Origin of the sequence: Sediminibacterium sp. C3 (assembly GCF_000508085.1) — a bacterium.
Classification (GTDB): domain Bacteria; phylum Bacteroidota; class Bacteroidia; order Chitinophagales; family Chitinophagaceae; genus Sediminibacterium.
On record NZ_KI669560.1, the window covers coordinates 1,023,617 to 1,074,443 of the forward strand.

53 protein-coding genes and 1 pseudogene (1 of these 54 only partly in view) are annotated in these 50,827 nt (G+C 40.7%); 38 read left to right on the top strand and 16 right to left on the bottom strand.

The annotated features are described in order from the left end of the window. The 5 genes from F777_RS0104820 to F777_RS0104840 form a co-directional block, all read right to left on the bottom strand. Window positions 1–393: the 5' end (the start) of a DUF5916 domain-containing protein gene (locus F777_RS0104820; RefSeq protein WP_026751053.1), read on the bottom strand. It extends 1,824 nt beyond the left edge of the window; 393 of the gene's 2,217 nt are visible here — the first part of the coding sequence; the start codon lies at window positions 391–393; the stop codon falls past the left edge of the window. A gap of 104 nt (window positions 394–497) precedes the next feature. Continuing rightward, window positions 498–1,181, bottom strand: a complete 684-nt coding sequence (trmD, locus tag F777_RS0104825; RefSeq protein ID WP_037351706.1) for a tRNA (guanosine(37)-N1)-methyltransferase TrmD — start codon at window positions 1,179–1,181, stop codon at window positions 498–500. A 19-nt stretch (window positions 1,182–1,200) separates the two neighbouring features. After that, entirely contained in the window at window positions 1,201–1,587 is a 387-nt protein-coding gene (locus tag F777_RS0104830; protein ID WP_026751055.1) for an RNA-binding S4 domain-containing protein, read from the bottom strand. A 1-nt stretch (window position 1,588) separates the two neighbouring features. After that, the gene (locus F777_RS0104835) at window positions 1,589–2,959 is read right to left on the bottom strand and encodes a dipeptidase (RefSeq protein WP_026751056.1); all 1,371 of its coding nucleotides are present in this window, start codon (window positions 2,957–2,959) and stop codon (window positions 1,589–1,591) included. Window positions 2,960–2,989: 30 nt separating this feature from the next. Then, window positions 2,990–3,985 carry a cation diffusion facilitator family transporter gene (locus F777_RS0104840; protein WP_026751057.1) on the bottom strand — a complete coding sequence of 332 codons (996 nt, stop codon included), beginning with the start codon at window positions 3,983–3,985 and terminating at the stop codon, window positions 2,990–2,992. 86 nt (window positions 3,986–4,071) lie between these two features. On the opposite strand from F777_RS0104840, the gene F777_RS0104845 reads away from it, so the two are divergent. Next, on the top strand, window positions 4,072–5,100 hold the full coding sequence (locus F777_RS0104845) for a glycosyltransferase (protein WP_037369134.1): 1,029 nt from the start codon (window positions 4,072–4,074) through the stop codon (window positions 5,098–5,100). A gap of 16 nt (window positions 5,101–5,116) precedes the next feature. Here the strand turns inward: F777_RS0104845 and F777_RS0104850 are convergent, their stop codons facing one another. The 3 genes from F777_RS0104850 to F777_RS0104860 form a co-directional block, all read right to left on the bottom strand. Then, a complete protein-coding gene (locus F777_RS0104850) occupies window positions 5,117–5,530 on the bottom strand; it encodes an OsmC family protein (protein WP_037369136.1) in 414 nt (137 codons plus the stop codon). A 66-nt stretch (window positions 5,531–5,596) separates the two neighbouring features. Beyond that, on the bottom strand, window positions 5,597–6,235 hold the full coding sequence (locus tag F777_RS0104855) for a superoxide dismutase (RefSeq protein ID WP_235785972.1): 639 nt from the start codon (window positions 6,233–6,235) through the stop codon (window positions 5,597–5,599). A 61-nt stretch (window positions 6,236–6,296) separates the two neighbouring features. After that, window positions 6,297–7,742: an LptF/LptG family permease gene (locus F777_RS0104860; RefSeq protein WP_026751061.1), complete on the bottom strand. Its 1,446-nt coding sequence runs from the start codon at window positions 7,740–7,742 to the stop codon at window positions 6,297–6,299. Window positions 7,743–7,765: 23 nt separating this feature from the next. Here F777_RS0104860 and F777_RS0104865 point away from each other — a divergent pair, with 23 nt between their 5' ends. Then, entirely contained in the window at window positions 7,766–8,383 is a 618-nt protein-coding gene (locus F777_RS0104865; protein WP_026751062.1) for a hypothetical protein, read from the top strand. On the opposite strand, the gene F777_RS0104870 is transcribed toward F777_RS0104865, so the two are convergent. Next, window positions 8,380–8,763, bottom strand: a complete 384-nt coding sequence (locus tag F777_RS0104870; protein ID WP_026751063.1) for an START-like domain-containing protein — start codon at window positions 8,761–8,763, stop codon at window positions 8,380–8,382. The genes F777_RS0104865 and F777_RS0104870 overlap by 4 nt on opposite strands. Before the next feature lie 223 nt (window positions 8,764–8,986). Here F777_RS0104870 and F777_RS0104875 point away from each other — a divergent pair, with 223 nt between their 5' ends. After that, window positions 8,987–9,859 carry a sigma-70 family RNA polymerase sigma factor gene (locus tag F777_RS0104875; protein ID WP_235785888.1) on the top strand — a complete coding sequence of 291 codons (873 nt, stop codon included), beginning with the start codon at window positions 8,987–8,989 and terminating at the stop codon, window positions 9,857–9,859. 2 nt (window positions 9,860–9,861) lie between these two features. Here the strand turns inward: F777_RS0104875 and F777_RS0104880 are convergent, their stop codons facing one another. Beyond that, window positions 9,862–10,593 (bottom strand): TlpA family protein disulfide reductase, encoded by a 732-nt coding sequence (locus tag F777_RS0104880; RefSeq protein WP_026751065.1) that lies wholly within the window; start codon window positions 10,591–10,593, stop codon window positions 9,862–9,864. Window positions 10,594–10,682: 89 nt separating this feature from the next. Between F777_RS0104880 and ffh the strand changes: the two genes are divergently transcribed. The 6 genes from ffh to F777_RS0104910 all read left to right on the top strand — a co-directional run bounded on the left by ffh (window position 10,683) and on the right by F777_RS0104910 (window position 16,358). Then, complete coding sequence (ffh, locus tag F777_RS0104885) at window positions 10,683–12,005, top strand: signal recognition particle protein (protein WP_026751066.1); 1,323 nt, start codon at window positions 10,683–10,685, stop codon at window positions 12,003–12,005. A 91-nt stretch (window positions 12,006–12,096) separates the two neighbouring features. Next, window positions 12,097–12,570 carry a 30S ribosomal protein S16 gene (rpsP, locus tag F777_RS18525; protein WP_026764223.1) on the top strand — a complete coding sequence of 158 codons (474 nt, stop codon included), beginning with the start codon at window positions 12,097–12,099 and terminating at the stop codon, window positions 12,568–12,570. Between the two features lie 79 nt (window positions 12,571–12,649). Next, window positions 12,650–13,174, top strand: a complete 525-nt coding sequence (rimM, locus tag F777_RS0104895) for a ribosome maturation factor RimM (protein ID WP_026751067.1) — start codon at window positions 12,650–12,652, stop codon at window positions 13,172–13,174. A 39-nt stretch (window positions 13,175–13,213) separates the two neighbouring features. Beyond that, a complete protein-coding gene (gene dinB / locus F777_RS0104900; RefSeq protein WP_026751068.1) occupies window positions 13,214–14,374 on the top strand; it encodes a DNA polymerase IV in 1,161 nt (386 codons plus the stop codon). Window positions 14,375–14,422: 48 nt separating this feature from the next. Further along, entirely contained in the window at window positions 14,423–15,058 is a 636-nt protein-coding gene (locus F777_RS0104905) for a peroxiredoxin (RefSeq protein ID WP_026751069.1), read from the top strand. Window positions 15,059–15,086: 28 nt separating this feature from the next. Continuing rightward, window positions 15,087–16,358, top strand: a complete 1,272-nt coding sequence (locus F777_RS0104910) for a metal-dependent hydrolase family protein (RefSeq protein ID WP_026751070.1) — start codon at window positions 15,087–15,089, stop codon at window positions 16,356–16,358. Window positions 16,359–16,361: 3 nt separating this feature from the next. On the opposite strand, the gene F777_RS0104915 is transcribed toward F777_RS0104910, so the two are convergent. The 3 genes from F777_RS0104915 to rlmN all read right to left on the bottom strand — a co-directional run bounded on the left by F777_RS0104915 (window position 16,362) and on the right by rlmN (window position 19,242). Beyond that, a complete protein-coding gene (locus F777_RS0104915) occupies window positions 16,362–17,072 on the bottom strand; it encodes an RluA family pseudouridine synthase (protein WP_026751071.1) in 711 nt (236 codons plus the stop codon). Then, complete coding sequence (locus F777_RS0104920) at window positions 17,069–18,136, bottom strand: pseudouridine synthase (RefSeq protein ID WP_026751072.1); 1,068 nt, start codon at window positions 18,134–18,136, stop codon at window positions 17,069–17,071. The genes F777_RS0104915 and F777_RS0104920 overlap by 4 nt, the downstream gene beginning before the upstream one ends. A 62-nt stretch (window positions 18,137–18,198) precedes the next feature. After that, a complete protein-coding gene (gene rlmN / locus F777_RS0104925; RefSeq protein ID WP_026751073.1) occupies window positions 18,199–19,242 on the bottom strand; it encodes a dual-specificity RNA methyltransferase RlmN in 1,044 nt (347 codons plus the stop codon). Between the two features lie 42 nt (window positions 19,243–19,284). Between rlmN and F777_RS18530 the strand changes: the two are divergent. The 3 genes and pseudogenes from F777_RS18530 to F777_RS0104935 form a co-directional block, all read left to right on the top strand. Beyond that, window positions 19,285–19,410: pseudogene (locus F777_RS18530) on the top strand (3-oxoadipyl-CoA thiolase); the annotation flags it as partial. An 83-nt stretch (window positions 19,411–19,493) separates the two neighbouring features. After that, complete coding sequence (locus F777_RS15760) at window positions 19,494–20,483, top strand: thiolase family protein (RefSeq protein WP_304412554.1); 990 nt, start codon at window positions 19,494–19,496, stop codon at window positions 20,481–20,483. A 71-nt stretch (window positions 20,484–20,554) separates the two neighbouring features. Further along, complete coding sequence (locus F777_RS0104935) at window positions 20,555–20,950, top strand: hypothetical protein (RefSeq protein ID WP_026751074.1); 396 nt, start codon at window positions 20,555–20,557, stop codon at window positions 20,948–20,950. Here F777_RS0104935 and hisS read toward each other — a convergent pair. After that, window positions 20,913–22,280 (bottom strand): histidine--tRNA ligase, encoded by a 1,368-nt coding sequence (gene hisS, locus F777_RS0104940; protein WP_026751075.1) that lies wholly within the window; start codon window positions 22,278–22,280, stop codon window positions 20,913–20,915. The two genes, F777_RS0104935 and hisS, sit on opposite strands and share 38 nt — an antisense overlap. Before the next feature lie 183 nt (window positions 22,281–22,463). Here hisS and F777_RS0104945 point away from each other — a divergent pair, with 183 nt between their 5' ends. From F777_RS0104945 to F777_RS0105030, 18 genes are all read left to right on the top strand, one after another. Beyond that, window positions 22,464–22,697: a hypothetical protein gene (locus F777_RS0104945; RefSeq protein ID WP_026751076.1), complete on the top strand. Its 234-nt coding sequence runs from the start codon at window positions 22,464–22,466 to the stop codon at window positions 22,695–22,697. Between the two features lie 7 nt (window positions 22,698–22,704). Further along, on the top strand, window positions 22,705–23,622 hold the full coding sequence (locus tag F777_RS15765; RefSeq protein WP_051408437.1) for a PstS family phosphate ABC transporter substrate-binding protein: 918 nt from the start codon (window positions 22,705–22,707) through the stop codon (window positions 23,620–23,622). Between the two features lie 25 nt (window positions 23,623–23,647). Further along, the gene (locus F777_RS0104955; protein WP_152530858.1) at window positions 23,648–25,447 is read left to right on the top strand and encodes a tetratricopeptide repeat protein; all 1,800 of its coding nucleotides are present in this window, start codon (window positions 23,648–23,650) and stop codon (window positions 25,445–25,447) included. Between the two features lie 100 nt (window positions 25,448–25,547). Then, window positions 25,548–25,949, top strand: a complete 402-nt coding sequence (locus tag F777_RS0104960) for an NADH-quinone oxidoreductase subunit A (RefSeq protein ID WP_051408438.1) — start codon at window positions 25,548–25,550, stop codon at window positions 25,947–25,949. 82 nt (window positions 25,950–26,031) lie between these two features. Further along, entirely contained in the window at window positions 26,032–26,622 is a 591-nt protein-coding gene (locus F777_RS0104965; protein WP_026751079.1) for an NADH-quinone oxidoreductase subunit B, read from the top strand. A 4-nt stretch (window positions 26,623–26,626) separates the two neighbouring features. After that, window positions 26,627–27,133, top strand: a complete 507-nt coding sequence (locus F777_RS0104970; protein WP_026751080.1) for an NADH-quinone oxidoreductase subunit C — start codon at window positions 26,627–26,629, stop codon at window positions 27,131–27,133. 10 nt (window positions 27,134–27,143) lie between these two features. Then, on the top strand, window positions 27,144–28,367 hold the full coding sequence (locus F777_RS0104975) for an NADH-quinone oxidoreductase subunit D (RefSeq protein WP_026751081.1): 1,224 nt from the start codon (window positions 27,144–27,146) through the stop codon (window positions 28,365–28,367). An 11-nt stretch (window positions 28,368–28,378) separates the two neighbouring features. After that, window positions 28,379–28,879: an NADH-quinone oxidoreductase subunit NuoE family protein gene (gene nuoE, locus F777_RS0104980; protein ID WP_037369139.1), complete on the top strand. Its 501-nt coding sequence runs from the start codon at window positions 28,379–28,381 to the stop codon at window positions 28,877–28,879. Between the two features lie 3 nt (window positions 28,880–28,882). Beyond that, a complete protein-coding gene (nuoF, locus tag F777_RS0104985; protein ID WP_026751083.1) occupies window positions 28,883–30,235 on the top strand; it encodes an NADH-quinone oxidoreductase subunit NuoF in 1,353 nt (450 codons plus the stop codon). 7 nt (window positions 30,236–30,242) lie between these two features. Then, the gene (locus F777_RS0104990; protein ID WP_026751084.1) at window positions 30,243–31,340 is read left to right on the top strand and encodes an NADH-quinone oxidoreductase subunit G; all 1,098 of its coding nucleotides are present in this window, start codon (window positions 30,243–30,245) and stop codon (window positions 31,338–31,340) included. Between the two features lie 12 nt (window positions 31,341–31,352). Beyond that, entirely contained in the window at window positions 31,353–32,402 is a 1,050-nt protein-coding gene (nuoH, locus tag F777_RS0104995) for an NADH-quinone oxidoreductase subunit NuoH (RefSeq protein WP_026751085.1), read from the top strand. A 43-nt stretch (window positions 32,403–32,445) separates the two neighbouring features. Then, window positions 32,446–32,985, top strand: coding sequence for an NADH-quinone oxidoreductase subunit NuoI (gene nuoI, locus F777_RS0105000; RefSeq protein WP_026751086.1), 540 nt, complete (start codon window positions 32,446–32,448; stop codon window positions 32,983–32,985). 31 nt (window positions 32,986–33,016) lie between these two features. Beyond that, window positions 33,017–33,520 (top strand): NADH-quinone oxidoreductase subunit J family protein, encoded by a 504-nt coding sequence (locus F777_RS0105005; protein WP_026751087.1) that lies wholly within the window; start codon window positions 33,017–33,019, stop codon window positions 33,518–33,520. A 17-nt stretch (window positions 33,521–33,537) separates the two neighbouring features. Continuing rightward, a complete protein-coding gene (nuoK, locus tag F777_RS0105010; RefSeq protein ID WP_026751088.1) occupies window positions 33,538–33,873 on the top strand; it encodes an NADH-quinone oxidoreductase subunit NuoK in 336 nt (111 codons plus the stop codon). A gap of 18 nt (window positions 33,874–33,891) precedes the next feature. Then, window positions 33,892–35,838, top strand: coding sequence for an NADH-quinone oxidoreductase subunit L (nuoL, locus tag F777_RS15770; protein ID WP_037369141.1), 1,947 nt, complete (start codon window positions 33,892–33,894; stop codon window positions 35,836–35,838). Window positions 35,839–35,864: 26 nt separating this feature from the next. Then, on the top strand, window positions 35,865–37,292 hold the full coding sequence (locus tag F777_RS0105020) for a complex I subunit 4 family protein (RefSeq protein ID WP_026751089.1): 1,428 nt from the start codon (window positions 35,865–35,867) through the stop codon (window positions 37,290–37,292). A gap of 18 nt (window positions 37,293–37,310) precedes the next feature. Then, window positions 37,311–38,705 carry an NADH-quinone oxidoreductase subunit N gene (locus F777_RS0105025; RefSeq protein ID WP_026751090.1) on the top strand — a complete coding sequence of 465 codons (1,395 nt, stop codon included), beginning with the start codon at window positions 37,311–37,313 and terminating at the stop codon, window positions 38,703–38,705. A gap of 63 nt (window positions 38,706–38,768) precedes the next feature. Continuing rightward, on the top strand, window positions 38,769–40,043 hold the full coding sequence (locus tag F777_RS0105030; protein WP_026751091.1) for an ABC transporter permease: 1,275 nt from the start codon (window positions 38,769–38,771) through the stop codon (window positions 40,041–40,043). 38 nt (window positions 40,044–40,081) lie between these two features. On the opposite strand, the gene F777_RS0105035 is transcribed toward F777_RS0105030, so the two are convergent. Together F777_RS0105035 and F777_RS0105040 are read right to left on the bottom strand one after the other, a co-directional pair. After that, window positions 40,082–40,786 (bottom strand): carboxypeptidase-like regulatory domain-containing protein, encoded by a 705-nt coding sequence (locus F777_RS0105035; protein WP_026751092.1) that lies wholly within the window; start codon window positions 40,784–40,786, stop codon window positions 40,082–40,084. A 115-nt stretch (window positions 40,787–40,901) separates the two neighbouring features. Further along, on the bottom strand, window positions 40,902–43,475 hold the full coding sequence (locus F777_RS0105040) for a zinc-dependent metalloprotease (RefSeq protein ID WP_026751093.1): 2,574 nt from the start codon (window positions 43,473–43,475) through the stop codon (window positions 40,902–40,904). A gap of 314 nt (window positions 43,476–43,789) precedes the next feature. On the opposite strand from F777_RS0105040, the gene F777_RS0105050 reads away from it, so the two are divergent. The 8 genes from F777_RS0105050 to F777_RS15775 all read left to right on the top strand — a co-directional run. Then, a complete protein-coding gene (locus F777_RS0105050; protein ID WP_026751094.1) occupies window positions 43,790–44,647 on the top strand; it encodes a MotA/TolQ/ExbB proton channel family protein in 858 nt (285 codons plus the stop codon). A 68-nt stretch (window positions 44,648–44,715) separates the two neighbouring features. Continuing rightward, window positions 44,716–45,366: an ExbD/TolR family protein gene (locus F777_RS0105055; protein WP_026751095.1), complete on the top strand. Its 651-nt coding sequence runs from the start codon at window positions 44,716–44,718 to the stop codon at window positions 45,364–45,366. 33 nt (window positions 45,367–45,399) lie between these two features. Then, window positions 45,400–45,957, top strand: coding sequence for an ExbD/TolR family protein (locus tag F777_RS0105060; protein ID WP_026751096.1), 558 nt, complete (start codon window positions 45,400–45,402; stop codon window positions 45,955–45,957). 34 nt (window positions 45,958–45,991) lie between these two features. Then, window positions 45,992–46,822, top strand: coding sequence for an energy transducer TonB (locus F777_RS0105065; RefSeq protein ID WP_026751097.1), 831 nt, complete (start codon window positions 45,992–45,994; stop codon window positions 46,820–46,822). Window positions 46,823–46,887: 65 nt separating this feature from the next. Continuing rightward, window positions 46,888–48,270, top strand: coding sequence for a tRNA uridine-5-carboxymethylaminomethyl(34) synthesis GTPase MnmE (mnmE, locus tag F777_RS0105070; protein WP_026751098.1), 1,383 nt, complete (start codon window positions 46,888–46,890; stop codon window positions 48,268–48,270). Between the two features lie 208 nt (window positions 48,271–48,478). Further along, window positions 48,479–48,838 carry a helix-turn-helix domain-containing protein gene (locus tag F777_RS0105075; RefSeq protein ID WP_026751099.1) on the top strand — a complete coding sequence of 120 codons (360 nt, stop codon included), beginning with the start codon at window positions 48,479–48,481 and terminating at the stop codon, window positions 48,836–48,838. Continuing rightward, window positions 48,835–49,941 carry a site-specific integrase gene (locus F777_RS0105080; protein ID WP_026751100.1) on the top strand — a complete coding sequence of 369 codons (1,107 nt, stop codon included), beginning with the start codon at window positions 48,835–48,837 and terminating at the stop codon, window positions 49,939–49,941. The genes F777_RS0105075 and F777_RS0105080 overlap by 4 nt, the downstream gene beginning before the upstream one ends. 2 nt (window positions 49,942–49,943) lie before the next feature. Continuing rightward, the coding region (locus F777_RS15775; RefSeq protein ID WP_161631482.1) for a DUF6617 family protein at window positions 49,944–50,827 on the top strand (884 nt) is incomplete at its 3' end.

A 50,827-nucleotide genomic window follows, 5' to 3' on the forward strand; every position in this document is an offset into this window, starting at 1 on the left:
AAAGAAACCATTGTTTCGGGTATTTACCGGATCCAGCACCAGTGCCACACAATCGTTTCCGTCGTGGCCAATATCTCTTTTTAAACTTTGAATAAAAACTTTCCCGGAATCATATGCCGTGTAGGCGACGTACAAAAACTTATCATCATAAGCTGTCTGGGCTTCAGTTGCATGTTTTGCTTTCTTTTTGTCATCCGGATATTTTTCCCAGAAAGAGCTTACTTTCTGGGCCTTTTTCCAGATTTCATCGTCCAGAATGCCATCAATTTTTACAGGTGTTTGTGTTTTGGAAATGACAATCTGATAGTCTTTCTGAAAAGTCTCTCCATTTCTAACCTGAGCAAATCCATTCACCCAGCAACATGCAAAAAGTAAAATAATCGGTAGTCTCATAAATAATTTCAGCAAATCCAATACCTGAGAAGCAAAATTGATATAAAAACCATCAAGCCGCAGTTTAATTTGCTTAATGGTAGAATGAGCGGATAAGCGCAGTTTTAATCCTCTTTTAATAAATCAGGTCTGCGTTCTTTGGTTCTTTCAAGGGACTGTTCATATCGCCAGTCTTCCACTTTCCTGGGGTCTCCCTGCAATAGTATTTCCGGTACTGTCATGCCTCTAAAGTCAGCTGGCCGGGTATAAACAGGAGGGGCAAGTAAATTGTCCTGAAAAGAATCGGTTAAAGCAGAGGTTTCATCACTCAGGACGCCAGGAATCAATCTTCCGATTGCATCTACCACAACGGCAGCTGCCAGTTCGCCACCACTCAGCACATAATCGCCAATGGATATTTCCATATTTACATACCGGTCTCTTATTCGCTGATCAATTCCTTTGTAGTGTCCGCAAATGATTAAAAGATTTTGCAGAAGCGATAATTGATTTGCTCTTTGCTGATTGAATCTTTCCCCATCCGGCGTCATATAGATGATGGCATCGTAATTTGTTTCCTTCTGCAGCTCTTCTATTGCATTGGCCAAAGGTTCACACATGAGCACCATTCCTGCTCCACCACCAAATGGATAATCATCAACCTGTGCATGTTTATTGATGGCCCATTTGCGCAGATTATGCGTACGAACCCTAAGTAGACCCTTGTCCTGTGCACGTTTCATGATGCTGTGGCTGAAAGGCCCTTCCAATAAGGCGGGAACAACGGTGATGATATCAATAGTGAACATACGCAGTTTGCATTGTATTTTATTCCATAAATTCTTCTAGGTCTCTTCTGTCTCTCTTGGTAGGTCTACCCACTTTGCTCAAACGCTTGCCTGTATGAAAACTGGAAGCAACAAATTTGATCCGATCCAGTTCTTCTGCCGGCGTAATATCAATATAATATTTGATGGCTTCAGCATAGGCCTGGCGGGTATGCAGTAGTCCCGTTACCTTAATGACCCATTTTTTAGCTTCTGTTTTTACTTCGTATTCGTCCCCGATGGCAACAATTCTTGAAGATTTAACAGCATCTCCGTTATATTTTACTTTACCCTTGCTGCAGGCATCTCCTGCCTGACTTCTTGTTTTAAAAAGCCGGATGCTCCAGAGATATTTATCTATCCGCAATTTTTCTTTTTCAACAGCCATATTATCCTTTCATTTCTGCGAAATACTTATGGAAATAAGGGATGGTTTCTATGCCTTTGTAATAATTTTCCAGATTGAATTTTTCGTTGGGGCTATGCAGGTTGTCGCTATCCAGACCAAATCCAAGGAAAATAATTTTTAAGCCCAGTTCCTTTTCAAATAAAGCACAGATGGGAATGCTTCCCCCGCCTCTTACCGGTATTGGCTCTTTGCCGAAAGCAGTTTCAATGGCTTTGGCAGCTGCCTTATATTCTATGGAATCGATAGGTGTCATATAGGGCTCACCTCCATGATGTTCCATGGCATTGATGGTAACGCCAGCAGGTGCAATACTTCTGAAATAATCCAATACTTTTCTGGTGATTACTTCCGATGATTGATTGGGAACCAATCGGCAGGAAATTTTAGCAGATGCTTTGGAAGGTAATACTGTTTTAGCTCCCTCTCCTGTATAACCTCCCCAGATACCATTCACTTCCAGTGTAGGTCTGATTCCTGTTCTTTCGTTGGTTGTATATCCTTTCTCGCCCCATAATTCAGTAACACCCAAATCGGATTTGTACTCCGCTTCATTAAATGGTGCTTTCGCCATTTTGGCTCTTTCTTCTGGTGTAGCTTCTACCACATCATCATAAAAACCAGGGATGGTGATATGATTGTTTTCATCGTGGCAGGATGCAATCATTTGGGCTAAAATGGTAATGGGATTGGCAACTGCTCCACCATAAACACCGCTGTGCAAATCTCTGTTGGCTGCAGTCAGCTCCAGTTCAATATAGCTAAGTCCTCTTACGCCAATATCAATGGATGGATTCTCCATGCTCAACATGGAAGTATCTGAAATCAATATTACATCGGCTTTTAAAAGCTCCTTATTCTCCTTTACAAATTCAGCCAGATTCGGACTACCGATTTCTTCTTCTCCTTCAATAAGGAATTTAATATTGGTACAGAAACTGTTTGTTTTGGTAAAAGTTTCCAGTGCCTTTACGTGCATATAAAATTGTCCTTTGTCATCGGCAGAACCCCTTGCATAAATTTTTCCATCTTTAATTACGGGTTCAAAAGGTCCGCTATGCCATAACTCCAGTGGATCTGCAGGCTGAACATCATAATGTCCATAAACCAATACTGTAGGTTTGGTAGGATCTACTATTTTTTCACCATAAACAATGGGGTGTCCCTTGGTTGGATAAATAGTAGCCTTATCCGCACCGGCTTCCAGTAATCTTTGTTTTACTATTTCTGCACAGTGCAGCATATCGTCTTTATGCTCAGATCTTGCACTGATGCTGGGTATTTTTAATAACTCAATTAACTCCTGTAAAAATTGTTCCTTGTGTTCTTCCTGATAGGTTTTCCAGCTCTCCATATGTAATATTTAAAGCTGCAAGTTACCTAATTAAGCCTGCTCGGCAATGCGATGTTTCTGATTGGAAACCACATTTTCGAGGGTCCAGTCCAGCGATTGTTGAAATGTCTGCGTCCTTTCCTTGCAATCCGATAGGGAGCAGATGGCACAGCTATAGGGTAAACATCCATCCGTATGCACAAAAAGCTCAATGGAATCTCCGAAATTTTCTCTGATTAAACTGGATAAGTTGTCTATTTCACGATGCGCTTCATGCACATTATAATACCAGGGTAATGTTAAATGACAATCAATATGCAGCAGATCTCCGTATTTAATAACCCTGAGATTGTGCAGGTCAATCCATTTGCTGCTTTTTGATGTATTCAGCACCCCAATGAATTTTTTCAGTATTTGTTCGTCTGCTTCATCCATAATCCCTGCCAGCGATTTTCTCAGGATGGTATAGCCATTGTACATGATCCAGATACTTAAAGCCAGTGCTACTACTTTGTCGAGCCAGTAGATTTGAGTGAAATAGATTAGCGTAATAGCAGCCAATACACCAAGGGTAGAGTATGTGTCTATTTGAAGGTGTTTCCCGCTGCTCTCAAGGGCAAGTGAATTGTTTTTTCTTCCAATCCGAATGCAAACCGCACCTGCAATATAATTTAGTAAGGCGGTTGATCCCACCAGCCACATACCATTGTCCAATGCTTGTACCGTATGGTTTTCAAGGGTATTTACAATGGTCTCGTAGATGATTAATATACCTGCAGCAATGATTAAACTTCCTTCAGCAGCTGCAGAAATGAATTCCGCTTTGCCATGTCCGTAAGGATGATTTTCATCCCTGGGTTGTGCTGCAATGTATAAACTATACAGGCCAATAAAACCTGCAACAATGTTTACAATGCTTTCCATTGCATCCGATAAAATGGCCAGGGAATCCGTAAGATAGTAGGCAGTTATTTTCAGGATGAACAATACCACACTCAGAACGGTAACCCATTTCTGGACTAAAAAATTTTCTTTCCCTGAATACATAATCGCCTTATTTGGTGGGAATTAATCAATTTTTGCTTTATTTTTAGCATCCAAATTAGGGTATTATTTGGACTATAACCCCCGAAATGCGTAAACCAGAACTAAGAGAGAGAATCCCTTCAAGGCCTCCACTCATATCACCGTTGCATGATGAAACGGATCAGCCTGTCTGGTCGGTCATGATTGCCGTGGATAATACCTTTACTTATCTGAATACTACACTGCTGTCCATTCTGGAATTGGATCAGGGTATTGGAGTTATGCAGATAATGGTAGTGGACGATGCCAGTGATGACGGAGATGTAGAGCAGCTGGTAAAAGACACGGGCAAAGGAAGAATTGGTTATTTCAGACAGCCCAATAAAATTGGCAGGCTGAGAAATCTGGAGACTTGTATTAAATTATCCAGGGGTAAGTATGTACATATTTTATACGGAGATAACTATGTAATGCCTGGATTTTATGATGAAATCTTGTCTTTGTTCAATGAGTTTCCTAGAGTAGGAGCCGCGTTTACAGAATTTCAATACATCAACGAAAGAGGCAACCCTATATGGAAACACCAGCCCCTTGCTAAAGAAAGAGGCTTGCTGAAAAACTGGGTAAAAGCCGTAGCGCTCCGTCAAAATACAGAACCTTCTGCCATGGTAATCAAAAGAACCACCTATGAAAAATTAGGGAGCTTTTTTGGTGCCGAACATGGTGAGTTCTGGGAAATGACAGTAAGAATTGCTGCTCATGCCGAATTAGCTTATGTGCCCAAAGTGCTGGCTAATTTCAGGATTCATGGAAAAGCATTGCATTCCGAAGCACTGAAAACAGGCCGGAATATTGACGATATCACTAAAATCATTGGCATCATCCGTGCTTATTTGCCATTGGATGTAAGAGACGAAGTGAATGCCATGTCTAAAAAATACTTCTCACAGCATTTCGCCCAGTTATCACACAAAGTATATCATGAACTGGATGATACTGAAGCAGCCCTTAAACAAGCATGGGGTGCGCTGGTATTAGACATCAACTGGATTTCACTCAAGTATTCTTTGCTATTGTTCTTCAAATACCTGATTGGCTACAAAGTCATTCGCAAATGGGTGGAAAAAATTTCTTAAATCTTTTTCGCTACCCTTAGATCAACTTTGTACTGTAGTTGATTGGACAATGTTTTGCCAACATAGCCGAAATACCACAATACTTATCCATTGACAAAGAAACTGCACGCTTCAGTTTGTCTTCATCTTCGGGCTTTACGTCTGAATGATACACCAGTTTAATATAGGTGAAGGTTTTAGGGTGGTCTTCGGTTTGATCAGCCTCAGCAGTTACTTCCAGTTTGCTGAAACTTACTTTCATTTTGTTGAGTATTTCAATCACATCAATAGCACTGCAACCGCATAAGGATGCAAGTAAAAGTCTCTTTGGATTCATACCGCTGTTTAATCCGCCATTCTCTACGGTTGTGTCAATACGAACGGTATGCCCGTCATTACCAATGGCATCAAAAGCCAATGCTTCTTTCCAGTTAACTTTTACGTCTATCATGGTCTCTAAATTTCAAGGTTAGTTTTTTACAATAATTTTTTTGACAGCCTGTTTTTCGGATGCCATTTATTTTAATTGGCTTCCTACAAAGTCCCAGTTTACAATATTGAACCAGTTGTTGATATAGTCTGGTCTTTTGTTCTGGTATTTTAAATAGTAAGCATGTTCCCAAACATCCAGGCCCAATAAGGGTGTTCCTTTCAGATCACTGATATCCATTAGTGGATTATCCTGATTAGGTGTAGATCCTATTTTCAAATTACCATCCGCTGTTTGAACCAGCCATGCCCAGCCACTTCCGAATCTGTTTTTGCCTGCATCTGCGAATGCTGTTTTAAAAGCTTCAAAAGAACCGAAAGACTGATTGATGGCAGCAGCTAATTTACCGGAAGGCTGTGTGCTGGTACCAGGTTTCATGCATTTCCAGAAAAATTCGTGATTGAAATGCCCGCCCCCATTATTACGCATCTTGGCAGAATACTTACTGATATTTTTCATCAGGGTTTCTAAAGAAGTTGTCTGAGGATTTACTTTTTCTGCCACACAGGCATCTGCCAGATTTTTTGCATAGGCTGCTGCATGTTTACTGTAGTGTATTTCCATGGTCATTGCATCAATATAGGGCTCAAGCGCATTATATGCGTAGGGCAATGGCTGTTGTTCAAATTCATTGCCTGCTGCTGCAGCTACAACTGAAGGAATCATGCTGATTCCAATTCCTGCTGCCAAAGCAGCTTTGCTGCTGTCTTTCAGAAACACTCTTCGGTTATAGGCTTTTTTCATGGCTCTTTTTTTTCTTAAAGGTAGCTAATAATTTTCTTAGGCCTTTGAAGTTGCGGTAATAGAACTCCTGGTTAAACAACTGCGAATCATGCATGGCTTTATAAATCAGGAATGCACTAACAGGAACCAGAATAAATGTGCTCAACCACATGCCTGTAACGGCATTAGCTTGACCAGAACGGACAAATTTTTCGCCAAATGTGTTCAGCAGGTGGAACAGTACAAAGAAAATAATGGCAAATACCAGCGGCGTTCCCAATCCCCCCTTACGAATAATAGAGCCCAATGGGGCGCCAATTAAAAACATTACCAGACAGGCAACAGACAGGGTGAATTTTTTATGCCATTCTATCTCGTGTAATAGCATCGAAAGATATTTGGTCTGATAATCTTCGGCCATTACATTCACTGATCCTTTTACTGTTGCCAGTTGATTGGAGGCCGCATCTATCAATTGTTGCTGGAGGCTGTCGGGAAACAGTTTACGGGGATCTGCTTTTGGTAAGGGTTGTTTTACTTTTACCCATCCCGTGTCTGCAAATCTTGCAAAACGCAGATAAGGACTCACTTCCAGATTTGATTTTTTTAAATAAAAGGTATCTATATGGTTCAGTGAATCAATTGCAACATTCAGTTGGCGAAGACTTAACATTTTCGGATCATAAAAAGCAGAGTCTTCCGTTTTGTTCATCTGGAAACTTTTCAAGTCAAAAACTTTTTTGTACTCCTTAAATCCCATTCGGGTAAACTCAGTATTTAATTCTCCTCTTGGCCCTTTCTCCTGATAGCGCCAGCCGTTTTTCAAAATAAATTCCAGAAACTGCTTGTCTTTGGAAACCCTCATGACGCCACTCTCTGCAACCATCATATTGTCCTGCAGATAGTAACCTTTTTCAAAAATGACCACATCGTGAATAATGCTGTCGTTTTTCTCTTTCTTTCCCAGCTTTATAACAAAGCCATCTATCTTATCGTAAAAAACGCCTTCCTTAATGTCTATGGATGGCTTGGAAACAATGATATCATATTTTAATGCGGATAATTTTAGTTGGGTAACAGGTATAATATTGTTGGCAAACAAAAAAGCAACTCCACACACGAAAATGGTAAAAACCAGCAGCGGTCGCATGAATCTTATGAGTGAAATACCTGCCGCTTTAATAGCAACCAGTTCGAATTTCTCACCCAGGTTTCCAAAAGTCATGATGGATGAAAACAGCAAGGCCAGTGGTAAGGCCATGGGTACCCAGAATAAAGCTACCAGTCCAATTAATTTGAGTACTGTAATTAAATCTAGCCCTTTCCCAACCAAATCGTCGATATACAACCAAAAAAACTGCATGGTTAGTACAAAGAGAGAAATGGCAAATGCAGCTATAAATGGTCCAATAAAAGAGCGGATAATTAGTATGTCTAGTTTTTTTATCACAATAGCTGTCTTAATATTGCTGTATGAGCTACGCAAAAGTAACACTTTCACCAAAGGAACTGGAATTGGTTAATAATGCGGACTGGATTTTAACAAAGAACCATATCATTGGTAAAGTGTATGATTTGTTTGGCGAACTGGCTAATCAGTACAGACAGGAGTTTACAAGCTATAAATGCTTTCAGCATGAAGTAGCTTTTGAAATTCCTCCCAAAATTTCCAGGGGAGAGCAATATGAGCAGTTGCCTTATGTAATGCTTGATTTTCCTAGGTTCTTTACGGAGTCTGATATTTTTGCCATTCGTACTTTTTTCTGGTGGGGAAATCATTGCAGTATTCACCTGATTCTGAAAGGAAAATACCTTGCTGCATTTGGCGCTTCCATTGACAAGTATTTTGAAATGTATGGCAAGTATGGATCCGAAACACTTGACTGGTATATAGGAGTAGGTATTGATCCCTGGCAGCATCATTTTGAAAAGGATAATTATATACCGATGCAGGACTGGAACGGTTATAGCGTTACCAGGTTACCTTTCCTGAAACTTGCAAAAAAAATCCCACTCGAAGAGTGGGACGATATTGAAAATTTTATGAAAAGTCAGTTTACGAAAATGCTGACCATACTTTCGGAGTATTAAGAACCCAGACGGTGGAACAATTCTTTGGTTTGATATCCCCACAACTGACTCTGGTCCTTGATTTCAGACTTCTCTGCAAAGTCTTTAATCACCAGAATGGTCTGATTGGATATTTCCGTTTTTTCAATTCTGAACTCAAAAAATTCATTTTTATCGTTGTGCAGCCAGCGGAATCGGATAAACTTATTTTCTTCTTTATCTAATACTTCTGCTTTCTCCGGAACACCTCCGTCCCAAGAGAAACTGAATACATTTTCCCACTCATCCACTTTATCTGCAAACCATTCCTGCAAGCCCGCAGGGGTAGATAAAAATTCATACAATATACCTGGAGAACATCTAACCGGAAATTCTAGTGTGAATAGTTGCTTCTTACTCATTATTACGCTTTTGCCAAATAGGTTGGTGCAATGATATTAAATAATACTTATTACCCAAATGTTTTTTTAAAAAATGCTATTTTATAGTAAATCAGCTATAGTATATTGATTCATTTTTTTATTTAAATTAATGATTATCAATTAGTTAATAAATTATTTTAATAAAACTCAGGAAAATGTTAAATTAGGAATGCTCATTTTTTGCTAACTAAAACCAGTTGTTATGGGTATGCGCCAACTCAAAATAACCAAGTCGATAACCAACCGGGAATCGCAAAGTCTGGAAAAATATCTCCAGGAAATTGGTAAAGTAGAGCTGTTAGAAGCGGAAGAAGAAGTGATGCTAGCGCAAAAAATCAAACAAGGTGATACCCGTGCATTGGACAGGCTTGTTAAAGCCAATCTTCGCTTTGTAGTGTCTGTTGCTAAACAATATCAGAATCAGGGACTCACTTTATCTGATTTAATTAATGAAGGAAATTTAGGGTTGATTAAAGCCGCTATGCGATTTGATGAGACCAAGGGCTTTAAGTTCATTTCTTATGCCGTATGGTGGATCAGACAAAGCATATTGCAATCATTGGCAGAGCAAAGCAGAATTGTGAGATTGCCGCTGAATAAAGTAGGGTTAACCAATAAAATCAGTAAAGCCTATCAGTCATTGGAGCAAGAGTATGAGCGGGAGCCCTCTCCTCAGGAAATTGCGGAATTGCTTGATTTACCTATTGAAGAAGTTGCGGCCACCATGAAAGCAGGATTCAGACATGTCAGTATTGATTCACCTGTTGCAGAAGGAGAAGACATAACCCTGATTGACTTACTCGAAAATACCAATGAAGCACAAACGGATGATAAGCTGGCTTATCATGAGTCATTGCATGTTGAAATTGAGAGAAGTCTGGGAACCTTAACCGATCGTCAGAAAAAAGTAATTTGCTTTTTTTTCGGTATTGGTGTAGACCGAGCACTCAGTCTGGAAGATATAGGATCCCGATTTAATTTAACCAGGGAAAGAGTAAGACAAATCAAAGACAAAGCCATCAACAAACTTCGTGCTGCCAATAGGGCCAGACAACTCCGTTATTATCTAGGATAATGCTATTTGGTTGTAATAGGGGTACTCCCTTTTTCAATTAATGATATAATGGTTTTATCTATCCAGCTAGGCAGGGATAAACTGTATCCTGTTGCGTGAAACTGCACGTTTCCGTTTTGGTCTACCACCACATTGGTTGGGAATGTGGTGATTCCAAAACCTTGCGTAATCCATCTTCCCCCATCTACAATTTGATAGTTGAATGGGGTTGTTTTTAAAAAGTCAAGTAAATCCGATTTGTCGTCTAATGCTACTGCAATAAAAACAACATCGTTTCTTTCTTTGTATTTTTCAACTAGTTTATTTAGTTCAGGAATTTCTCTTCTGCAAGGCGGGCAATTAATAAACCAAAAATTAAACACCACAATTTTCCCTTTCATTTCCTGTAAGTTCAATTTATTGCGATTGATATCAGTGGTTTTAAATTTCCCAAAAGAAGATCCGGTCACAAAAAAACCAGACTCTCTTGGTTTGGGCGTCCGCTTTATCATTTCTTCCTTGTCCTTTTCTGTTAATTCGTAAAGGATAAATTCATCATTTGGGTCTTTGTTTGAAATTGGTTTAATGCCATAATTGCCCGTCTGTATTAACTTATTCCAGATGGCATAAGGATAAACCGTACCACTGCTGTCTTTCACAGTTGACTTATCTGTTAAAAAAATTTTCTTGGGCTGACCCTGAACACTGGTTATGGTTAATGTCCATAAAGTCAAAACTGCTAAAACTAGTTTCATCAAGTTTTTTTATAATATAAAAATAACGAATGCGTGCAAATTCACCAAGCTAGTATATTTGCACCTCGTTCATCAACAAGTGTGACATCATGTTTCAGAATTTATCAGAGAAATTAGAATCAGCGTTTAAGAATTTAAAAGGGGAAGCCAGGATTAATGAACTCAATATTGCCAATACGGTAAAAGATATCCGCAGGGCATTATTGGACGCTGACGTGAACTTCAAAATTGCAAAGGAATTTACAGATAAGGTAAAGGAAAAAGCAGTTGGCTCAAAAGTATTGAATGCAATCAGCCCCGGGCAATTGATGGTAAAAATTGTGCAGGATGAACTGACGGAACTCATGGGCGGACAGGAAGCTGCTTTTGAAGTAGAAGGCAGACCAGCTGTGATTTTGATTGCAGGTTTACAGGGTAGTGGTAAAACCACTTTTACGGGTAAACTGGCCAATTATTTAAAAACAAAAAAGGGTAAGAGCCCGTTGGTGGTAGCGGCAGATATTTACAGACCAGCCGCGATAGATCAGTTAACCGTTTTGGCTGAACAAATTGGCGTAAGCATTTACAGTGAGCGTGAAAACAAAGATGCGGTTGCGATTGCGCTGAATGCCATCAAGGAAGCAAAAGCGACCAATAAAAATGTAGTCATCATAGATACTGCCGGCCGTTTGGCTATCGACGAGCTGATGATGAATGAAGTGGCCAACATTAAAGCCGCTGTTAATCCCTCCGAAATATTGTTTGTTGTAGACTCGATGACGGGTCAGGATGCAGTGAATACCGCCAAGGCCTTTAACGACCGACTTGATTTTACTGGTGTGGTATTAACCAAGCTGGATGGTGATACCCGTGGTGGTGCAGCCTTATCCATTAAATACACAGTAGACAAGCCGATCAAGTTTGTAAGTAGCGGTGAGAAAATGGAAACCCTGGATGTGTTCTATCCGGAAAGGATGGCACAGCGTATTCTGGGAATGGGTGATATCACTACCTTGGTAGAAAAAGCACAGGCGCAGTTTGATGAAGCCGAAGCCAAAAAACTGGAAAAGAAAATCCGCAAAAACCAGTTTGATTTTCAGGACTTTTTAGACCAGTTACAGCAGATCAAGAAAATGGGTAACCTGAAAGACCTGATGGGAATGATTCCGGGAGTGGGGAAAGCAGTAAAAGATATTGATATTAAAGACGATGCTTTCAAGGGGATTGAAGCGATGATCAGTTCCATGACCCCCTATGAAAGGGCAAACCCAGATAGCTTAACCCCGTCCAGAAGAGCCAGAATTGCCAAAGGAGCAGGGAAGGATTTGCAGGAAGTAAATGCCTTTATGAAGCAATTTGAGCAGATGAAACAGATGATGAAAATGATGAATAATATGCCAATGGGCGGCCGTTTCCCCGGAATGAGACGCTAAACTTTGGAAAATCATTGGGAATCTCCTAATTTCGCGTTCCGGTTTCTACCGGATAAACCCTATTATTAAAGCCTTTAAATGTCTATTTAAGATGGCAGTTAAAATGAGACTTCAAAGACACGGAAGTAAAAAGCGTCCCTTCTACTTTATCGTAGTAGCCGATGCTCGTGCACCAAGAGATGGTAAGTTCATTCAGAAAATCGGAACTTACAACCCACTAACTGTACCTGCAAGTATTCAGTTAGATCGTCAGAAAGCACTAGAGTGGTTAAACAAAGGTGCTCAGCCAACCGACACTGTACGCAGAATCCTTTCTTTCAAAGGAGTATTGTACTTAAAGCACTTATTGCGTGGTGTTAAGTTAGGTTTGTTTGATGATGCAACTGCAATGACCAAGTTCCAGGAATGGCACAACAGTCATGAAGCAAACATCACTCGTAGAAACAGTGAACACAAGAGCAAGCAATCTGCAAAGAAAGCCTATGTTCCTGTAGTTAAAAAAGTAGAAGAGAAGCAAGAAGAGTCTGCTGCACCTGCTGAAGAGTCAGCACCAGCTGAAGCTTAATGCAAGCATTCATACGAATTGAAGAGGCCTGGTTTACCAGGCCTTTTTAATGTTCCTAATTCATTCATTAAATTGCACCATGCAAGAATATATTCATGTTGGTAAAATGGTGGCCGTATTTGGCGTAAAGGGAGAATTGATACTTAAACATTCCCTGGGTAAGAAAACCAATCTGAAAGACGTAAAAGCCCTTTTTATTGAAGAGGTAAAAGGCTCTTATATTCCCTATTTTATAGAGTCTGGCAAAGCGAAAGATACAGAAGAAACCTATGTAAAATTAGAAGGCATTCAAAGCAAGGAAATGGCGGCCCGATTCACAGGTAAACCAGTATGGTTGCTGGATGCAGACTTCAGAAATCTGGCCGGGAAAGATGCGCCTATTTCTCTTTTGGGATATGAAATTATTACAGACGAAGACGAGAACCTGGGACCTATAGAAGAAGTAATTGAACAGCCTCATCAGGTTTTGTTAAGGGTTACATTAGAAGGCAATGAAGCCCTGATTCCCCTGCATGCAGAAACACTGGACAAGATTGATCGCGCGGCTAAAAAAGTATATGTTACGCTACCCGACGGGTTGCTGGACATATACAGAGGTTTATAATAGTATCTCTTCACCTAAAAGAGTGATATTGCTTTTGCTATGTCTGCACCTCAACGATATATTGCTCACTTAGACCTCGACTCTTTTTTTGTAAGCGTTGAAATGATCAACAACCCTTCTCTGAAAGGTAAAGCAGTAATTGTTGGTGGCAGTGCCGACAGGGGAGTGGTAACCACCTGCAGTTACGAAGCCAGAAAGTTTGGCGTGCGCAGCGCCATGCCTATGAAGAAAGCCATGCAGTTATGTCCGCATGCCATTATTGTTAGAGGTACCAGAGGGGAGTACAGTCGTTACTCCAGGTGGGTCACCGATATTATTGCAGCAAAAGCGCCTTTGTTCGAGAAGGCATCCATTGATGAGTTTTACATAGACCTTACCGGGATGGATAAATTCTTTGACCCCTTTCAATGGACCATTGATTTACGAAATGAAATTATAGAACAAACCCAACTGCCCATCTCTTTTGGACTGGCCAGCAATAAAATGATTGCCAAAATTGCCACCGATGAAGCAAAGCCCAATGGCTATCTATTTGTTCAGCCTGGAATGGAGAAAATATTTTTAGCTCCCTTGCCCGTAAACAAATTCTCAGGTGTTGGTGAAGCCCTGCACAAAAAAATAAATGCCATTGGTATTTTTACTATCCAGCAATTGAGTGAAACCCCTCCGGATGTATTGAGTAAATTATTGGGTAAAACAGGATTGGATCTTTGGAAAAAATCTCAGGGCATTCATGAAGGAGTGGTGCAGCCTTATCATGAGGCCAAATCCATTTCAACGGAAAATACTTTTGAAGAAAACAAAACTGATGAAGCGTTTTTGTTAAGTGAACTTGTGAGAATGACCGAGAAAGTGGCGTATGAATTAAGACAGGATGGAAAGTTGACAGGTTGTATAGCAGTGAAAATCAGGTATCCTGATTTTGAAACTACTTCAAAACAATTAAGTATTTCCTACACATTAAGGGATGATGAATTAATACCTGTAGCAATCGACTTGTTCCATCAATTGTATCGAAAAGGACAGCCCATCCGGCTTTTGGGTGTCCGCTTATCGGAACTAACTTCTCATATAATGCAGGGATCCTTATTTGATGAAACTGATAAAAAGGGGGAGCTCTACAAAGCCATAGATGCGGTTAAGAATAAGTTTGGCAAACAGGCATTGCAAAAGGCAAGGACGGTCAGAAAGTCTAATTAGTCTACTAAATTAGTAGGAAATTGTTTATTATTGCTAAAATTTCAAAATATGGCACTTCGTTTAGGGGACATTGCGCCCAACTTTTTTGCCCAGACCAGTTTGGGACCGATTGATTTTTATGAATACCTGGGTAATAGCTGGGGGGTATTGTTTTCGCATCCAGCCGATTATACGCCAGTATGTACTACAGAGTTGGGTAAAACGGCAAGCCTTAAAACGGAGTTTGAAAAGCGAAATGTGAAAGTACTGGCTTTAAGTGTAGACAGTTTAGAGAAACATAGTGGCTGGATCAACGATATCAATGAAACCCAGCATACTTTGGTTGATTTTCCTATTATAGCAGATGAAGATAGAAGTATTGCGCACGCCTATGATATGATTCACCCCAATGCTTCAGAAACCTTTACTGTTAGATCGCTTTTTATTATTGGCCCGGATAAAAAAGTAAAACTGATGATTACTTATCCGGCTTCTACAGGAAGAAATTTCTATGAGGTTTTACGTGTAATAGATTCGCTGCAACTAACAGCACAATATAGTGTAGCCACACCTGCCGATTGGAAAGAAGGGGAAGAAGTGATAGTTGTTCCTTCTATCAGTACGGCGGATGCTATTCAGCGATTCCCGAAAGGGGTTACAGAAATCAAACCTTATTTACGATATACGCCTCAGCCCAATAAATAAAATTGGTTATCTTTCTGAAAATCATTGTATGCACAAATTTTTTTTAGGGCTGTTGTTGTTGGCTTCGCAGTCCATCTTGGCTCAGAAAACACTATTGCATTGTGGTCAGTTAATTGATGTAAAAAACGGAACACAGTTGCCGCAAATGACCATTGTTGTGGAAGGCAATAAAATCATTGAAGTGCAGAAGGGATATACCAGCCCGGGAACAGATCAGACCGTAATTAATTTAAAGAACCTGACCGTAATGCCGGGTTTGATTGATATGCATGTGCATATGGAAACAGAAACAGGACCTGCCAGCTACCTGAATGGTTTTACTTATAATCCAGCTGACTTTGCTTTTCAATCGGTTGTATTTGCAGAGAAGACACTGATGAGTGGGTTTACGGCAGTAAGGGATTTAGGCGGCACCAATGTTAATATAGCTTTGCGTAATGCAATTAATAAAGGCTGGATTGTAGGACCGCGAGTATATACTGCAGGAAAATCCCTGGCATCAACCGGAGGTCATGCGGATCCTTCTAATAATTACAGAAAAGATTTAATGGGAGATCCTGGTCCAAGAGAAGGGGTGGTGAATAGTGTGGAAGATGCTGCCAAAGCAGTTCGCCAGCGATACAAGGACGGAGCAGACCTGATTAAAATCACCGCAACAGGCGGAGTATTAAGCATGGCCAAAGACGGAAGTGGAGCGCAGTTTACAGTGGATGAAATTAAAGCCATAGTTCAAACAGCCAATGATTATGGATTTAAGGTTGCTGCACATGCACATGGTGCGGAAGGAATGAAGAGGGCGGTTTTAGGTGGCGTGCATTCCATTGAACACGGAAGTTATATGACAGAGGAAGTGATGGATCTGATGAAGGAAAGAGGAACCTATTTAGTGCCTACCATTGTTGCAGGTAAATCTACGGCCGACTCAGCAAAGAAGCCAGGCTACTATCCTGATATTGTAAAAGCAAAAGCTTTGGTAATTGGAAATTTTATTCAAGGCACATTCGCCAAAGCCTATAAGAAAGGTGTAAAGATTGCATTTGGTACAGACGCAGGTGTGTATGCACACGGAAAAAACTGGCTGGAATTTCAGTACATGAACGAAGTGGGTATGCCTGTTTTAGAAGCCATTAAATGTGCAACGGTAAACGCAGCCGATTTATTAGGAGATGATTCTATCGGTAGCATAGAAAAAGGCAAAATGGCCGATATCATTGCGGTTGATGGCAATCCTGAAAAAGACGTAACCAGCATGGGACGCGTAAAATTTGTAATGAAAGGAGGAAAAGTGTTTAAGCAATAAACACTATCCCTTCCATTTTTTTAATTGTTGTAATACCGCTCTTAAGTCTTTTGGCAAAGGAGCTTCCAATGAATAAGCAACTCCTTCGTAGGAAAAATTAAGTTGCGAAGAATGTAAAGCCAGTCTGGATAAGATTGGCTTTTCTTCTTCCGCCACTTTTGCCAGTTTAAAATTCTTTTTGATAGAAGAAAGTAAAAGCGGTTTAGGGTCACCATATATTTCATCACATACAATGCTATGTCCAATATGCTGCATATGCACCCTGATCTGGTGCGTTCTGCCAGTATGAATCTGAAATCTTACCCAGCTATAGAGACGAAATTGTTCCTGCACTTCATAGTCAGTTAGTGAAGGTTTGCCTTTTACATGGGTCATCATCTTGGTAGTTTTCCCGGGATGCTCCATAATAGCTGCATCAATACTTCCAACTGGATTCATCATTTGTCCCTGCACCAGGCCCAGATAAAATTTTTCCATTTCACGGCTTTCAAACAATGCAGAAAGTGCCTTGTGTGCAATTTCATTTTTGGCAAATAGGATGATACCGCTGGTATCCTTATCTAAACGATGAACGGTATAGATCTGTCCGTATTTCTGTTTTAATAAATCTTTCAGCGAAATTTCAACGCCCAGTCTGTCCGGTATACTCAATAATCCGGAAGGTTTATTTACGGCGACAAAATCAGGGGTTTCTAAAATGATATCGATACTCATGCCGGATTCTCAGTCTTGTTTTTTCTTACAAATGATTTGTTCATGAATTTCAGCAAACGAACTTCTTTTTCGTTCAGAAAACGCCATTTGCTTCTCTCCACATTTTTCTTGGTAAGGTTGGCAAACATAACCCTGTCCAATGCTTTTACATCATAGCCAAGGTGTTCAAAAATCCTACGCACAATTCTGTTTCTGCCGCTGTGAATTTCAATGCCAACAATATTTTTAGTTTTTGGGTCTGCGTATCCTACTGAGTCTGCTGCAACAAATCCATCTTCCAACGTAACGCCACTGGCAATCTGATCCAGGTCTTTTTTAGTAACTGGTTTGTCAAGGGTAACTTCATAAATCTTCTTTACTTCAAAAGAAGGATGGGTTAGCTTTTGTGCCAGTTCTCCATCGTTGGTTAATAATAAAACACCGGTAGTATTTCTGTCCAGTCTTCCAACAGGGTATACTCTTTCCGGAGTAGCTCCTTTTACTAAATCCAGAACGGTTTTTCTTCCCTGAGGATCATTCGCAGTAGTAATAAAATCCTTGGGCTTATTTAACAACAGGTAAACCAGATTTTTCTGTAGAAAAACAGTCTTTCCTTTTACTACAATTTTATCTGTCTGTGAAACTTTATAACCTGGTTCAAAAATCTTGTCTCCGTTTACAGTTACTTTACCATCTTTTACCAATTCGGCTGCTTCCCTTCTTCCGCAAACTCCCGCATGTGCAATGAATTTATTCAATGGCATGGGTTCGCTGCCAACGGCTTTGGACTTGTATTCTGCATCTTTGGGATTTCCAGGATAGGTTAGTTTTGCCCCTTTATCTTTTGTAAATTTTTTATCACCTGCTTTTCCTTCTTTAAAGGCTTTATAGGATCCGCCTACAGGTCTTTCCGATTTATTTTGTACTTCGCCACGGGCCTGTGCTTTTTTCTTGGCCCTCATTTCTTCGCCGATGGCTCTGGCTTCTGCCTTGATTTTTCTTTTTTCCTGACGAATGGCTTCTTTAATAGCGGCCCCTTTTTTCTTTTCAGCAAATTTGCTGAAGTTGTCTGTTCTTTTTTGCATAGTGTCAATTTGCTGTTTTACAACAGGATGAATAATAATATCTGTATCAGTATGTTTGGTTTTTAGCCTTTGTTAGCCAATTGTCCGCAAGCTGCATCAATGTCTTTCCCTCTGCTTCTTCTAAGTCTTGCATTTACTTTATTGGCAGCAAGAATATCCATAAAACGTTGCGTGTCTTCTTCGTCGGGTTTAGTGAATTTAAATGCATCAATACTATTGTATTCAATAATATTAATCAGGTCTGCCGGAATCTGTCTGTAAACCTTGGTAAGTTCTTCTGCATCTTTAGCAGAGTCGTTCAGGTTTTTAAACAGGATATATTCAAGGGTAATTTCATTACCTGTTTTCTTATAAAAATAATTCAATGCTTCAGTGAGAACCTTAATATTGTTGGTTTCGTTGATGGGCATGATTTCGTTTCTTTTGGCATCGTTGGGTGCATGTAATGAAAGGGCCAGTTTAAATTTAACCTGGTCATCGCCCAGCATTTTAATTTGTTTGGCAACCCCCGCTGTAGATACCGTAATTCTTCTGGGACTCATGAACAATCCGTCTTCCGCAGAAATACGCTCAATGGCTTTTAAAACATTATTGTAATTCAACAGGGGCTCTCCCATACCCATGAAAACAATATTGGTCAGTTTTTTTTCAAAAACCGATTCACTTTGCTGATTAATCAGTACTACCTGATCTACAATTTCATCAAAGTTTAAATTCCGCTTTCGTTGCATATAACCTGTTGCACAAAATTTGCAGCTTAAGCTGCAACCAATTTGTGAAGAAACACAGGCTGTTTTTCTGTCGTCAGTTGGAATCAAAACGCCCTCAATCAAATGACCATCAAAGGTTTTGAATCTGCTTTTAATGGTTCCATCATTACTGAATTGGGTAGCGTCTGTAGTTAAAGCTGGCAGGGAGAAATCTTCTGCTAACTTTAACCTTAGTGCTTTGCTCAGATTGCTCATGGCATCGAAGCTATGGGCATGTTTCTGCCAAAGCCATTCCTGAACCTGCTTTAATCTGAATTTTTTCTCGCCGATGCTCTCAAAGTAAGTTTCCAGGCTTTCGGGGCTCTGGTGGCGAATATTGGGTAACAAAGCACTCATTCTGCAAAGATAACTTATATCTTGCAGCCTCAATTATATTCTATGAGTAGCGCTTGTTATGTGATTGATGCAGTAAGAACGCCGATCGGCAGATTCGGCGGAAAATTAAGCTCGGTAAGGCCAGATGATATGCTGGCTACCGTAATCAGAGCCTTGATAGAACGCAATCCTGATGTGGATCCCAATGCCATTGAGGATATTATTGCAGGAGCAGCTAATCAGGCGGGGAGGACAACCGGAACGTGGCCAGAATGGCCGCATTACTGGCAGGCCTGCCAACATCAGTTGGGGGCTCTACGGTTAACAGACTCTGCGCCAGTGGTTTACAGGCTATTATGGATGCTGCCCGTGCCATTCAATGCGGAGACGGACTTTTTTATATTGCCGGTGGGGTAGAAAGCATGACCAGGGCTCCTTTTGTAATGGCAAAAGCCGACTCTCCCTGGAGCAGAAAGCTGGAAACCTATGATACCAGTTTTGGGTGGCGCTTTATTAATCCCGCTTTATCGGAAAAATACCATCCTTATACCATGGGCGAAACGGCCGAGAATGTGGCCAGAACCTGGAAAATAAGCAGAGAAGCGCAGGACGTATTTGCCTTGCAGTCTCAGGAAAAATATTTTGCAGCAGAGGCGGCAGGAATCTGGAATGATGAAATAGTAGCGGTAGAGTTTGTAGAAGAGAGAATGGTCAGTTGGATGAATAAGGACGAGCATCCGCGTAAAACCAGCATGGAAAAACTGGCTGCTTTAAAACCAGCATTCATAAAAGACGGAACCGTTACAGCAGGCAATGCATCTGGCATTAACGATGGGGCAGCTGCGGTTTTGCTGGCCAGCGAAGAAGCTGTTAAATTGTTCAATCTGAATCCCATTGCTAAAATCACCAGCATGGCTATTGCCGGGGTGGATCCTGCAATTATGGGAATAGGACCGGTGCCTGCTACTCAGAAAGCGTTGAAGCGGGCCGGTCTTGGTATTAACAACATTGGACTGATAGAATTAAATGAAGCTTTTGCTTCCCAAAGCCTTGCCTGTATTCAAGATCTTTCTTTAGATCCGAGTCTGGTGAATGTTAACGGTGGCGCCATTGCATTGGGGCATCCGTTAGGTTGTTCGGGTGCTCGTATTTCAGCAACCCTGATCCACCAGATGCTAAGAAGTAAAACAAAGTATGGACTGGCTACCATGTGTGTGGGTGTGGGGCAGGGTTCGGCCATTATTTATGAAGGGTTGAACTAAGGCAAAATTTACATAGAAGGTATTCCTTTTTATAACTGAATTGATTAATTTGTTTTCAAAAAATTACTGAAATGAAAAAAATTATTGTATTTGTTTTTATGCTGGTTGGATTAACAACGGCTGCAAGTGCACAAACCACTCCAACAGACTCAACCGTGAATCAGATTTTGGGAAGGTATAAATTTGCGGAAGGAAGTCCTGTTGCTGAAGTAACCGTTGTACTTGAAAATGGGGTATTGATGATGAATTCTGCTGCCGGTTCTTCCACACTGGAAAAATCCGGAGAAGACGTTTACGTAATTACCCAATTTCAGGGAACTGCAAAATTTACCCGCAATGATAGCAAGGTAGTAACAGGGGTTACTATTCTGGCCATGGGTTATGAATTGGTGGGTACCAAAGAACCCGCTTCTACTAAAGCTACTGCATTCAGAATAGCTGCGAAGCCAGTTCTGACTGTGAAATAGTTTTTTGATCGCCGCTAATAATATTCTTTAGAATACAGGTCCCTTCTGTTAATTCGGTATTGCCGATAATAACAACATAAGGGACTTGTTTTTTTTCTGCATACTTGAATTGCTTATCAAATTTGGCTGCTTCATGGTATAATTCGCAGGCAATTCCCCTTTCTCTTAAATCCTGCATCAATTCAAATGCTTTTTTAGATTCAGCAGCGCCCAGATTAAAGAACAATACCTTGGTTCCTTTTTGTACCGCTTCCGGAAACAGTTGTAGTTCTTCCAGTACATCATAAATTCTGTCAACACCAAAGCTAATGCCCACACCAGGTACATTGGGCACACCAAATAAACCAGTAAGGTCGTCATAACGTCCGCCACCACCAATGCTTCCCATTTGGGCACCAATGGCTTTGATTTCGAAAATGGTACCTGTATAGTAATTCAATCCACGGGCTAAAGTAAAGTCTACTATTACCTGAGCGCGATTTTTATTGGGATGATTTTCTAAAATATATTCCAGTTCTTCTATTCCTTTTAATGCAGTTGCATTTTCCTGCATCAGTTTTTTTAATTGATCAATTCTTTCTGCATTGCTACCATCAATGGATAAATATTTTTCAATAATGGCAATTTGCTCAGCAGAGATTTCTCTGGCAGCTAATTCTTCCTTTACTTTTTCCAGCCCTATTTTATCCAGCTTGTCAATGGCTACGGTTATAGGTACCATTACCTGCAGTCCCCCACAAAGCTCAGCAAGCCCTGCTAAAATTTTTCGGTTATTGATTCTGATTTCAACTGGCAGGTTCAATTTTTCAAATGCAGTTGCATAGATGGAAGTAAGCTCCAGTTCATTCAATAAACTTTGGCTGCCTACTACATCGGCATCACACTGATAAAACTCTCTGTACCTTCCTTTTTGTGGGCGGTCTGCTCTCCAGACGGGCTGTATTTGGTATCTTTTATAGGGTAAGGTCAGCTGTCCATAATTCATGGCCACATAGCGTGCAAAGGGAATGGTAAGGTCGTAACGCAGCGCACGCTCAGTAATCCCCTTGGTATTTTTTCCTTCCAGTACTTTCTGGAAATCAGCAGTAACCTGGGTTTGCTTAGCCGGATTGTCTAATCCATTATTCAGGATTTTGAAAATCAGCTTGTCTCCTTCCTCTCCGTATTTCCCCATAAGGGTGTCGAGGTTCTCCATGGCCGGTGTTTCAAGTGGCTGAAAACCATAGAGTTCAAATACAGAGCGAATAGTATTGAAAATATAGTTACGCTTTTGTACGGTGGCTGCATTAAAATCTCTTGTGCCTTGAGGTATTCCTGCTTTGTTGCTCATAAGCCGCAAAATTATGGCATTGTGCGTTAATTAACATTGGCGCATTTCTCTTATATGGCAATTAGTTTGCAACTAACAGTCATTAGTTTAAGGTCTATTCACCGAAAGTTTTTTATGGAATTTTAATTTTAGCGCATCTCACGTAAAATATTTACTAAATTGCCCATCCCGTAAAGTGATTGTATGGAAAATACTTACAGAGAGAGAAACCAGAAACGGTACAGTGTCTTCAGAAGGATCTATGATATTTCTATGGCTACTTTGTTTTTGGGTGTTGGACTTGCAGTATTCTTCATAGAAAAGCTGGGAATGGATCTAGTGTTTACGGCAGAACCGCTTTATCGTAATTTATTCGGTAGCATTTGTGTTTTGTACGGAGCATTCAGATTATACAGAGGCGTTAAGCAAGATTATTAAATTGATTATGAAGAGAAGTAGTGTATTTGCTTGGTCACTGATTTTTTTGCTCTTTGTTTCTTGTGATTCAACAGAATCAAAAAATGCTTTTCAGGATAACACTGAAGAAGGAACCATTTACATTAGTGTAGATGAAAGCTTTAAACCTGTTATTGAAGAGCAAATAAAAGTTCATCAATCTTCTTTTCCCAAAGCCAATATTGTGGTTTCCTACAAATCAGAAGCGGACTGTTTCAGAGATTTACAAAAAGACAGTACCCGCATGATTATTGTAGCCAGAGGCCTGGATGAGAAAGAAGCTGAATTTTATAAATCTGCTTTGTCTTACCAACCACAGTATGCTGAATTGGCCTACGATGCCGTTGCATTGATTGTAAATAACAATGCCAGTGACAGCATATTCACTTTTAATGAGGTAAGAGATATACTAAGCGGAAAACATAAAATTACAGCAGTGATGGATGGAAAATCTGCTACCAGTACGGTTCGCTATTTAAAAGACAGTGTGTTAAAAGGCGCTGCTTTTGGAGCAAATGTGGTAGCAGCCAATAATAGTCAGGAAGTAATTGATATTGTTACTTCCCGAAATGATGTAATTGGTTTTGTGGGTCTTAGCTGGATTGGTGATGTATACGATACGCAGCAACAGTCTTATCTTAAGAAAATAAGATTGGCAAGAGTAGAGTGTACCGCCTGTTTAGAAAAAGGCATTTTTGCAAAGCCCTCTCAATCAACCATAACCTATGGTCAGTACCCTTTGGCACGACCTTTGTTTTATGTGTTAAAAGAGAATCATGCAGGACTCGGTACAGGCTTCATGAATTTCATGAGTCTGGAAAGAGGACAGTTGATTTTCAGAAGATCTTTTTTAGCTCCGGCTAAAATGGCTTTTCATAAAAGGAATAGTAGTATAAACAACGAATAACAAAACAACTATAAAAAGAGAGAACATGAAGAAGACCGTTGCTTTGATGTTTGCAGCTGTATTTGCCGTACAGTGCTTAACGGCTCAGATTGCCGAAGGCATTAAGCTGTTGCATTATGAAAAAAACAAAAGTGCAAAGGAAGTACTGCAGAAAAATTACGATGCGAATTCCAAAGACCCACAAGCCATTTATTGGCTAGGTCAGGCGCATCTGGCTGGTAATGGAATTGAAGTTACCAAGGAAGATGTTGCTGCTGCAAAAGCATTGTACCAGAAAGGACTTCAGGAATTGGGTAGTGATGCCTGGTTGCTGGTAGGTATGGGACATGTGGAGTTGAGAGAAGGCGGAGACCTGAACTCAGCCAAACAAAAGTTTGAGCAGGCGATTACTGCAACCACAGAAACCAGAGGTAAAAACAAAGGGAAGCCCAACGCTGCCATCTTAACTGCTATTGGCCGCGCCAATGCAGATGGAGACAGTAAAATGGGAGATCCTGTATACGGTATTGATAAGTTAAAGCAGGCTGGTGCACTGGATTTAACCAACCCTGACATTTATATCTATATGGGTATCAGCTACCAGAAAATGGGTGGCGAAAATGGTGGAGAAGCGGTAAAAGCTTATACAGAAGCCATTGCACGTGATCCAAAGAACGCCCTGGCCATGTTCAGAATTGGTAAGATTTACCAAAGTCAGAACAACGTAGAATTGTTTGAGCAGTTTTATGATAATGCAAAAACAGCTGATGCTGGGTTTCCTCCGGTTTACTATGCATTGTATCAATATTATGCAGAGAAAGATGTAACCAAGGCAAAAGAGTACCTTGATAAATATGTTCAATCAGCAGATAAAGATTCAAGAAACGAATTGTACCAGGCAGACTATTTATTCCGTGCAGGTAAATACGATGAGTCTTTGGCGAAAGCGAAAGAATTAGATGCAGCAGTTGGAATTAAAGCAGTTCCAAGATTAGGCGTCGTTTACGCGTATAACTATTTAAGAAAGGGAGATTCTTTAACAGCAAAAAAATACATTGAAGAATTTTTAACCAGTGCACCTGCTTCTGAAGTTCAGCCATCTGACTATAAGTTAGGTGTTGAAGTGGTAACCAAGTTCCCTGGAAATGAAGCAACAGCATTAGCATATGTTGACAAAGCTTTACAGGCCGACACGGTAAAAGCCAATCAGATTGTTTTGATTAATGCAGCAGCCGATATGTTTGGTAAAGCAAAATCTTATCAGGCACAATTGAACCTGATGAAACGCGGAATGATGATGAAGGGCGAACTAACAGAAGTAGATCACTATAAATTAACTTCATCTGCTTTCAATGCAAAAGCTTACGATCAGGTGATTGAATTTGCTAAGCCTTATATGGCAGCATTCCCAGACAAACCACACCCATACAGTTTCTTCAAGAGAGCTGCTATGGCAAACGGAAAGGACACTGCTAAAATCATTGAAAACCTGAATTATCTGGATTCAGTGTATGCGAAAGTTGATTTGGAGAAACACCGAAAAACCATCTTCCTGGATGAATACTTTAAGATTAACTATTATGTGAATCTTTTCAACGAGATCAAAAAGCGTCCGGATTTCAAAGTAACTACCAAGGGTGAAAAATCTCCTGCAGTAGAAGAATTCCTTGCCGTTTGTCAAAAAGCGATTGAAGTGGCAGACAAGATGCTGGCTTTATACCCTACCGCAGGTGATGAGAACAATAAATTTGCGCAGGACGTAAAAGCTACCATCCAGAAAAACATTGATTATTACTCAAATCCAACAGGAAAAGGGGGAGCTTCAGGTGCTAAAACCGCCAGCTAAGTCCTCACTTTAAAATTAACTTAAAGAAAAAGCTCCTCAAATTGAGGAGTTTTTCTTTTATATGCTTTACAAGCGTATTTTTGCGGACTTAAAGCGCACTATGGAACCATTATTTACTCTGATTGACGCAAGTTCAAGCAATTCTGCTTCCAATTACCTGCCTATAGCCATCCAATTGATTTTTGCTGCGGGTTTTGTGGCAACCATGATTGGTATTTCATCCTGGGTTGGCCCCAAGCGTAAAACTGCTGATAAGCTGGAAAACTTTACCAGTGGTATTGAATCGCACGGTAATGCCCGTCAGCCCATGGCCATTAAGTATTTTCTGGTGGCTATCCTATTCGTTTTATTTGATGTGGAAGTGATTTTCTTTTACCCTTATGCAGTGAACTTCAGAGAGCTGGGATGGAATGGATTCCTTGCTGTTGTTATGTTTGTGGGCTTCTTCTTAATCGGATTTACCTATATCATTAAAAAAGGTGCGCTTGAGTGGGAAGACTAATGGATTAAGGGGAAACCGAACCAAACCCCTTAGTAGCTGTTCTATACGTTAAACAGGATTATAACTATTAATATTCAGTATTATGTCACGTCCGGTAAGATTCAATATACATCCAAAAGAGGCGCATATTGCCGATTCAATTACGTATGTAAATGCGCCTGAAGGTTACGGTGGAGAAGGATTTTTTACAACCAAGTTGAGCGATGTGGTTGGTTTGGCGCGTAAGAATTCTCTTTGGCCAATGCCATATGCAACATCCTGCTGCGGAATTGAGTTCATGGCTACTGCGGCTTCTCACTATGATTTATCCAGATTTGGTGCGGAAAGAATGAGCCATTCACCCCGTCAGTGCGATTTGTTGATGGTTATGGGAACTATTGCCAAGAAGATGGGCCCTGTACTTCGTCAGGTTTACCTGCAAATGGCTGAACCCCGTTGGGTAATGGCTGTTGGAGCCTGTGCTTCCAGCGGTGGAATTTTTGATACCTACAGTGTACTGCAAGGGATAGATCAGGTAATCCCTGTAGATGTATATGTGCCAGGATGCCCGCCCAGACCAGAAGCGATATTAGACGGATTCATGAAAATCCAGGAGTTGGTTGGTCAGGAGAGCATCAGAAGAAGAAACAGCGATCATTACAAAGCATTATTGAACGGTTACGGAATACAATAATATTATGGCAATCAGCAACGAATATATCCAGCAAAAGCTTACTGAAAAGTTTGGAGACCAGGTCTTCAACTTTGAAGAAACCTATGGCATGCTTTCTTTTGAAGCGCCCAAGGATCTGAACTTAAAAGTAATGCAGTACCTGTACGATGAGCCAAGCCTTGGATTTCAGTTTTTAACTGATTTGTGTGCAGTGAATTACCCTGATGATGCAGGCAGGGAACTGGCAGTTGTTTATCATTTACACAACCTTGTAGAAAATACACGTATACGTTTTAAAGTATTTACTTCTATTGCAACGCCCGACGTTTTCACCGCTTCTCAATTGTTCTCTTCCGCCAACTGGATGGAAAGAGAAACCTATGATTTCTTTGGAGTAAACTTTGTGGGACATCCCAATCTCAAACGCATTCTGAATGTGGATGAAATGGATTACTTCCCGTTAAGAAAAGAATATCCTCTGGAAGATCAGACCAGAATTGACAAGGACGATGAAATGTTTGGACGCGGATAAAATTTAAGACATGAGTGATCATAATATAACATTAGCAGAAGACGCGATTGAGCGGAAAACAACAACGATCAATCTGGGACCTACCCACCCGGCTACACACGGTGTATTTCAGAACATCATGGAGCTGGATGGTGAAAGAGTAGTTTCCAGTGAACAAACAGTGGGTTATATCCACCGTGCTTTTGAAAAGTTGGCTGAAAGAAGACCGCTCTATCAGATTACCCCCATCACAGACCGCTTGAATTATTGTAGCAGTCCCATCAATAATATGGGCTGGCATTTAACCTGTGAGAAATTACTGGGTGTACAAACCCCTAAACGTGTAGATTATCTGCGTGTGATTATTATGGAGCTGGCCAGAATTGCGGATCACCTGATTTGTAATTCAATTGTAGGGGTAGACTCTGGTGCTTTTACCGGATTCCTTTACGTAATGCAGTACCGTGAATTAATTTATGAAATATATGAAGAAGTATGTGGGTCCCGTCTTACTACTAATATTGGGCGTATTGGCGGCTTTGAGAGGAATTTCTCAAATACAGCGTTTACGAAACTCGAGAAATTCTTAAAAGAGTACCCTGTTGCTTTGGGTGAATTGGAAAGCCTGTTAACCAGAAACAGAATCTTTATGGAGCGTACCATTGGTGGCGGTCCTATCAGTGCCAAAAGAGCATTGAACTATGGTTTTACAGGCCCTAACTTAAGAGCTGCCGGCGTAGATTATGATGTTCGCGTGCATAGTCCTTACAGCAGCTATCAGGATTTTGAATTTGATATTCCGGTAGGAAAAACCGGAGACAATTACGATCGATTCCTGGTGCGCAATGCGGAAATGTGGCAAAGCATGCGCATTATACAACAGGCATATAATAAAATCCAGGAATTCAAGGGAACAGAAGCGGAAGTATACCATGCAGATGTGCCTGAGTATTATTTACCGAAGAAAGAAGATGTATACACCAAAATGGAAGCATTAATCTGGCATTTCAAAATCATTATGGGTGAAGTGGATATGCCAAAAGGTGAAGTATACCATGCAGTGGAAGGAGGTAACGGAGAGTTAGGATTTTATTTGATCAGTGACGGAGGAAGAACCCCGTTCAGACTGCATTTCCGCAGACCTTGCTTTATTTACTATCAGGCTTATCCTGAGTTGGTAAAAGACAGCATGTTGTCTGATGCCATTTTAACCATGAGTAGTTTAAACCTGATTGCAGGTGAATTGGATGCTTAATAAAAAAAGCTATGACTAAGTTTAATGATGAACAACTAAAAGAGTTTAACCGCCTGGTAGCTCGTTATCCGGAAGGAAAACAAAAGAGTGCTTTATTGCCTGTGCTGCATTTGGCACAGGATAGCTTTGGTGGATGGCTGAGTGCGGAAACCATGGATTATGTAGCCGGGCTATTGAATATAACGCCTATTGAAGTGTATGAAGTGGCTACTTTCTATAGCATGTATAATTTAAAACCAGTTGGTAAATACATGTTCGAAGTTTGCCAGACAGGTCCTTGCATGGTAAACGGATGCGATGATATCATTGAATATATTGGAACCAAACTGGGTATCAAACCTGGTGAAACCACTGCAGACGGAATGTTCACTTTAAAAACAGTAGAATGTTTGGGAGCATGTGGTTATGCGCCAATGATGCAGATGGGAAAACACTATAAGGAACATCTGACCAAAGAAAAAGTAGACGCCATTATTGATGAATGCAGAAAAAATGCTGCCGCAAATAATTAAGATATGGGTGTAAAATTATTATTAGAGAAAGCGCATGTGCCGGGTATCCGTTACTTCGAAACCTATCGGAAAGAAGGGGGTTATCGTGCGGTAGAAAAAGCTTTGAAACAAATGGATCCTGCATCCATTGTGGAAGAGGTAAAGAAAAGCGGACTTCGCGGAAGAGGTGGTGCTGGTTTCCCTGCGGGAATGAAATGGAGCTTCATTGCTAAGCCTGAAGGTGTTCCAAGACACCTGGTTTGTAATGCAGATGAAAGTGAGCCCGGAACCTTCAAGGATCGTTACCTGATGGAGTTTATTCCCCACTTGTTAATTGAAGGGTTGATTGTTTCTTCCTTTGCATTGGGTAGCAACGATACATACATTTATATCCGTGGAGAATATGCATGGATTGTAGATATTCTGGAGCAGGCAATTGAAGAAGCCAAAGCCAATGGTTTCTTAGGTAAAAATATTTTAGGCTCCGGCTTCGATTGTAATATTTATGTACAGAGAGGAGCGGGTGCTTATATCTGCGGAGAAGAAACCGCATTGATTGAGTCATTGGAAGGAAAGAGAGGTAATCCAAGAATCAAACCTCCGTTCCCTGCCATTGAAGGTTTGTGGAGAAGACCTACTGTGGTGAACAACGTAGAAACCCTGGCAGCAGTGGTTCCTATCATTAATATGGGTGGTGATGAATATGCAAAAATTGGTGTGGGCCGTTCTACCGGAACCAAACTGATTTCTGCCTGCGGTAATATCAATAAGCCAGGTGTGTACGAAATTGATATGACCATTTCTGTAGAAGAGTTTATTTATTCTGATGAATATTGTGGCGGTATTGCCAATGGAAAAAGACTGAAAGCCTGTATTCCGGGAGGATCTTCAGTTCCCATTTTACCTGCCAATCTTTTATTGAAAACAGCCAAGGGTGAAACACGTTACATGAACTACGAAAGTTTGAGTGATGGGGGCTTTGCAACCGGTTCCATGATGGGATCCGGCGGTTTTATTGTATTGGACGAAGACCAGTGCATTGTTAAAAACACGTACACTTTGGCGCGTTTTTATCGTCATGAAAGTTGCGGTCAGTGTTCACCTTGTCGTGAAGGTACCGGATGGATGGAAAAGATTTTGAAGAACATTGATACCGGAAAAGGCAAGATGAGTGATATTGATTTGTTGTGGGATATTCAACGCAAGATTGAAGGAAATACCATCTGTCCTTTGGGAGACGCTGCGGCATGGCCGGTAGCAGCTGCCATTAGACATTTCAGAGATGAATTTGAATGGCATGTGAATCATCCTGAAGAAGCACAAAAAAGAAATTATGGATTGGCGCATTATGCAGATCCTATTCATGTACCAGCTTAATTAAGTTATGTCTGAACAACCATTATTTAAAGTAACCATCGACAATATCACGGTAGAAGTGCCCGCGGGAACTACGATCCTGAATGCGGCGCGTAAGATTGGCGGCGATGTTGCTCCCCCTGCTATGTGTTATTACAGTAAACTGGAAGGCAGTGGTGGTAAGTGCAGAACCTGTTTGGTTGAAGTGAGTAAGGGATCTGAGAAAGATCCAAGACCCATGCCCAAACTGGTAGCCAGCTGTCGTACTACGGTAATGGATGGAATGGAAGTTAAAAATATTACGAGTGATCGTGTAATGGATGCACGCAGTGGTGTGGTGGAATTTTTATTGATCAATCACCCATTGGATTGCCCGGTATGTGATCAGGCAGGTGAATGTCATCTGCAGGATTTAAGCTATGAGCATGGCAAAGCGGGTACCCGTTATGAGTTTCAGCGCAGAACGTTCAAGAAGCACGATTTAGGCGATAAAATTCAGTTGCATATGACGCGTTGTATCCTTTGCTACCGTTGTGTTTTTACCGCCGATCAGTTAACAGGTAAGAGAGAGCACGGAGTATTGGACAGAGGAGATCACGCAGAAATTGCAACTTACATTGAGAAGAATTTATCCAATGAATTTATCGGAAACGTAATTGATGTTTGTCCGGTAGGTGCATTAACCGATAAAACATTCCGTTTCAAGAATAGGGTATGGTTCCTGAAACCAATGGATGCGCACAGAGATTGCCCAACCTGTAGCGGTAAAGTAACACTTTGGAACAGAGGAGACGAAGTGTTCAGGGTTACGGCACGCAAAGACCAGTGGGGTGAAGTGGAAGACTGGATTTGTAATACCTGCAGATTCGACAAAAAACAAACCAGTGACTGGGTGATTGAAGGACCCAGACTGATTGATCGTCACTCTGTTATTTCACAGGGACACTATGCAGGTAAAGTGGGTACACATAAACCAACAGAAACTTTTGAAGCAGTGCATGCTGGTCGTCAGCCAAAGTTGCTCATGGATATTCATAGCGTAAGTGAAGTGAATAAACCAGAAATTACTTTGAGCAAATTAGACAGACCTGCACATTCAACTGACTTTACATCGAATAAAGACTAATAAACCAGAAGCATGACACTATTGGCCTTAGATTGGATATTAATGCTGGAGAAACTGATCCTGATTGCGATTATTGTTTTCGCCAGCCTGGGAATTGCCCTGTATACCACGTTTTCTGAACGTAAGGTTGCGGCAGTATTACAAGACAGACCAGGTCCGAACCGTGCGGGTCCAATGGGTTTATTACAACCTTTGGCAGATGGTTTGAAGTTGATCATGAAAGAAGAAATCATTCCGAATTCAGCCAACAAAGCCCTGTTTATTTTAGGACCTGCTATGGCAATGACAGCAGCATTAATGACTTGTGCTGTTATTCCATGGAGCAGTTCAGTAGAATTATTCGGAAGAAAAATTGATTTGCAGATTGCCGATATCAATATCGGAATTCTATACGTGTTTGGTGTAGTGAGTATGGGTGTATATGGGATCATGATTGGAGGCTGGGCTTCCAATAACAAGTTCTCTTTGATGGCTGCCTTGCGTGGTGCGTCTCAGGCAATCAGTTATGAACTGGCAATGGGCCTTTCTTTGATTGCTGTCTTAATGATTTCCGGCTCATTGAGTTTAAAAACAATTGTAGACCAGCAAATGGCTCCGGGCGCCTGGTGGAATATTGTGTATCAGCCATTGGGCTTTTTGTTGTTCTTCATTTGTGCCATGGCAGAATGTAACAGAACGCCATTTGACTTACCCGAAGCTGAGAATGAATTGAACATGGGATACCATCAGGAGTATTCTTCTATGAAACTGGGTTTTTATCTTTTTGCTGAATACGTGAACATGATCATGAGTAGTGCGGTTATGGCCAGTCTGTATTTTGGCGGATATGATATTCCATTCCTGGATGAATCTACATTAGCGCCGAATATTGCAGCAATTCTTGGTGTGTTGTCACTACTAACCAAGATTGTGATTTTCTTATTCGTGTTTATGTGGATTCGCTGGACCATTCCAAGATTCAGATACGATCAGTTAATGAACCTGGGCTGGAAAAAATTAATACCGCTGGCCCTGGTGAATATGCTGGTAACAGGTGCAGTGATATTGTGGCAGCAGGGATAAAACCAAAGATTTACATTTGTGAACCTTTTATATAAAAGATTACATGCAAGCTTTAACAAACAGAGGAAAAGAAGTAAGTAGGGAGCCAATGAGCTTCATGGAGCGTATCTACTTGCCCAATATATTTAAGGGTATGGCCATTACATTCAGCCATATTTTCAAGAAACAGCCTACTATTCAATATCCCGAGCAGAAGCGTGAGTTCAGCCCTGTTTTCAGAGGCCTGCACGTTTTAAACAGAGACGAGGAGGGAAGAGAGCGTTGTACAGCTTGTGGATTGTGCGCTGTGGCTTGTCCTGCAGAAGCCATTACTATGGAAGCTGCGGAAAGAATGCCTGGCGAGGAAAACAAATACCGTGAAGAGAAATATGCAGCCAAGTACGAAATCAACATGCTGCGTTGCATATTCTGCGGATTGTGCGAGGAAGCTTGTCCTAAAGATGCTATTTATTTAAGTGAAACTTTTGCGCCTGCTAATTTTACCAGAAAAGGCTTTATCTACGGAAAAGAAGATTTATTGATTCCGGACAAGAACAAAGCTCCTGAAGAATACGCAGCTGCAAAAGGTGCGGCAAGAGTATAATTATTTGCAAGGTTATAATACAATTAAACAGATGGATACTTTACAAATTTTGTTTTTCTTATTAAGCGCGCTGGCCATATTCAGTGCCATCATGGTACTGGTAAGTAAGAACCCGGTGCACAGTGTACTTTGGTTAATTGTGGTATTCTTTGCCATTTCAGGTCATTATATTTTACTGAACGCACAGTTTCTGGCGATTGTCAATCTGATTGTATACGCAGGGGCCATCATGGTATTGTTCCTGTTTGTGATCATGTTGATGAACCTGAATGCGGATACAGAGCCCAGAAAAAACTGGTGGATGAAACTCGCTGGAGTAGTATCCGGTGGCTGTTTCCTGATGGTGATGGTTTCCCTTGTAAGACAGGCAACTGAACTTTCCGGAAAAGCAGCATTGATGAAGACTGGTGATATTGGATTGATCAAGAATCTGGGCAAGGCTTTGTTCAGTGACTTTGTTGTTCCATTCGAAATCAGCAGTGTACTTTTTTTAAGCGCCATGGTAGGTGCTGTAGTAATTGGTAAAAAAGACTAACCTATAACAACGCAATTATGCCTATACAATACTATATCTATTTTTCACTGGCTTTGTTTAGCATTGGTATTATTGGAGTATTAACCAGACGCAATGCCATCATTGTCTTCATGTGCATAGAATTAATGCTGAATGCAGTGAATCTTTTATTGGTTGCTTTTTCTAAAATGCACCATGGTATTGCTACTACCAATAATGCAGTAAGTACTGCAGGGGTAGAAGGCCAGTTGTTTGTATTTTTTATTATGGTGGTAGCTGCTGCTGAAGTAAGTGTTGGACTTGCCATCATTGTAATGCTATACAGAAATACGCATTCTGTAGATATTAATTTCCTGAACCGATTGAAAAACTAGCACCCGCAACTTAGTAATATGAGTAAAATTGCTTTTTTAGTCCCCTTGTTTCCCTTGCTGGGTTTCCTGATAAACGGATTGGGCAGACAGCGTCTGTCTAAATCTGCGGTAGGTATTGTTGGATCAGGAATGATCTTCATGTCCTTTTTAACGTCCTGCTTTTTATTTGGACAGGTTTATGGTTTCGCAGCCAACAGCGGCGGTGCTCCTATCAAAAGTGTGGTAACCCTGTTTAACTTTATTCAAACAGAGGCATTTACCATTCCATTTGCTTTTCAGGTTGATCAGTTATCTGTTTTGTTTCTCTTAATCATAACAGGTATTGGCTTTCTGATTCATTTGTATTCTACTGCGTACATGAAAGAGGAAGCGCCTCATCATTTTGCACGCTATTTCGCTTATTTAAACCTGTTCGTCTTCTCTATGTTGTTGCTGGTAATGGGTAGCAACTATGTGATCATGTTTATTGGTTGGGAAGGAGTAGGATTGTGTTCTTATTTATTAATTGGATACTGGTTCAAGAATGGAGATTACAGCTATGCTGCCAAGAAAGCATTCATCATGAACCGTATTGGTGACCTTGGATTTCTGTTAGCTGTATTCTGGTTGATTTTTAAACTGGGCACAGTTAATTACACAGATGTATTTGCAGGTATCAGTCAACTGTCTTCTTTTGATATTACAGCAATTACCACATTGTTATTTGTAGGAGCAATGGGTAAGAGTGCGCAGATTCCATTGTACACCTGGTTGCCGGATGCGATGGCGGGTCCTACACCTGTATCTGCATTGATTCACGCTGCAACCATGGTAACTGCAGGTATCTATATGATTGCAAGAAGCAATATTCTCTATACCATGGCGCCTGCTACACAAACGCTGGTAGCCGTGATAGGATTGGCAACAGCCATATTTGCTGCAACCATTGCCTTGAAGCAAAACGATATTAAAAAAGTACTGGCTTATTCTACCGTAAGTCAGTTAGGATATATGTTTTTAGGATTGGGTGTTGGTGCTTACACCGGAGCTGTGTTCCATGTAATGACTCATGCATTCTTTAAAGCTTTACTTTTCCTTGGAGCAGGTTCTGTGATACATGCCATGCACCACGAGCAGGATATCCGTAAGATGGGGAACCTGAAAAAGTATATGCCTGTTACGCATATGACTTTCCTCCTGGCTTGTTTAGCCATTGCAGGTATTCCTCCTTTCTCTGGTTTCTTCTCTAAAGATGAAATTCTGGTAGCAGCTTATAGCAGCAATCCATTGTTCTATTATATAGGAGTGGGTGGTGCATTAATGACTGCTTTCTATATGTTCCGATTGTATACGCTTACCTTCCTTGGAAATTTCCGTGGTACACACGAGCAGGAACATCATTTGCACGAGAGCCCTTCTGCAATGACGATCCCATTAATTGTACTGGCGGTATTGTCAGTGATTGGTGGTTTCATTGGAATCCCTGCTGTGTTTGCCGAGAACAAACACTGGCTGGCTGGATTCTTAGCACCTATTTTTGCCGATTCAGCCAAGCTTGCTACAGAACATCATTTGAGTCATTCTCAGGAATATATTATGATGGGAGTAGTAACGGTATTGATTATCGCTGTTATCACTTTTGCCGTAAAGTCTTACAAGAACTATCAGCAGAATGATGCGGAAGAAACAGGTTTAGGTAAAGTGTTGATGAATAAATGGTATGTGGATGAATTGTACAATGCCATTGTAGTTAACCCGCTGAATGCGCTGGCCGGGGTTTTGAAAGAAGTAGTGGAAAAATCGGGTATTGATGGATTGGTGAATGGTGTAGGCAAATTTATTGCTTATGGTTCCAGACAAGTGCGTTTGATTCAAAGCGGACAGGTAGCAAGCTATCTGTTGATTATGATTTTATCGTTGGTTGTTTTCTTTATCGTTTGGTTTAATGATTCAACCATCATGGGGTTTTTAAATAAATTATTTTAATTCGTTCATCAAGTAGCTCTGCAATAATGATTACTTTATTACTCATATTAACACCGCTTGTAACAGGATTAATTGCCTTCTTTTTAAAACAGGGAAATGCTGCAAAGAATTTTGCATTGCTGGCTTCTGTTGCCACAGCCGCACTATCCCTATCTGCTGTTTTTGCACAGGGCACCATCACCTACGATGCCAGCTGGTTAGCAAGCATAGGAAGCAGAATAACGTTGAAAGCAGATGGAATGGCAAAAATGCTGACCTTATTAACGGCGGTATCTTTCCCGGTAATTTTTACAGCGATTTATAATAATACATATAAGCAGGCTGCTTCTTTTTATGGCTTGATGCTTTTGTCTCAGGCAGGATTGATGGGTGTGTTTTTAGCAGCTGATGCCTTGTTGTTTTACTTCTTCTGGGAACTGGCTTTAATTCCAGTGTACTTCCTATGCTCCATCTGGGGTGGTGAAAAAAGAATTGCCGTTACATTTAAATTCTTTGTGTACACTTTTGTGGGATCATTGCTGATGCTGATTGGACTTTTGTTCATGTATTTCAACACAGCCGATCAGTCATTCTCCTGGCAAAGTTTTCAGGCAGTTCAAATGTCTGCCAAACAGGAAACCGTATTGTTCTGGTTATTCTTTATTGCTTTCGCCATTAAAATGCCCATCTTCCCATTCCATACCTGGCAGCCTGACGCTTATAAGCAGTCTCCAACGGCTACTACCATGGTAATGAGTGGTATCATGGTAAAAATGGGGGTATTTGCTGTAATCAGATGGTTGCTCCCTATGTTCCCGGTAGCAGCTGCACAATCAGCTAACCTGATTATTATCTTATCGGTGATTGGAATGATTTACGCATCATTAATTGCCATCAGACAGGATGATATCAAACGCATGATTGCTTACTCTTCCATTGCGCATATTGGTTTAATGTCTGCAGCCATGTTCACTAACAACGCAACAGCAATGGATGGTGTAATGATTCAGATGTTCAGCCATGGTGTGAATGTAATTGGTCTTTGGATTATTGCAGACCTGATTGAAAAACAATTAGGCACTACCAATATGAAAGAGCTGGGTGGTCTGGCACAAAAAGCCCCTGTGATGGCCATTCTACTGGTTGTGATGGCATTGGCCAACGTAGCACTTCCATTAACCAATGCTTTCATTGGAGAATTTTTAATGTTCAATGGTTTATTCCAATACAATATGGTGATGGCAGGTATAGCAGGTATTAGTATCATCCTTGCAGCTGTATACACATTGAACATGGTGCAGCGTGTCATTTATGGAAATGTGAATGCAATCACTGAAAAAGCTACCGAAATACCTTCTAATATTCAGCTGGCATTGGTGATTATTACGTTGATGATATTGGTGTTTGGTGTATATCCTCAGCCACTATTAGATTTAACCGGAGACAGTGTTTCCGCAATATTTGTAAATAAGTAAAAGAACGATAGAGTAGTTATGAACGCAATCATATTTTCAGCAATCATGGGTGTGGTAATGATGTTTACAGGCATTTTTACCAATAAGAAACCCGTAATTACCTTGACGGCAATTGTTGCATTAGTCATACTGCTTGTGGCTAATATCCTGAATAGCTATGGTATTTTTTCTATTCAGGTAGACACCAAAGACCTGCTCCATTTTAATAAAATGGGAATGTTCTTTAATACGCTGATGATTGCAGGTACCTTATTATTTGTTTTGTTAAGTGGATCTGAGCTGGAGAAATTAGGAAACAAAACGGCTGACTTTTATGCGTTGATTTTCTTTGTGCTATGCGGAACTGCCATCCTTACTTCATTCAATGGTATGCTGATGTTGTTCCTTGGTATTGAAATTCTTTCTATTCCATTGTACATTTTAACCGGTTCAGATAAGAAGAACTTAAAGAGTAATGAAGCTTCATTGAAGTACTTCCTGATGGGTTCTTTTACAACGGGTATCATGTTGATGGGTATTGTATTGCTGTATGGAGCAACAGGAAGTTTCGGAATGGCAGGTGTAAGCAATCCAGCAACACCACCATCAGCAGGTGTTCAAACAGCTTCCTTCTTACAGGTAGCAGGCATGTTGCTTTTGTTTGCAGCGATGTCTTTTAAAGTATCTGCAGCGCCTTTCCATTTCTGGACACCAGATGTGTACGACGGGGCACCCAGTGTGTTCACTTCATTCATGTCTACTATTGTAAAAGCGGCAGGATTCTTTGCCTTCATTAAATTATTTGCATCAAATACAAGTTTGTTAGGCCCAACCTGGTCCATCATTTTGTCTTTTGTGATTGTAGCCACTTTGTTTGCCGGAAATATCACAGCGATATTTCAGAGAAGCATTAAGCGAATGCTGGCATATTCCAGTATTGCACAGGCAGGCTTTATGTTGTTTGCCTTGTACAGCAATAACGATTTAGGAACTGAGGGTATCATTTTATACACGGTGGCTTATTGTTTGGCCACCATCGGATTCTTTGCGATTCTGATGAAAGTGAAGGATTACACTTTTGACGGATTCAACGGACTGGCAAGCACACAGCCTGTACTGGCTTTTGTAGCCACAATCTGTTTGCTTTCTTTAGCGGGTATCCCCCTTACTGCCGGTTTCTTTGCCAAGTACTTTATGCTGGCATCTGTGGTAAAAGCAGGTGGCCCAATCTGGCTGGTGATTGTTGCCGTACTATTTGCTGCAATGAGTGCCTACTACTACTTCAAAGTTATTCAGGCAATGTACTTTAAAGAAGGACAGCCGGAAACAGCTGAAATAGGTCAGGGATTCAAATTTGGGCTCTTATTGGTAGCCGTAGCCATTGTTTTGGTTGGCGTTCTTCCTTCATTAGTGCTCAATTGCTTCTATTTTTAACCGCTCTTCATAATTGAAGGACAAGGCTGAAAAGGTTTCCGCAATACGCTGTACCTTTATTTCATGACAATTCTCGACTCATTCAATTTAGCCTGGCGCACCGTAAGGGGAAATAAACTTCGTGCGGGTATTACGATCGCTATCATTGCCTTTGGTATTATGGCATTAATTGGGATCATTACCGCTATTGAAGCTATGAATCAGAGTCTGAAAGAGAGCTTCTCTTCAATGGGCGCGAATTCATTTAGCATCCGTTATAAGGATTCACGTGCCAGAATGGGGCCGAATAATGATGAAGTCACCAAAACCAAAAGAGGACTAAAAGAAAAAAAATCCAATTTAAATAAGCCGCTTCGTTTGGAAGAAGTGGAAAGATTCAAAGCCAATTATAGTTTTCCCGGAGCAATGGTAAGTGTTTACAGACGGGGTCCCGGAGGACAGGAACTGCGTTATGAAGACAGAAAAACCAATCCTCAGATATTGGTATGGGGTGGAGATGAAAACTATTTAATGGTGAACGGTTACACCATTGAACAGGGCAGGAACCTGAACAACCTGGATGTACAAAGTGGCCGTAATGTATGTTTATTGGGTAGCAATGTAGCAACCCGTTTATTTGGGGAAAGACCAGAGCGCTCCATTGATAAAATCATTAAAGTGGGTAGTACTCCCTACAGAGTGATTGGATTGCTGAAATCCAAAGGATCCAGTGCCATGTTAAGACAGGATGATGTGATTGTAACTACGTATACCAATGTGCGTCGTTATGCCAATATTGGACCAACTTATCTGGTAGGGGTGAGCGTAACTGATATCAATCAATTACCGGTTGCAACGGATGAAGCAACTTCTGTATTCAGATCCATTAGAAAACTGGAGCCCAAGGAAGACAATAATTTCGTGATAGAAAAAAGCGACAAGTTTGCGGAAATGTTTATTGGTTTCTTAAGCAGTATAACCGGTGCAGCCAGTGCCATTGGTTTAATTACATTGATTGGCGCAGCCATTGGTCTGATGAATATCATGCTGGTTGCGGTGAATGAAAGAACCAAGGAAGTGGGGCTGGTGAAAGCCATTGGGGGTAAGAGTAAATACGTGCGTCAGCAGTTTTTATTTGAAAGCATGATTATCAGTTTGCTGGGTGCATTATTTGGCATTATCCTTGGCATATTGGTAGGTAATATCTTCGGTATCATTCTGGACACAGGCTTCGTAATTCCATGGGCATGGGTATTCATTGGAATCATTATCTGTACCATCGTGGGGCTGGTAGCAGGCATATATCCTGCTATGAAAGCGGCCAGACTCAATCCAATTGTAGCACTGAGATACGAGTAGAATAGTTGCCAGGTAATGATGGAATCATTACGGGAGCGCTATTTTCTTCTCTCCTTCAATTTTTCGTTGATGTAATACTTTACGTCTTCTTCTTTTGGATTCTTTCTTAACCATTCGTAAGAAGGTCTGTAACGTTGCATGAACACCTGCAATTCTTCTCCTTTCAGTCCACTGTATTTGGAAACGATTGCTGTAGAAAAACGATAGTCAACATAAGCCTGTTTTTCACTGGCATTAAATATTTTAATGGCGTTTCTTTTGTTCTTTTCCCTTTTGCTGAGGCTGTTTAAACTGATGCCAAAGCCAGCACCTGAATTGGCCAATTCTACTGATTTAACAGGCGGGCTCACCATTTGGTCTGTGAATTCCCTTAGTCTTCTTAAGCTATCCAGGCTGTATTCATTGGCTCCTGTATTCTGAACGGTAACATCATTCAGTTCTCTGCTGATGGGTTTTAAATAAAAAGTTACTGTATCACTGGCACTGATGATGCCACTGTATAAAACCGTATCGAAATGATAGCCAATAGCCGCTACTGAAAGAATATCGTTTTTACTCACTTCAATTTTAAATAATCCTTTCTGATTGGTGATTACCGTATTGTTTTTATTGGTATTGGTAATGCTGGCCATTTCAATGGGTTCGTTGGTAATGCTGTCTTTAACATAACCCCAGATTACTTTTTGCGCCTGAACGGAGTTGCCCGCTATCAATACCAAGAGAAGAATCAGTAGTTTTTTCATAGTGTAAAGATACAGTAAGTAACCGCTCTGGTAATAAAAAAACCGCAGGCATATTGCCTGCGGTTTCATCTCTATTGTGTAGCGTCTTATTCAATAAGACCTGGTACAAAAGGAATTATTTAGGATCCAATGCTTCTTTGATTCTTTCAGCCAAATCAGTTAAATGAATCTTGCTCATTCTGTCGGCAGTGGTTGCAGCAGCAGCAGAAAGCTGACCACGTAAGCTAACCAATTGCGCTCTTACGATAGCAGTCACATCGGATTTCTTAGCATCAATTGGAGCACTTGCACCGCCAAAGCTAATAGTGATACCACCAGCAGAAGATGGAGCAGGATTGATGATAGAAGCCAGACGATCTACATAAGCTCTCTGTAACATTCTCTTATAAGTGTCAATGGCTTTCTTGCTGCTCAGTTCACTGAAAATAGTTCCCTGAACATCATTCAACAGTTCCATTGCTGTATAAGCTTTATCAGCACCAAATCTTTCAGCGCTCAATTGTAAGCGGCCTAAGCGATCTGTACTAACTATGCTGTTAACCGTTCTTTCCTGAAGACTCATAATTGGGTCAGCAGAAATTGGGTTGTTGAATTTATTCCACATAGCACGATCAACCAACCAGGTTGGTGTTTCAAATACATGTTTGTTGATGAAACCAACCGCTTCTTTCTGGCGAGCTTTTGGAACGATTTCATAAACCGCTTCGTTTTGCTCAACTGTTTTAAAGGTTTCATATACACCACCGATATTGGTGCTCACGTGACCAACGTATCTGTTAAACTGACCTAATGTTTGTCCGTACATATTGGCAAGATTGCTGTACTGATCACCTTCTTCCTTAGTCCACTCAGGTAAACCTTTCATTACACGTTTTAAATTTAAAACGCCGTATTCGCTGGCTTTAACAGAGTTGTCACCCAGGTCTTCACTTTGACTTCTTGGGTCTACGCGGTTACCACTTTCATAAGTACCAAACCAATGACGAGGGTTTTCTTTTAAAGCAGCAGTAACCATTTTGTTACTGTTGTTTTTGATTTCCTCTTCATCTTTTCCCGGGATATAACCATAACCCCATTTGATTGCCCAATTGTCATAATCGCCGATTCTTGGGTACAAACCTTTTCTGCTGATATTGTCTTCAGGCTGAGCTACGTAGTTGAAACGGGCATAGTCCATGATAGATGCAGTATGTCCGTTTGCTTCAACCCACTGCTTGTCTCTTAATTTTTCAACCGGAGTCTGACTACTGCTTCCCATGTTGTGACGTAATCCAAGTGTGTGTCCTACTTCATGAGAAGATACAAAACGGATTAAGTCTCCCATTAACTGATCGTCGTATTTCATGCTGCGTGCACCTGGATCGTTAGGAGCTGCTTGTACCATATACCAATCGTGTACCAGCTTCATAACATTGTGGTACCAGCCAATATGGCTTTCTAAAATTTCACCACTTCTTGGGTCGTGAACGTTAGGGCCATAAGCATTCGGAATATCAGAAGCAAAATAACGTACAACAGAGAAACGGGCATCTTCCATGCTCATGGTTGTATCGTTCTCTGGCCATTCTTTACCAACGATGGCGTTTTTGAAACCAGCTTTTTCAAAAGCAGCCTGCCAGTCGTTGATACCTGCAATCAGGTGAGAACGCCATTGTTTTGGTGTAGCAGGATCAATGTAATAGATAATTTGTTTCTTGGGTTCAACCAATTCACCTCTTCTCCATTTTTCCCACTCACCATCTTTAGGCTCCAGTCTCCAGCGTACTGCAAAACTTAGTTCCTCAACTTTTTGCTGTGTATCACTGTATCGTACAAAGTCATCTGTAAAGAAGCCTACACGCTTATCCGCAATTCTACGCTGCATAGGTACTTTTGGTAACAACAACAATGAAGTGTTGATTTCCATAGTAACCGCACCAGCATCTCTTGCAGCAGCCAATGATGCACCTGAAGTAGGTAAGCCCGGTATAGAAGGACCAGCCGCTGCAGTTGCATTGAATGTTTTAACTGTTACAATCTCGGTGTTGATAGGGTAAGTACTGATTTTGCTGATATAGGAACGATCCTGTGCCAAAGCAGTTAAGCTGTATCTTCTCTTGATATTCGGATTAACGCTTACCGCCTGGTTGTCGCCACTGAAGAAAGCAGTAACGTCAATTACTACACCAGTAGAGTCTTTTCCTAATGACGCAACAGGAAATGCAGACGCAATGGCGTTTAAGTTTGAATTGGTAACTGCTTTAAAGATATCCTGATTTTCTTCTGCCTTGTTTACCAAAGTAACTGTTCTCAGGAATACGTTGTTGTTAGGTCCTTTTTCAAAAGTGATGGTTTGCTGATTGGCAATCTCTCCGCCATAACCAGCACCGGCCGGTACTTTAGCAAAACGAACAACTGATAAAATCTCTCTTCCAAAAAGGGAATCAGGAATTTCAAAATAATATTTGTCTTCCACCTTGTGAACGGTGAACAAACCTGTTTTGGAAACAGCTTTAGCTGTAATCACCTCTTTATAAGGTTTGGGCCCCTGGCGCTGGGCATTGTTCATCATATTAGCCAAATTGCCCATGTTAGGCCCCTGTGCAGGAGCACCCGTGCCAGGCGTCTGGGGTGGGGTTTGAGGTCGCTGTTGAGCCACTAAACTTAGGGCAAGCATCAGCGCTGTACTGGTGAATAATAGTTTTTTCATTGTTGCAATTAGTGTTATTAAAAAAAATGCCTATAAAGATAGGGTTGTTAACTATCTAACAATCAAATAACAAGAAGGATTGGATGAATGGTGAAGAATTTTAAAAAATCGGTAAAATTCACTCAAAGAAAATAAACCTTGTGTTTGTTGCTTTCAATAAAATACCTATTTTACAACCCCTTTCCAATGCTGGTTTAAATTGTTTTAAAGAATTTGAAACAATTTGTTAATTCAGAATAATTTTCATTAGCATTGTGAAGTAATTTTTTAAACCATTAGTTATTTTTTTAAAAAAATCAAAAACCATTTGAGTCATGGCTGAAACAAAACCAACCGCTGCAGTGAAAAGTGCAACTTCTACTCAACCGAAGAAGAGCAGCAACATTATTTCATGGATTGCTCCTTTTGCAGGAGTTGTAATTGGGTACATTCTTTGGAGATTTGTACTAGGAACCAACAGTAACTTTACCAATCCAGATTTAGCTGGCGGTTTCTGGCCTAACCACAAAGGACCTTTGACTGGACTTGCTAAAATGTATGAAGGTGGTATCGTTGTACCTATCTTGATTGGTAACTTCATCATTGTATTAATCTTCGTTATTGAGCGTCTATTAACTGTAATCAAAGCAACTGGTACAGCTAACAATGCTGAGTTTGTGCGTAGCGTACAGTTCCACCTTGCTAATAAAGAAGTAGACAAGGCTTTGGCTGCTTGCGATAAGCAAAAAGGTTCTGTAGGTAATGTAATGAAAGCTGGTCTTAAGAAGTACAAGGAAATGATCAGCAACACAGAATTAGAAACAGAACAAAAAGTATTGAATATCCAGAAGGAAATTGAAGAAGCTACTGCTCTTGAATTACCAATGTTAGAAAAGAACTTGGTATTCTTATCAACTATCGCTTCAGTAGCAACCCTATTAGGTTTGTTCGGAACGGTATTAGGTATGATCAAATCATTCTCTGCTCTAGGTGACGAAGGTGGTGGTGATGCTGCTCGTGAATTGTCAAAAGGTATCTCTGAAGCGTTGTTCAACACTGCATTAGGTATCGGTACTTCTGCTGTAGCAATCATTTTCTATAACGTGTTTACTACTCGTATCGATGGTATCACTTATGGTATTGATGAGTCTGGTTTCACTTTAACTCAAAGCTTCGCTGCTAACTACAAATAATTTTGATATTATTTGTGGAATCCGCAAAGATTTGAATCCTATATAAGTGAACAGTAAAAAACAAAACAATGGGTAGAGCCAAATTACCTCGGAAGAGTACAAATATTGACATGACGGCGATGTGCGACGTGGCCTTTCTCTTGTTGTCGTTCTTTATCTTAACGACCAAGTTTAAACCCGCTGAAGCAATTGCTGTTACTACACCCAATTCTGTTGCTGCAAAAGTGGCCCCCCAGAAAGATTATGTAATGGTAATTCTGGATGCAAATGGCAAGGTATTTCTTGAAATGGACGACGAGTCTAAGAAGGAAGCAATTGCCAATGCCTTGAATTCCACCAGAAATCTGGGATTAAACACAGCGGCTTTTAAAAAGTCACTGTTTTTTGGAGCACCATTCGGTAGCCTTGCGTCTTTCCTGGCATTGCCTGAAGATCAGCGTAAGGGTGATAAACTACCTGGTATTCCAGTAATGGATACTGCCAACAACGAATTGGTTACCTGGATGAGAATAACCAAAGAAGTTTACATGGGCGAGAAAGAACCAGCATTCCTTTTAAAAGGGGACAATGCTGCTAAATATCCTGCTTTCAAGGCGATTATTGATGCCTTTAAGAAAAATGATATTTTGAAGTTTCAGATGGTTACAACCCCTGAAGCTGCACCAGTAGGCACTGATCTTTGGAAGATGAATCAGAAAGGCGAAAAACTAGAAGAGTAAAATAATTTATAACGAAAACTAAATTCTACCAACATGGCAGAAATGGATACCTCGGGCGGCGGTGGCCATAAAAAAGGACCCGGCGTCAAGAAAGGGAAAAAACTATCAACCAGGGTTGACTTAACACCCATGGTGGACTTAGGTTTCTTGTTGATTACCTTTTTTATCTTCACTACAACCATGAGTCAGCCTACGGCTATGAAGCTCTTTTTGCCAAAAGATGCGGATAATCCGGAGGAACAAAATAAGGCTAAGGAATCTGGTGTTATTACCTTGTTACTGGGAAAAGACAATAACGTCTTCTACTATGAAGGTCAATTAGCATCAGACGGATCCAACTTTAAATCATCTACTTTCAAAGAAATCAGAACGGTTCTGATTGATAAGAAACGTAACACTCCTGAAAAGGATTTAGTGGTGGTGATTAAGCCTTCAGTTGACTGTACTTACAAGAATGTAGTAGATATATTAGATGAGATGGCCATTAATGTGCTTAAGCGTTATGCACTTGTAGATATTTCAGACCCTGAAGCACAGTTGGTTAAAATATCAGATGCAAGCGGTGCTGCGGCTGGTGGTGCATCTAATTAATATCAACAAGCAACTAACTTAATAACATTTTACAATGGACGTAAATAAAATTCAATCAGCAGACATTCTCGACATCATCTTTGATGGAAGAAACAAAGAGTATGGCGCTTATGAGTTACGTAAAACCTACAATAAGCGAATGGTTAAGGCTTTAGTAGCTACCGTACTCATCGTTGTGCTGGCATTGTTGGGTAACCTACTTGCCAATTCTACATCAGGTTCGAAGACAGAATTAATAGTGCAGGATGTGTCGTTGGAAAACGTGCAACAGGAAGAGAAAAAGCCTGAACCGCCGCCACCACCACCACCACCAAAGCAAGAACCTCCTAAAGTGGAAATCACTAAGTTCACTCCTCCTAAGATTGTAAAAGATGAGGAAGTGAAGGAAGAAGATGAAATTAAAGAGGTTGAAAAATTAGAAGACACCAAAATTGGTACAATCAATCAGGAAGGTGCTAAAGATGAGGGTATCGTTGCTCCTCCGGTTGAATCAGGTACTGGTGTGGTAGAAGCTCCTAAAAAAGAAGAAGATTACGATAAGATTTTCACAGTGGTGCAAATCCCTGCTGAATTCCCTGGTGGTTTGTCTGCATGGGCAAAGTATCTGGAGCGTAACCTGAACAGAGACTTACCAGTTGAAAACGGTGCGCCTCCAGGAAAGTACACTGTAGTGGTTTCTTTCATCGTGGCAAAGGATGGTACAATCAGTGACGTAGTTGCTGAAAACGATCCAGGTTATGGTACTAAGAACGAAGCGGTTCGTGTAATTACCAGAGGACCTAAATGGAAGCCTGCGGTACAGAACGGTAGAAACGTAATCTATCGTCACAAGCAGAGCATTACATTCATGGTTTCTGAAGAGTAATCTCCGAAATAATCATCTTACAAACCCCGGTGCTGCAAAGTCCCGGGGTTTTTTATCTTTACTGAATGAATACGAGTTTACAGGGCTGGGACGATACGATTGTGGCATTGGCAACCGCGCCAGGGATTGGGGCGATAGGGGTAATCAGGGTGAGCGGACCCGCCAGTTTTAGCGTGCTGAATCAACTATTCCCTTCTAAGGATTTGCTGAAGCAGGCATCTCATACGCTTCATGTAGGTTTACTGAAAGATGGGGATACTGTGATAGACGAAGTGGTACTTTCCTTATACAAAGGTCCTAAATCGTACACTGGTGAGGATGTAATTGAAATCAGTTGTCATGGATCTCCTTATATACAGGAACAGATTATTCAGGCAATTACTTCCAAAGGAATCCGTTTGGCAAAACCCGGGGAGTTTACGCAAAGAGCTTTTTTAAAGGGCAAAATGGATCTTGCACAGGCAGAAGCAGTAGCTGATTTAATTGCCAGTAATACAGAAGCCAGTAAGCGAGCCGCATTGCATACCATGCGAGGAGGGTTCTCTTCTGATTTGTCGCAATTAAGAGAAACCCTAATTCGTTTTTCTGCATTAATAGAGTTAGAGTTAGATTTTTCACAAGAAGATGTAGAGTTTGCAGACCGATCTGCATTTGCTGAATTAATAGCACAACTAAAAACAGCCACACAGCAATTAATTGCGTCCTTTAAGCTGGGCAACGTAATCAAGAATGGTGTGCAGGTAGCTATTATTGGAAAGCCCAATGCCGGGAAGTCAACCTTACTTAATACCTTATTGAATGAGAACCGGGCAATCGTAAGTGATATTGCCGGTACTACCAGAGACACGATTGAAGAAGTACTGAACATTGATGGTGTATTATTCAGATTAATTGATACTGCTGGAATTAGAGAACATACTGCTGACGCAATTGAACAGATTGGAGTAAGTAAGAGTAAGGAAAAAATGCGTGCTGCAGAACTCGTGATTTATCTATATGATATTTTAACCACAACAGCAGAAGAGCTTGCACAAGTGGTTGCAGAATTTGAAGCAGAAAAAATTGAATATATACTCGTTGGTAATAAGGCAGATCTGGCATCCAAAGAGCAACTTAAATACTTTGAACAATTTGCCAATCAGTTATTTATTTCTGCAAAGAACAACGAGCAGATTGAAGCGCTGAAAAAAGAACTGGTGAATAAAACCATTCACGGAAACATACATGCAGAGTCTACAATAGTAACCAATGCCAGACACAATGCGGCTTTGGTAGCATTGCTAAAGTCTATTGAGGAAGTGGAGGCTGGTTTGCATAACAGGGTTCCAGGTGATTTACTTGCACTGGATATCAGACAATGCCTGCATCATTTAGGAACCATCACTGGTACCATTACACACGAGGATCAGCTGGATTATATCTTTAGTAAGTTCTGTATAGGAAAGTAATTATCTTTTATTTGTTTCATAAATGCTTGTCTATGTTACGTTTTAGCTGATTTATCTTTCCTTTATTTGTTGCCCAACTACACTTTTTTACCTATATTTGTTGCCCGATTGTTGCCCAGATTTGTTGCCCACAAATCAGGCAACACTCCGGAGAGAACATGCTACATACAGCTACAAGCTGCTACATGTAGCAACAACAGGCAACAAAATGAGCAGCAACATTCGTCTACAGAAATCTTGTCAGCACTGCGGTAATCGTTTTACCGCCAAAACTACTGTTACACAGTTTTGCTCAGATACTTGTGCCAAGAGAGCATACAAACAACGGAAGCGGGATGAAAAAATTGAAGTGGCCATCAAGGTAGAAACCGAGAAAGCCATGTACGACCCTGCCATTTCTCAAAAGGAATTTCTAACCGTAGATGAAGCCTGCCAGTTAATCAACGCCAGCCGATGGACCATTTACAGGCTCATCGACAAAGGCGAACTCAAAGCAGGTAAGTTGGGCAGAAGTACCCGAATCCCACGAACAGCTATCAACGAACTATTCAAATTAACTGAAGCATGACAGTAACTTTAAGACAACGCAAAAAGGGCGATAAAATCAGCCTGTATCTTGATTACTATGGTGATGGTAAAAGAGACTATGAGTATTTGCAATTATACATCATACCCGAGCCGGAGAAAGGCAAGCTCACCAAAGAGCAGAAGGAAGAGAACCGTAAAACAATGATCCTGGCAGAAGCCATCAGGTCAAAAAGATTGCTCCAGATAAAGAATGAAGAATATGGCTTTCGGGATACCGATAAAGCCAAAGGTAGTTTCATTGCCTACTTTGAAAGGCTTACCGAGAAAAGAAAAGGCAGCGAGGGAAATTGGGGCAATTGGGATAGTGTGCTGAAACACTTGAAGAAGTTTGCCAAAAATGGTGCATCATTTAAAGACGTTGATAAAAACTGGCTGGAAGATTTTAAAACCTATCTCATATCCGAAGCCAAGAGCAAAACCAATAAACACCTTTCACAAAATTCACAGTCCTCCTATTTCAGCAAAGTAACAGCAGCTTTAAAGGAAGCCGTAAAAGAAGGCATCATACAAACCAATCCAGCAAACCAGGTGGAAGGCATCAGGTCAGATGATCCTGATAGAGAGTTTCTCACTTTGGAAGAATTACAGGCAGCAGCAAAAGTGGAGTGTGAAATGCCGGTACTCAAAACTGCTTTCATCTTTTCTGCATTGAGTGGTTTGCGTTGGTCGGATATAGAAAAGCTGGTTTGGTCAGAAGTGCAGCACTCCGAGCAGTCCGGGTATTACATCCGTTTCAGGCAGAAGAAAACAAAGGGAGCAGAAACATTACCCATTTCAGAACAAGCCTTTTCGCTTTTAGGTGAAAGAAGAAAGCAGGATGATAAAGTATTTGAAGGATTGTATTACAGTGCCTGGCATAACTTAAAACTCCGTGAATGGGTAATGAAAGCAGGTATCACGAAGCACATCACTTTTCACTGTGCAAGGCATACCTACGCCACATTACAGATTACATTAGGAACAGATATTTACACGGTTTCAAAACTCTTAGGTCATAGGCATTTAAAAACAACCGAAATTTACGCTAAGGTAATTGACCATAAAAAACAGGAGGCGGCCAATAAAATTAAATTAGACTTATAGCGATGGAAGTAAAAGTATTAGACAGCATCATGCACGGTGTATTAAAGCCGTGGAAATTAGATACCACCAACACAAGGCGGTTCACTGAATTGGTGAAAGCTGCAAAATCAGCTTCACCCAATACCAATGCAGCGTTGCTTTCGCAACTCACAGCATTGTTGGTTGATTACCCAACACTTCAAAAAATAGTGGCGGATGAAACCATAGGCAACGCACCATTGCAGCAGCTTTTATACAAAACCGATTTACCAAAGTATAAAGATGCCGTTACCCACTTTTATTATTTCATAATCACCGGAGAAACACTTCGTGTTTTCAATGCAGTATTGCAGCAAGCTGCAAACTGGACAGAGTTAGTTGATATTCGCTATCAGGTTGGCAAAACCCTTACCAATGTGAGAGTATTAGCCAAACAGGTTACCACAGAATTAAATGAACAGGGCTTTACAACGGTTCCTGATGCACAAAGCAGCGTTGTTCACTTCGCTTTGTATTACTTAAAACATAGCCTCATTCAGCTTTATTTCAGCATACAGGAACAGTTCAAGGCAAGCCTTTCACAAACAACAACCATAGAAGATTTTTATGTGTTGGATTTGGAAGAACCATTGTCCACAGTTCAGCAATTAGAGTTTGTAGGACCGCCAGCAGCAGATGAAAAAGGCAGCACCGAATACAACGCCAACCAGGAAGCTATTCACTTCGGTTTCAAAGATGATGTTGCAAAGCTCACAACAGTAGTAAATCAGTTGTGCCATCAAATTGAATTGCTCAATGATGATGTTACCAGTGCAGATGAATTGATAAAAGCATTAACGGCAAAAAGCATATTGCCCGGTGCAGTGAAAATTCAATTGGGCTGCGAAACAAAACACTTCCGTTATTG

Coding starts and splice junctions, on each gene's coding strand:
- F777_RS15765 (WP_051408437.1), top strand. CDS start 22,705: ATGAAGAGAAGTAGTGTATTTGCTTGGTCACTGATTTTTTTGCTCTTT.
- mnmE (WP_026751098.1), top strand. CDS start 46,888: ATGAATACGAGTTTACAGGGCTGGGACGATACGATTGTGGCATTGGCA.
- F777_RS0104840 (WP_026751057.1), bottom strand. CDS start 3,985: ATGTATTCAGGGAAAGAAAATTTTTTAGTCCAGAAATGGGTTACCGTT.
- F777_RS0105050 (WP_026751094.1), top strand. CDS start 43,790: ATGGCTGAAACAAAACCAACCGCTGCAGTGAAAAGTGCAACTTCTACT.
- F777_RS0104875 (WP_235785888.1), top strand. CDS start 8,987: ATGGGTATGCGCCAACTCAAAATAACCAAGTCGATAACCAACCGGGAA.
- F777_RS0104880 (WP_026751065.1), bottom strand. CDS start 10,593: ATGAAACTAGTTTTAGCAGTTTTGACTTTATGGACATTAACCATAACC.
- rimM (WP_026751067.1), top strand. CDS start 12,650: ATGCAAGAATATATTCATGTTGGTAAAATGGTGGCCGTATTTGGCGTA.
- rpsP (WP_026764223.1), top strand. CDS start 12,097: ATGGCAGTTAAAATGAGACTTCAAAGACACGGAAGTAAAAAGCGTCCC.
- dinB (WP_026751068.1), top strand. CDS start 13,214: ATGTCTGCACCTCAACGATATATTGCTCACTTAGACCTCGACTCTTTT.
- F777_RS0105055 (WP_026751095.1), top strand. CDS start 44,716: ATGGGTAGAGCCAAATTACCTCGGAAGAGTACAAATATTGACATGACG.
- F777_RS0104855 (WP_235785972.1), bottom strand. CDS start 6,235: ATGATTCCTTCAGTTGTAGCTGCAGCAGCAGGCAATGAATTTGAACAA.
- F777_RS0104970 (WP_026751080.1), top strand. CDS start 26,627: ATGGCAATCAGCAACGAATATATCCAGCAAAAGCTTACTGAAAAGTTT.
- F777_RS0104870 (WP_026751063.1), bottom strand. CDS start 8,763: ATGAGTAAGAAGCAACTATTCACACTAGAATTTCCGGTTAGATGTTCT.
- F777_RS0104830 (WP_026751055.1), bottom strand. CDS start 1,587: ATGGCTGTTGAAAAAGAAAAATTGCGGATAGATAAATATCTCTGGAGC.
- F777_RS0105025 (WP_026751090.1), top strand. CDS start 37,311: ATGAACGCAATCATATTTTCAGCAATCATGGGTGTGGTAATGATGTTT.
- F777_RS0104865 (WP_026751062.1), top strand. CDS start 7,766: ATGAGCTACGCAAAAGTAACACTTTCACCAAAGGAACTGGAATTGGTT.
- F777_RS0104960 (WP_051408438.1), top strand. CDS start 25,548: ATGGAACCATTATTTACTCTGATTGACGCAAGTTCAAGCAATTCTGCT.
- F777_RS0104955 (WP_152530858.1), top strand. CDS start 23,648: ATGAAGAAGACCGTTGCTTTGATGTTTGCAGCTGTATTTGCCGTACAG.
- F777_RS0105020 (WP_026751089.1), top strand. CDS start 35,865: ATGATTACTTTATTACTCATATTAACACCGCTTGTAACAGGATTAATT.
- F777_RS0104920 (WP_026751072.1), bottom strand. CDS start 18,136: ATGCAAAAAAGAACAGACAACTTCAGCAAATTTGCTGAAAAGAAAAAA.
- rlmN (WP_026751073.1), bottom strand. CDS start 19,242: ATGAGTGCTTTGTTACCCAATATTCGCCACCAGAGCCCCGAAAGCCTG.
- F777_RS0104850 (WP_037369136.1), bottom strand. CDS start 5,530: ATGATAGACGTAAAAGTTAACTGGAAAGAAGCATTGGCTTTTGATGCC.
- F777_RS0104975 (WP_026751081.1), top strand. CDS start 27,144: ATGAGTGATCATAATATAACATTAGCAGAAGACGCGATTGAGCGGAAA.
- F777_RS0104910 (WP_026751070.1), top strand. CDS start 15,087: ATGCACAAATTTTTTTTAGGGCTGTTGTTGTTGGCTTCGCAGTCCATC.
- F777_RS0105060 (WP_026751096.1), top strand. CDS start 45,400: ATGGCAGAAATGGATACCTCGGGCGGCGGTGGCCATAAAAAAGGACCC.
- F777_RS0104990 (WP_026751084.1), top strand. CDS start 30,243: ATGTCTGAACAACCATTATTTAAAGTAACCATCGACAATATCACGGTA.
- F777_RS0105040 (WP_026751093.1), bottom strand. CDS start 43,475: ATGAAAAAACTATTATTCACCAGTACAGCGCTGATGCTTGCCCTAAGT.
- F777_RS0105005 (WP_026751087.1), top strand. CDS start 33,017: ATGGATACTTTACAAATTTTGTTTTTCTTATTAAGCGCGCTGGCCATA.
- nuoH (WP_026751085.1), top strand. CDS start 31,353: ATGACACTATTGGCCTTAGATTGGATATTAATGCTGGAGAAACTGATC.
- F777_RS0104915 (WP_026751071.1), bottom strand. CDS start 17,072: ATGAGTATCGATATCATTTTAGAAACCCCTGATTTTGTCGCCGTAAAT.
- F777_RS0105030 (WP_026751091.1), top strand. CDS start 38,769: ATGACAATTCTCGACTCATTCAATTTAGCCTGGCGCACCGTAAGGGGA.
- hisS (WP_026751075.1), bottom strand. CDS start 22,280: ATGAGCAACAAAGCAGGAATACCTCAAGGCACAAGAGATTTTAATGCA.
- F777_RS0104905 (WP_026751069.1), top strand. CDS start 14,423: ATGGCACTTCGTTTAGGGGACATTGCGCCCAACTTTTTTGCCCAGACC.
- nuoK (WP_026751088.1), top strand. CDS start 33,538: ATGCCTATACAATACTATATCTATTTTTCACTGGCTTTGTTTAGCATT.
- F777_RS0105075 (WP_026751099.1), top strand. CDS start 48,479: ATGAGCAGCAACATTCGTCTACAGAAATCTTGTCAGCACTGCGGTAAT.
- F777_RS0104965 (WP_026751079.1), top strand. CDS start 26,032: ATGTCACGTCCGGTAAGATTCAATATACATCCAAAAGAGGCGCATATT.
- nuoL (WP_037369141.1), top strand. CDS start 33,892: ATGAGTAAAATTGCTTTTTTAGTCCCCTTGTTTCCCTTGCTGGGTTTC.
- F777_RS0104935 (WP_026751074.1), top strand. CDS start 20,555: ATGAAAAAAATTATTGTATTTGTTTTTATGCTGGTTGGATTAACAACG.
- F777_RS15760 (WP_304412554.1), top strand. CDS start 19,494: ATGGCCGCATTACTGGCAGGCCTGCCAACATCAGTTGGGGGCTCTACG.
- ffh (WP_026751066.1), top strand. CDS start 10,683: ATGTTTCAGAATTTATCAGAGAAATTAGAATCAGCGTTTAAGAATTTA.
- trmD (WP_037351706.1), bottom strand. CDS start 1,181: ATGTTCACTATTGATATCATCACCGTTGTTCCCGCCTTATTGGAAGGG.
- nuoI (WP_026751086.1), top strand. CDS start 32,446: ATGCAAGCTTTAACAAACAGAGGAAAAGAAGTAAGTAGGGAGCCAATG.
- F777_RS0105035 (WP_026751092.1), bottom strand. CDS start 40,786: ATGAAAAAACTACTGATTCTTCTCTTGGTATTGATAGCGGGCAACTCC.
- F777_RS0104945 (WP_026751076.1), top strand. CDS start 22,464: ATGGAAAATACTTACAGAGAGAGAAACCAGAAACGGTACAGTGTCTTC.
- nuoF (WP_026751083.1), top strand. CDS start 28,883: ATGGGTGTAAAATTATTATTAGAGAAAGCGCATGTGCCGGGTATCCGT.
- F777_RS0104835 (WP_026751056.1), bottom strand. CDS start 2,959: ATGGAGAGCTGGAAAACCTATCAGGAAGAACACAAGGAACAATTTTTA.
- F777_RS0105080 (WP_026751100.1), top strand. CDS start 48,835: ATGACAGTAACTTTAAGACAACGCAAAAAGGGCGATAAAATCAGCCTG.
- F777_RS0104845 (WP_037369134.1), top strand. CDS start 4,072: ATGCGTAAACCAGAACTAAGAGAGAGAATCCCTTCAAGGCCTCCACTC.
- nuoE (WP_037369139.1), top strand. CDS start 28,379: ATGACTAAGTTTAATGATGAACAACTAAAAGAGTTTAACCGCCTGGTA.
- F777_RS0105065 (WP_026751097.1), top strand. CDS start 45,992: ATGGACGTAAATAAAATTCAATCAGCAGACATTCTCGACATCATCTTT.